At 67.7% G+C, this 56,514-nt stretch carries 57 protein-coding genes (1 of these 57 only partly in view); 24 read left to right on the forward strand and 33 right to left on the reverse strand.

Translation table 11 applies throughout. From position 1 onward, the window contains the following. The 3 genes from EV647_RS25195 to EV647_RS25205 all read right to left on the reverse strand — a co-directional run. A protein-coding gene (locus EV647_RS25195; RefSeq protein ID WP_134006922.1) for a carbohydrate ABC transporter permease crosses the window boundary here: on the reverse strand, nucleotides 1-585 show its 5' portion. It extends 264 nt beyond the left edge of the window; 585 of the gene's 849 nt are visible here — the first part of the coding sequence; its start codon is at nucleotides 583-585; the stop codon falls past the left edge of the window. Next, nucleotides 575-1,519 carry a carbohydrate ABC transporter permease gene (locus EV647_RS25200; protein WP_134006924.1) on the reverse strand — a complete coding sequence of 315 codons (945 nt, stop codon included), beginning with the start codon at nucleotides 1,517-1,519 and terminating at the stop codon, nucleotides 575-577. Before EV647_RS25200 ends, EV647_RS25195 begins: the two co-directional genes overlap by 11 nt. A 118-nt stretch (nucleotides 1,520-1,637) precedes the next feature. Beyond that, entirely contained in the window at nucleotides 1,638-2,921 is a 1,284-nt protein-coding gene (locus EV647_RS25205) for a sugar ABC transporter substrate-binding protein (RefSeq protein ID WP_166680429.1), read from the reverse strand. A 169-nt stretch (nucleotides 2,922-3,090) separates the two neighbouring features. Between EV647_RS25205 and EV647_RS25210 the strand changes: the two genes are divergently transcribed. Continuing rightward, nucleotides 3,091-3,852, forward strand: a complete 762-nt coding sequence (locus EV647_RS25210; protein WP_134006928.1) for a FadR/GntR family transcriptional regulator — start codon at nucleotides 3,091-3,093, stop codon at nucleotides 3,850-3,852. Here the strand turns inward: EV647_RS25210 and EV647_RS25215 are convergent. Genes EV647_RS25215 through EV647_RS25240 form a run of 6 tightly spaced genes read right to left on the reverse strand, consistent with a single transcriptional unit; the run spans nucleotide 3,758 to nucleotide 11,354 of the window. Then, complete coding sequence (locus tag EV647_RS25215; RefSeq protein WP_134006930.1) at nucleotides 3,758-5,557, reverse strand: xylan 1,4-beta-xylosidase; 1,800 nt, start codon at nucleotides 5,555-5,557, stop codon at nucleotides 3,758-3,760. The two genes, EV647_RS25210 and EV647_RS25215, sit on opposite strands and share 95 nt — an antisense overlap. Before the next feature lie 15 nt (nucleotides 5,558-5,572). Beyond that, on the reverse strand, nucleotides 5,573-7,147 hold the full coding sequence (locus EV647_RS25220) for a glucoamylase family protein (protein ID WP_134006932.1): 1,575 nt from the start codon (nucleotides 7,145-7,147) through the stop codon (nucleotides 5,573-5,575). A gap of 31 nt (nucleotides 7,148-7,178) precedes the next feature. Then, complete coding sequence (locus EV647_RS25225) at nucleotides 7,179-7,991, reverse strand: carbohydrate ABC transporter permease (protein ID WP_134006934.1); 813 nt, start codon at nucleotides 7,989-7,991, stop codon at nucleotides 7,179-7,181. Continuing rightward, nucleotides 7,991-8,932, reverse strand: a complete 942-nt coding sequence (locus EV647_RS25230) for a carbohydrate ABC transporter permease (RefSeq protein ID WP_166680019.1) — start codon at nucleotides 8,930-8,932, stop codon at nucleotides 7,991-7,993. The genes EV647_RS25225 and EV647_RS25230 overlap by 1 nt, the downstream gene beginning before the upstream one ends. A gap of 5 nt (nucleotides 8,933-8,937) precedes the next feature. Continuing rightward, on the reverse strand, nucleotides 8,938-10,233 hold the full coding sequence (locus EV647_RS25235) for a sugar ABC transporter substrate-binding protein (protein ID WP_134006936.1): 1,296 nt from the start codon (nucleotides 10,231-10,233) through the stop codon (nucleotides 8,938-8,940). Nucleotides 10,234-10,262: 29 nt separating this feature from the next. Continuing rightward, a complete protein-coding gene (locus EV647_RS25240) occupies nucleotides 10,263-11,354 on the reverse strand; it encodes a LacI family DNA-binding transcriptional regulator (RefSeq protein WP_134006938.1) in 1,092 nt (363 codons plus the stop codon). 114 nt (nucleotides 11,355-11,468) lie between these two features. Here EV647_RS25240 and EV647_RS25245 point away from each other — a divergent pair, with 114 nt between their 5' ends. Next, a complete protein-coding gene (locus tag EV647_RS25245; protein ID WP_134006940.1) occupies nucleotides 11,469-12,044 on the forward strand; it encodes a histidine phosphatase family protein in 576 nt (191 codons plus the stop codon). Nucleotides 12,045-12,069: 25 nt separating this feature from the next. Here EV647_RS25245 and EV647_RS25250 read toward each other — a convergent pair whose 3' ends face one another. Next, on the reverse strand, nucleotides 12,070-13,050 hold the full coding sequence (locus tag EV647_RS25250; protein ID WP_134006942.1) for a hypothetical protein: 981 nt from the start codon (nucleotides 13,048-13,050) through the stop codon (nucleotides 12,070-12,072). Between the two features lie 78 nt (nucleotides 13,051-13,128). Further along, nucleotides 13,129-13,725, reverse strand: coding sequence for a TetR/AcrR family transcriptional regulator (locus EV647_RS25255; RefSeq protein ID WP_134006944.1), 597 nt, complete (start codon nucleotides 13,723-13,725; stop codon nucleotides 13,129-13,131). Between the two features lie 176 nt (nucleotides 13,726-13,901). On the opposite strand from EV647_RS25255, the gene EV647_RS25260 reads away from it, so the two are divergent. Next, entirely contained in the window at nucleotides 13,902-14,339 is a 438-nt protein-coding gene (locus tag EV647_RS25260; protein ID WP_202876308.1) for a DUF4267 domain-containing protein, read from the forward strand. Here the strand turns inward: EV647_RS25260 and EV647_RS25265 are convergent. Together EV647_RS25265 and EV647_RS25270 are read right to left on the reverse strand one after the other, a co-directional pair. Further along, a complete protein-coding gene (locus tag EV647_RS25265; RefSeq protein ID WP_134006948.1) occupies nucleotides 14,321-15,073 on the reverse strand; it encodes a GNAT family N-acetyltransferase in 753 nt (250 codons plus the stop codon). The two genes, EV647_RS25260 and EV647_RS25265, sit on opposite strands and share 19 nt — an antisense overlap. Before the next feature lie 109 nt (nucleotides 15,074-15,182). Beyond that, complete coding sequence (locus EV647_RS25270) at nucleotides 15,183-16,010, reverse strand: NAD(P)H-binding protein (RefSeq protein WP_134006950.1); 828 nt, start codon at nucleotides 16,008-16,010, stop codon at nucleotides 15,183-15,185. A gap of 86 nt (nucleotides 16,011-16,096) precedes the next feature. Here EV647_RS25270 and EV647_RS25275 point away from each other — a divergent pair, with 86 nt between their 5' ends. Beyond that, complete coding sequence (locus EV647_RS25275) at nucleotides 16,097-16,813, forward strand: helix-turn-helix transcriptional regulator (RefSeq protein WP_134006952.1); 717 nt, start codon at nucleotides 16,097-16,099, stop codon at nucleotides 16,811-16,813. Here EV647_RS25275 and EV647_RS25280 read toward each other — a convergent pair. Next, entirely contained in the window at nucleotides 16,810-17,208 is a 399-nt protein-coding gene (locus EV647_RS25280; RefSeq protein ID WP_134006954.1) for an NUDIX hydrolase, read from the reverse strand. The genes EV647_RS25275 and EV647_RS25280 overlap by 4 nt on opposite strands. A 68-nt stretch (nucleotides 17,209-17,276) precedes the next feature. Between EV647_RS25280 and EV647_RS25285 the strand changes: the two genes are divergently transcribed. From EV647_RS25285 to EV647_RS25315, 7 genes are all read left to right on the forward strand, one after another. Beyond that, the gene (locus EV647_RS25285) at nucleotides 17,277-18,197 is read left to right on the forward strand and encodes a PHP domain-containing protein (RefSeq protein WP_311136382.1); all 921 of its coding nucleotides are present in this window, start codon (nucleotides 17,277-17,279) and stop codon (nucleotides 18,195-18,197) included. Then, nucleotides 18,194-18,811, forward strand: a complete 618-nt coding sequence (locus EV647_RS25290) for a MarC family protein (protein ID WP_133785617.1) — start codon at nucleotides 18,194-18,196, stop codon at nucleotides 18,809-18,811. The genes EV647_RS25285 and EV647_RS25290 overlap by 4 nt, the downstream gene beginning before the upstream one ends. 1 nt (nucleotide 18,812) lies before the next feature. Beyond that, nucleotides 18,813-19,694, forward strand: a complete 882-nt coding sequence (locus tag EV647_RS25295) for a PD-(D/E)XK nuclease family protein (RefSeq protein WP_238177379.1) — start codon at nucleotides 18,813-18,815, stop codon at nucleotides 19,692-19,694. Between the two features lie 181 nt (nucleotides 19,695-19,875). Then, nucleotides 19,876-20,721, forward strand: coding sequence for an alpha/beta fold hydrolase (locus EV647_RS25300; RefSeq protein WP_134006956.1), 846 nt, complete (start codon nucleotides 19,876-19,878; stop codon nucleotides 20,719-20,721). Nucleotides 20,722-20,963: 242 nt separating this feature from the next. Next, nucleotides 20,964-21,761, forward strand: a complete 798-nt coding sequence (locus EV647_RS25305; protein WP_202876309.1) for an ABC-2 family transporter protein — start codon at nucleotides 20,964-20,966, stop codon at nucleotides 21,759-21,761. Next, the gene (locus EV647_RS25310; protein WP_238177380.1) at nucleotides 21,754-22,569 is read left to right on the forward strand and encodes an ABC transporter permease; all 816 of its coding nucleotides are present in this window, start codon (nucleotides 21,754-21,756) and stop codon (nucleotides 22,567-22,569) included. The genes EV647_RS25305 and EV647_RS25310 overlap by 8 nt, the downstream gene beginning before the upstream one ends. 4 nt (nucleotides 22,570-22,573) lie before the next feature. Then, nucleotides 22,574-23,521 carry an ATP-binding cassette domain-containing protein gene (locus EV647_RS25315; protein WP_134006960.1) on the forward strand — a complete coding sequence of 316 codons (948 nt, stop codon included), beginning with the start codon at nucleotides 22,574-22,576 and terminating at the stop codon, nucleotides 23,519-23,521. A 511-nt stretch (nucleotides 23,522-24,032) separates the two neighbouring features. Here EV647_RS25315 and EV647_RS25320 read toward each other — a convergent pair. The 3 genes from EV647_RS25320 to EV647_RS25330 all read right to left on the reverse strand — a co-directional run bounded on the left by EV647_RS25320 (nucleotide 24,033) and on the right by EV647_RS25330 (nucleotide 25,297). Further along, entirely contained in the window at nucleotides 24,033-24,290 is a 258-nt protein-coding gene (locus tag EV647_RS25320) for a hypothetical protein (RefSeq protein WP_238177381.1), read from the reverse strand. A 66-nt stretch (nucleotides 24,291-24,356) separates the two neighbouring features. Then, nucleotides 24,357-24,668, reverse strand: a complete 312-nt coding sequence (locus tag EV647_RS25325; protein ID WP_134006964.1) for a hypothetical protein — start codon at nucleotides 24,666-24,668, stop codon at nucleotides 24,357-24,359. Then, nucleotides 24,665-25,297, reverse strand: a complete 633-nt coding sequence (locus EV647_RS25330) for a hypothetical protein (RefSeq protein WP_134006966.1) — start codon at nucleotides 25,295-25,297, stop codon at nucleotides 24,665-24,667. Before EV647_RS25330 ends, EV647_RS25325 begins: the two co-directional genes overlap by 4 nt. A gap of 373 nt (nucleotides 25,298-25,670) precedes the next feature. Between EV647_RS25330 and EV647_RS25335 the strand changes: the two genes are divergently transcribed. Further along, nucleotides 25,671-26,204, forward strand: coding sequence for an RNA polymerase sigma factor (locus EV647_RS25335; RefSeq protein ID WP_134006968.1), 534 nt, complete (start codon nucleotides 25,671-25,673; stop codon nucleotides 26,202-26,204). Then, nucleotides 26,201-27,280, forward strand: coding sequence for a hypothetical protein (locus EV647_RS25340; protein WP_134006970.1), 1,080 nt, complete (start codon nucleotides 26,201-26,203; stop codon nucleotides 27,278-27,280). Before EV647_RS25335 ends, EV647_RS25340 begins: the two co-directional genes overlap by 4 nt. Here the strand turns inward: EV647_RS25340 and EV647_RS25345 are convergent. Beyond that, a complete protein-coding gene (locus tag EV647_RS25345; protein ID WP_134006972.1) occupies nucleotides 27,273-28,148 on the reverse strand; it encodes an alpha/beta fold hydrolase in 876 nt (291 codons plus the stop codon). The two genes, EV647_RS25340 and EV647_RS25345, sit on opposite strands and share 8 nt — an antisense overlap. 142 nt (nucleotides 28,149-28,290) lie before the next feature. Here EV647_RS25345 and EV647_RS25350 point away from each other — a divergent pair, with 142 nt between their 5' ends. Next, nucleotides 28,291-29,052 (forward strand): ParA family protein, encoded by a 762-nt coding sequence (locus EV647_RS25350; RefSeq protein ID WP_134007625.1) that lies wholly within the window; start codon nucleotides 28,291-28,293, stop codon nucleotides 29,050-29,052. Here EV647_RS25350 and EV647_RS25355 read toward each other — a convergent pair. Together EV647_RS25355 and EV647_RS25360 are read right to left on the reverse strand one after the other, a co-directional pair. Then, a complete protein-coding gene (locus tag EV647_RS25355) occupies nucleotides 29,046-29,984 on the reverse strand; it encodes a DUF4349 domain-containing protein (RefSeq protein ID WP_134006974.1) in 939 nt (312 codons plus the stop codon). The two genes, EV647_RS25350 and EV647_RS25355, sit on opposite strands and share 7 nt — an antisense overlap. 87 nt (nucleotides 29,985-30,071) lie before the next feature. Next, nucleotides 30,072-32,006 (reverse strand): DEAD/DEAH box helicase, encoded by a 1,935-nt coding sequence (locus EV647_RS25360; protein WP_238177382.1) that lies wholly within the window; start codon nucleotides 32,004-32,006, stop codon nucleotides 30,072-30,074. A 324-nt stretch (nucleotides 32,007-32,330) separates the two neighbouring features. Between EV647_RS25360 and EV647_RS25370 the strand changes: the two genes are divergently transcribed. Continuing rightward, nucleotides 32,331-33,011 (forward strand): ferritin-like fold-containing protein, encoded by a 681-nt coding sequence (locus EV647_RS25370; RefSeq protein WP_134006979.1) that lies wholly within the window; start codon nucleotides 32,331-32,333, stop codon nucleotides 33,009-33,011. A 220-nt stretch (nucleotides 33,012-33,231) separates the two neighbouring features. On the opposite strand, the gene EV647_RS25375 is transcribed toward EV647_RS25370, so the two are convergent. The 5 genes from EV647_RS25375 to ligD all read right to left on the reverse strand — a co-directional run bounded on the left by EV647_RS25375 (nucleotide 33,232) and on the right by ligD (nucleotide 35,877). After that, nucleotides 33,232-33,507, reverse strand: a complete 276-nt coding sequence (locus tag EV647_RS25375; RefSeq protein WP_134006980.1) for a GlsB/YeaQ/YmgE family stress response membrane protein — start codon at nucleotides 33,505-33,507, stop codon at nucleotides 33,232-33,234. Between the two features lie 161 nt (nucleotides 33,508-33,668). Beyond that, entirely contained in the window at nucleotides 33,669-33,896 is a 228-nt protein-coding gene (locus tag EV647_RS25380) for a DUF3107 domain-containing protein (protein ID WP_133785600.1), read from the reverse strand. A gap of 108 nt (nucleotides 33,897-34,004) precedes the next feature. Further along, on the reverse strand, nucleotides 34,005-34,634 hold the full coding sequence (locus EV647_RS25385; protein ID WP_134006981.1) for a TetR/AcrR family transcriptional regulator: 630 nt from the start codon (nucleotides 34,632-34,634) through the stop codon (nucleotides 34,005-34,007). Between the two features lie 128 nt (nucleotides 34,635-34,762). Next, on the reverse strand, nucleotides 34,763-34,942 hold the full coding sequence (locus EV647_RS25390) for a hypothetical protein (RefSeq protein ID WP_134006982.1): 180 nt from the start codon (nucleotides 34,940-34,942) through the stop codon (nucleotides 34,763-34,765). Then, the gene (ligD, locus tag EV647_RS25395) at nucleotides 34,939-35,877 is read right to left on the reverse strand and encodes a non-homologous end-joining DNA ligase (protein WP_134006984.1); all 939 of its coding nucleotides are present in this window, start codon (nucleotides 35,875-35,877) and stop codon (nucleotides 34,939-34,941) included. Before ligD ends, EV647_RS25390 begins: the two co-directional genes overlap by 4 nt. Nucleotides 35,878-35,918: 41 nt before the next feature. Here ligD and EV647_RS25400 point away from each other — a divergent pair, with 41 nt between their 5' ends. The 3 genes from EV647_RS25400 to moeZ all read left to right on the forward strand — a co-directional run bounded on the left by EV647_RS25400 (nucleotide 35,919) and on the right by moeZ (nucleotide 40,958). After that, on the forward strand, nucleotides 35,919-36,833 hold the full coding sequence (locus EV647_RS25400) for an alpha/beta fold hydrolase (RefSeq protein ID WP_134006986.1): 915 nt from the start codon (nucleotides 35,919-35,921) through the stop codon (nucleotides 36,831-36,833). A gap of 63 nt (nucleotides 36,834-36,896) precedes the next feature. Then, nucleotides 36,897-39,647: a Calx-beta domain-containing protein gene (locus EV647_RS25405; RefSeq protein WP_238177383.1), complete on the forward strand. Its 2,751-nt coding sequence runs from the start codon at nucleotides 36,897-36,899 to the stop codon at nucleotides 39,645-39,647. Between the two features lie 120 nt (nucleotides 39,648-39,767). Continuing rightward, a complete protein-coding gene (gene moeZ, locus EV647_RS25410) occupies nucleotides 39,768-40,958 on the forward strand; it encodes an adenylyltransferase/sulfurtransferase MoeZ (protein ID WP_134006990.1) in 1,191 nt (396 codons plus the stop codon). Here the strand turns inward: moeZ and EV647_RS25415 are convergent. Beyond that, entirely contained in the window at nucleotides 40,955-41,740 is a 786-nt protein-coding gene (locus EV647_RS25415) for a maleylpyruvate isomerase family mycothiol-dependent enzyme (RefSeq protein ID WP_134006992.1), read from the reverse strand. The two genes, moeZ and EV647_RS25415, sit on opposite strands and share 4 nt — an antisense overlap. A 2-nt stretch (nucleotides 41,741-41,742) precedes the next feature. Beyond that, nucleotides 41,743-42,378 (reverse strand): TetR/AcrR family transcriptional regulator, encoded by a 636-nt coding sequence (locus tag EV647_RS25420; protein WP_166680430.1) that lies wholly within the window; start codon nucleotides 42,376-42,378, stop codon nucleotides 41,743-41,745. A 78-nt stretch (nucleotides 42,379-42,456) separates the two neighbouring features. On the opposite strand from EV647_RS25420, the gene EV647_RS25425 reads away from it, so the two are divergent. From EV647_RS25425 to EV647_RS25435, 3 genes are all read left to right on the forward strand, one after another. Beyond that, complete coding sequence (locus EV647_RS25425) at nucleotides 42,457-42,723, forward strand: DUF2277 domain-containing protein (protein ID WP_130383962.1); 267 nt, start codon at nucleotides 42,457-42,459, stop codon at nucleotides 42,721-42,723. A 97-nt stretch (nucleotides 42,724-42,820) separates the two neighbouring features. After that, the gene (locus EV647_RS25430; protein WP_134006996.1) at nucleotides 42,821-43,660 is read left to right on the forward strand and encodes a TIGR03560 family F420-dependent LLM class oxidoreductase; all 840 of its coding nucleotides are present in this window, start codon (nucleotides 42,821-42,823) and stop codon (nucleotides 43,658-43,660) included. Between the two features lie 31 nt (nucleotides 43,661-43,691). Next, nucleotides 43,692-43,988: an MGMT family protein gene (locus EV647_RS25435; protein ID WP_134006998.1), complete on the forward strand. Its 297-nt coding sequence runs from the start codon at nucleotides 43,692-43,694 to the stop codon at nucleotides 43,986-43,988. A gap of 54 nt (nucleotides 43,989-44,042) precedes the next feature. On the opposite strand, the gene EV647_RS25440 is transcribed toward EV647_RS25435, so the two are convergent. Next, nucleotides 44,043-44,945, reverse strand: coding sequence for a hypothetical protein (locus EV647_RS25440; RefSeq protein ID WP_238177384.1), 903 nt, complete (start codon nucleotides 44,943-44,945; stop codon nucleotides 44,043-44,045). Nucleotides 44,946-45,058: 113 nt separating this feature from the next. On the opposite strand from EV647_RS25440, the gene EV647_RS25445 reads away from it, so the two are divergent. Continuing rightward, nucleotides 45,059-48,277 carry an ATP-dependent DNA helicase gene (locus EV647_RS25445; protein ID WP_134007000.1) on the forward strand — a complete coding sequence of 1,073 codons (3,219 nt, stop codon included), beginning with the start codon at nucleotides 45,059-45,061 and terminating at the stop codon, nucleotides 48,275-48,277. Then, nucleotides 48,277-51,504, forward strand: a complete 3,228-nt coding sequence (locus EV647_RS25450) for an ATP-dependent DNA helicase (RefSeq protein ID WP_134007002.1) — start codon at nucleotides 48,277-48,279, stop codon at nucleotides 51,502-51,504. Before EV647_RS25445 ends, EV647_RS25450 begins: the two co-directional genes overlap by 1 nt. On the opposite strand, the gene EV647_RS25455 is transcribed toward EV647_RS25450, so the two are convergent. The 5 genes from EV647_RS25455 to EV647_RS25475 all read right to left on the reverse strand — a co-directional run bounded on the left by EV647_RS25455 (nucleotide 51,482) and on the right by EV647_RS25475 (nucleotide 55,994). Further along, on the reverse strand, nucleotides 51,482-52,342 hold the full coding sequence (locus EV647_RS25455) for an LLM class flavin-dependent oxidoreductase (RefSeq protein ID WP_166680431.1): 861 nt from the start codon (nucleotides 52,340-52,342) through the stop codon (nucleotides 51,482-51,484). The genes EV647_RS25450 and EV647_RS25455 overlap by 23 nt on opposite strands. 160 nt (nucleotides 52,343-52,502) lie before the next feature. Continuing rightward, nucleotides 52,503-53,060 (reverse strand): Uma2 family endonuclease, encoded by a 558-nt coding sequence (locus EV647_RS25460; RefSeq protein WP_238175550.1) that lies wholly within the window; start codon nucleotides 53,058-53,060, stop codon nucleotides 52,503-52,505. Between the two features lie 115 nt (nucleotides 53,061-53,175). Next, entirely contained in the window at nucleotides 53,176-53,679 is a 504-nt protein-coding gene (locus EV647_RS25465) for a Uma2 family endonuclease (protein ID WP_134007008.1), read from the reverse strand. 39 nt (nucleotides 53,680-53,718) lie between these two features. Further along, a complete protein-coding gene (locus EV647_RS25470; RefSeq protein ID WP_134007010.1) occupies nucleotides 53,719-55,407 on the reverse strand; it encodes an IucA/IucC family siderophore biosynthesis protein in 1,689 nt (562 codons plus the stop codon). Beyond that, entirely contained in the window at nucleotides 55,407-55,994 is a 588-nt protein-coding gene (locus EV647_RS25475; protein ID WP_134007012.1) for a GNAT family N-acetyltransferase, read from the reverse strand. The genes EV647_RS25470 and EV647_RS25475 overlap by 1 nt, the downstream gene beginning before the upstream one ends. A gap of 308 nt (nucleotides 55,995-56,302) precedes the next feature. Here EV647_RS25475 and EV647_RS42640 point away from each other — a divergent pair, with 308 nt between their 5' ends. Then, on the forward strand, nucleotides 56,303-56,506 hold the full coding sequence (locus EV647_RS42640) for a PASTA domain-containing protein (protein ID WP_202871154.1): 204 nt from the start codon (nucleotides 56,303-56,305) through the stop codon (nucleotides 56,504-56,506). Nucleotides 56,507-56,514 lie beyond the last annotated feature (8 nt).

Genomic DNA, 56,514 nt, shown 5'->3' on the forward strand with positions numbered 1-56,514 from the left:
CGCGAGCGGCAGCATGATCCGGAAGAACGACCCGAACGGGCCGCACCCGTCGACCCGGGCCGCCTCTTCGAGCTCGGCCGGGACGGTCAGGAAGAACTGCCGCAGCAGGAAGGTGCCGAACGCGGTGAACGCCCACGGCAGGATCAATGCCCAGTAGCTGTCCACCCAGCCGAGCGCCTGCATCAGCCAGTACATCGGCACGATCAGGACTTCCTGCGGCACCATCAACGTGCCCAGGAACAGGACGAACAGTTGCTCCCGGCCCCTGAACTTCAAGCGGGCGAAGGCGTACGCCGACAGGCTCGAGGCAGCGACCACCACAAAGGTGCCGGCCACTGCCACCAGCAGACTGTTCAGGAAGTAGCGATCGAACGGGGCGAACGTGAACGCGTCCGCGTAGTTCTTCCAGCGGATCTCGGAGCCGAACAGGTGCGGTGTCGGCGTGAACACCTCGTCGGCGGGCTTCAGCGACGTCGACACGGCGTACACCAAGGGGCCGAGGAAGACGATCGCCACGATCACCAGCAGGGTGTGCGAGACGCCGCTGCGGACCTTGCGGGCGGCGCTGTTGGTCTCAGACGTCATAGTTCACCCACCGCTTCTGCCCGAAGAACTGGATCGCGGTGATGCCCATGATGATCACGAACAGCACCCATCCGGCCGCCGACGCCAGCCCCATCGTGAGGAACTGCCAGCCCTGGTTGTAGACGTACATGACGATGGTCTGGGTGGCCACGCCCGGGCCGCCCTGGGTCAGGATGAACGGCTGCGCGAACACCTGGAACGAGGTGATCAGCGTCATCGTGGTGGCGAAGAACATCGACGGGGTGATCATCGGCCAGGTGATGTAGCGGAACCGTTGCAGCGGCCCGGCGCCGTCGATCTGCGCGGACTCCAGTTGCGACTGCGGAACCTGGTCGATCGCGGCCGAGAAGACCAGGAAGTTGTAGCCGAAACCCTGCCAGATCGACATCGCCACGATCGCCGGCATCGCCCAGTTCGACGAGCCCAGGAAGTTCGGCGCGTCGATGCCGAACCAGCTCTGCAGGCCGCCGTCGATCAGTCCGCCGGGCTGGAACAGCAGCCGCCAGACCATCACGTTGGCCACCATCGGCGTCATCACCGGGATGAAGAACAGCACCCGGAACACCTGCCGGCCCTTGATCTGCGGGCCCAGCCAGACCGCGAGTCCGAGCGAGACGACCACGTTCAGCGGAACGTACAGCACCACGAACAGGACCGTGTTCAGCACGACCCGGCGGAACACCGGGTCGTGCAGCAGGTGCGAGTAGTTGCCGAAGCCGAGGAAGGAGCGGGTGCCGAACACCGGCCAGTCGAACAGGCTGATGCCCAGTGCCATCGCGGTCGGGAACAACGTGAACAGCGCCAGCCCACCGAGACTCGGCGCCAGGAAGATCGACGCATACCGCCCGTCCCGCCGCAACGCGGGCCGGCGCCCCGCCCGGGGCGCACCCTCAGGTGCGCCCGGGGGAGCGACGGTTGTGGTGTTGGTGGTCATGGGGCCTCCCGGCCTGGACTGAGGAGCGCAGGGAGCGCAGCGACCGGAGCGACGAGGGAAGGCCGGGAGTTACAGCCCCATGACCCGCCGCGCCGGAGGCGTGGCATCAGCAGAGCCATTACGACCCAGCGCCTGCCTGGTCCTGGATGGTCTTCAGGGCCTGGTCCGGCGGGATCTCACCGTTCAGTGCCTGCGTACCGAACCGGTTGAGCAGGTCGGCGACCTGGACCCAGTTCTTCGAGGTGACCAGCGGCACCGAGTGCTCGGAGGCGTAGTCGATGGTCTCCTTCGCGCCGTCGATCTTCGCGGCGGTGAACCAGGCCGGGTGCGCCGCGGTGCGGGAGGGGTACGCGCGGCCCGCCTCGGCCAGCGTGGTCAGCGGCTTCTCACTGGTCATCGACATGATCGCCTGGAAGGCCGCGTCCGGCGTCTTGCAGGACCGGGCGATGCCGAAGCCCGAGCCGGCGGTGTAGGTCTTCGAGCCGTCCGGACCGGCCGGGATCGGCGCGATGCCGAGGTTGAACTTGACCTTGCCCTTGGTGTCGATCAGCGACCACGGCCCGTTCAGCTGCATCGCGGCCTTGCCGCCGGTGAACTGCTGGGTCTCGAAGTCCGGGTTGCCACCCGGCACCTGCGGGGCGATCTTGTCGGTCTTGACGAAGTCGGCGTACTGCGAGAAGCCCTGCTCGAACTTCGAGTCGGTCAGATTGAGCTTGCCGTCGGCCAGCGGCTCGGCGCCGGTCATGGTCCGCACCCAGGACATGGTGCCCAGGTCGCCGGGGGTCGTCACCAGGCCGGTCTTCCCAGCGGCGGTCAGCTTCTTCGCGGCCGCCTTGAACTCGTCCATCGTCCAGCCCGGCTTCGGATCGGGTACGCCGGCGGCCTTGAACATGTCCTTGTTGTAGAAGATCACCATCGGGCCGGAGTCGTACGGGATCGCGATCTGTTTCCCGTCCGCCTTCAGGCCGTCCATGATCGGCTTGTCGAAGTCCTCGGCCTTCATGCCGTACTTCTTCATCAGGTCGTCCAGCGGCACCATCGCGTTGGCGTACGACGCCATCCGCAGACTCTGCATGCCGATGATGCAGGGTGCCTTGCCGCTGGCCAGCGTGGTCCCGATCTTCGACCAGTAGCTGTCCCACGGGGCGCCCTGGAGCTTGACGGTGATCCCGGCGTGATCGGTGTGGGCCTGGTCAGCGACCTTCTGCCAGGCGGCCTGGTCCTCGGCGCCGGCAACCCAGAACGACCAGGTCAGATCGGCCTTGTCTGCTGCGCCGGAGCTACCGCTACTGCCATCGTTGCTGCCCCCGCAGGCAGCGACGGTGGTCAGGGCAAGAACCGACAGGGCGGCCATGCCGGTCTTCAGGGCCCAGCGGTGCGCCCGCACTGGTGTTGCTTTCATCGCTGACCTCCAGGGGATGTACTGATTCATCCGATCTATAGTCGGAGGTATTCGGCGCAGTCAACACCTCAGCGCCATAATTCATGGCCTGAACCGGCAATTCAGCTCTAGACATCCGATGTATCGTGCCGGAACATCGGATGTCTCAGCAGACTCAGGAGGTGAGGCGATGCGCGTCACCGACGAAGCGATCGATCGGATCAAGCAGATGATCGTCGCCGGTGAACTGCGGCCGGGCGATCGCCTGCCGCGTGAGGCCGACCTCGCTGCCCGCCTCGGCCTGTCCCGGAACTCCTTGCGCGAGGCCGTTAAGGCGCTCGCGCTGATCCGGGTGCTCGAGGTCCGTCAGGGCGACGGGACGTTCGTGACGAGTCTCGACCCGTCGCTGCTGATGGAGACGATGGGCTTCGTCCTCGACCTGCACCAGGACGCCTCGGTGCTGGAGTTCTTCGAGGTACGGCGGATCCTCGAGCCGGCTGCCGCGGCCCGGGCGGCGCTGCGGATGGCGGACGACGACATCGCGGCGCTACGCAAGCTGCTCGACGATCTCGGTCCGCAGCCGTCCGTCGAGGATCTGCTCACCAGTGACGTGGAGTTCCACAAGCTGGTGGCGATGGGGAGCGGCAATCGCGCGCTGGCCTCGATGATCGACAGTCTGCGGCAGCCGACGTACCGGGCACGGATCTGGAGAGGGCTGACGCAGAGCGACGCCGTCGCCCGGACACTGGCCGAGCACCGGGCCATCCTCGACGCGATCGAGGGACGTGAGCCGGAGGTGGCCAGGTCCTGGGCGACGGTGCACATCGCCGGGGTGGAGCGCTGGATTCAGGAAGCGGTCAATCTCGACGAGGACCAAGCTCCAGCAGAACTGCGGACGGCATCGGGAGGGACAGTTCGACCGCTCCGTCGCGCAACTCCAGTGGAGTACTGACCATCCGGCTGCGCTCCGACAGCTCGGCGAGTTCGGCATCGGTCGGCCAGTCGCCAAGACCTTCTGCGGCTGTGGCGACGTCACCTGCGCCAATGGCCAATGTGGTGGCCCTCGCTTCCCAGGACTGGTCCACGCCGGGCAACCGGACCTGAACCCTCCTGGTCAGTTCTGGCGCCCCCGACGACTTGGTCTGATCGAGGGTCAGGTTCCACAGCAGTACGGCGATGCGGTCGCGATCCCGGGAAGCCCAGGCTTCCACCAGGCTCCCGCCGCCGTCACCGTCGTACGTCACCGGCAGCTCGACCGGCCCGAGCCGGCTGAGCAGCGTCATCGCGTGGTAGCGCGGTTTCGCCAGTCCACCAACGGTTTGCAGCCCGAAGCCGCCGTGCAGCAACCGCGGCGGCCGACCGAGCTCCTCGAAGTGGTCGGACGCGACCCAGTACGAGAGCGCGTCGATCCGCCCGGCCGCGGACCGCATGCCGCGGAGCAGGAATACTCCGGAGAACACCGAATCGTTGATCGGGTTGAAGTGCGTCGGCGTCACGCCCCACTCGGTCCAGACGATGCGCGCATCGCCGTACCCGTGCCGCTCCAGCGACGCGCGTACGTCGAGCGGCGGCGATCCGTACGTGTGCGTGGACACGAAGTCGACCGGCGTACCGAACCGTTTGGCGTGGACAAGCAGGTCGTCCACCCAGCCGGCTGCGGCTGAGGACGGTCCGCCGACCGCGAGGCGTGGGTCGACGGACTTCACGGCGGCAGCGGACACGTCGTACAGCTGGAGCCATTCGGCCTTGGTGCCGGACCAGAAGACCTCGAGGTTGGCCTCGTTCCAGACCTCGAAGTCCCAGGTCAGCACCTCGTCGAGGCCGTACCGGTCGACCAGGTGCTGCACGAGCGCGCGGACCAGGTCGTGCCAGCGCTGGTACGACGCCGGCGGCGAGATGATCGCGCCGTACTCGAAGACCGTTTTCGTCGGGTCGCTCGCCAGCTCCCGCGGCATGAACCCGAGCTCGACCACCGGCCGCAGCCCGATCGCGAGCAGCCTGTCGTAGATCGCATCCACGACGGAGAAGTCGTACGAATCACCGTCGATCACGTGCGTGTCGTCGTGGAAGATCGCGTGTGCGCGGACCGTGCGCACGCCGATCTCGTCGTGCATCCGGCGCAACGCGTCCTCGAGTTCGCGGCCGATCTCGTGCCCGCCGGTCAGGTCCTTGCAGAGCAGCTGGCTGAGCCGCTCGCTGCCGACCATCGGCTCCCACGGCGGCCGCAATTCAGTGCCCTCGGCAACCACATCGACGGTCACGGTGACTTGTGGAGAGATGCCGCCGGCAACCAGTGGTACGGCGCCGACGGTCTGACTCGGACGCCCGTGGGTCGTCACCTCGGGCACGCTCGCGACGGCGTAGCGGTACGGCGTACCCGGAGTGCCCGTGGTGTCGACGTACGGCGGCGACGGGACCGACAGCACGTCGCCGCTGTGATGATCGACCGGCTCCAGCGGACCGCGTTCTCCGGTCCCCCTGAGGATCAGGTAGCCGACCGCGCCGTCCACCGGCGACCAGTCGATCGTCACCTGGCCGACGCCGCCGACCGCCGTGACCTCCTTCGGCGGATCGAGCTCCGGGAAGGCGAACGCGCGGTCCTCGTCACTGCGGACCGCGATCCGTTCGTCCCAGTCGGTCTTGGCGTCGTGCTGCATCTAGGTCGTCTCCCGTTACTCGAGGCCGGATTCGAACTGTTCCATCCCGATCAGGGGACGGATCCGGCTCTCCACCGTCCGGCTGGCGAAGTTCCGCCGGACCAGGTTGTCGCCGAACACGTTGCCGATGGCACCCATCACCATCGCCTGGTCGAGGGACAGGTACCGCTTCGCGATCAGCCCTGACTTGACGGCGACCGCGTCGTAGAACCCGCCACCGCCGTACGCGTGCAGGGTCTTCTCGATCGTGCTCAGGTTGTCGATCGCCTGCCGCGGCGCGTACGCCATCGCCAGGAACGCCGCGTGCGGAGTGACGACGCCGTCGCCGTACGTCGGGTTCGGGTTGGTGCCTTCGCGGCAGCCCTCGAAGCCTCCGTCGAAGTTGGTGCCCTCGAGGTCGGACGGGTAGCCGCCCGGGTCCATGCCGAGCGGCTCGACGCCGTAGACGGAGTACCCGCCCTTGGGATTCGAGGCCGGCGAGAAACCCCAGTAGCCGTACTTCGCGTCGTCGAGGCCGTGCTCGATGTGCGCGCGGACCGTGAGCGGGTGGTTGATACCCCAGCTGCGCGGCGCCCAGGTCGACTCGGGGACGAACAGGTCGGGCATCAGCGACTCGAACATGTCACCGCCCCAGGACGGGACGATCCGCATCCCGCGGTAGTCGTACGTGCCTTCGAAAACGTCGAGGCCGAGGTACGTCCGGTGCACGCCCTTCGGTTTCTGCTCCACCCACGACCAGTCGCAGCTGTCCGGGAAGGTGCGGTACGTCGCGAAGTACTGCGTGTGCGGGACCTGGTCGAGCGCGAACCCGACGTACCCGGCGATCCTGGCCTCGGTGTTGCAGGTGTCGTAGTGGAACTTGCGGTAGTACACGTCCGGGCCGACGCCGGCGTGGTTACCCTTGTCGGTCTCCTCGTCCGGCGGTGGCGTCTCGAAGAAGCCGCCGCGCATCAGGCCGCCCGGGCGAGCCGCGGGGTTGTAGTAGAACGCGAAGTTCATCTTGTTCAGCAGCGAGTCCGCGAGCGCCCGTGCTCCCGGCTCGGCGTTGCGGACGACCATCAACGCGCAGGCGAACCAGGCGTTGTCGACACTCGAGACGAACGGCGTGATCGGTTTGGTCCCGTCAGGGTCGACGTACCGGACCTCGCCGGTGGCTTCGTCGTACCAGTTGAAGTACATGCCGCTCGGCTCGTGATGTACGACGTTCTTCATGGTCGTCAGCGTCTGCGTGATGCGGCGCAGCGACTCCTGCGGCGAGATGATGCCGAGGTGCTTGGCGACGACCGTGCTCCACAGGTAGCCGCCGATGTTGGTGGGGGAGGTGTAGTTGCTGCGCACCGGGTTCGTCACCGATTCGCCGATGTTGTCGGCGGGCAGGCCGGTGTGCTCGTCGGTCATCGCGACGATGCTGCGCCAGGTGTCACGAGCCCACCGGCCTACAGTGGCTTTGTCCTCGCGACTCGGTTTCCAGCCGCCTTTCAAGAGCTCTGCCGGTGAAGGCGTTCCTCCGAAGGCGGGCGTTGCGGTTCCGATCAATGTTGCGGCGGTGCCGGCGGCTAAGACTGTGCGGCGACTGATGATGGCGGTCATCTGGGGTCTCCTCTTCGAGTCCGGACCTGTGCTACTTGAGTCCGGTGATGGCTATGCCTCGGGTGACGTGGCGCTGGAAGGCCAGGAACATCACCAGCACCGGTACGACGACCACGACCGCGCCGGCCATCAACAGGCCGTAGTTCTGCGCGTTCTGTCCGGTCGAGTACAGCGCCAGGGCGACGGGAAGCGTGTACTTGTCCTCGGTCTGGGCAATCACCAGCGGCCAGAGGAAGTTGTTCCAGGATCCGAGGAAGGTGAGGATGCCGAGCGTGGCCAGCGCGGGCCGGGTCAGCGGCAGCATGATCCGGGCGAAGATGCCCAGCTCACTGGTGCCGTCGACGCGGCCGGCGTCGATCAGGTCGTCGGGCAGCCCCAGGAAGAACTGCCGCATCAGGAACACGCCGAACGGCGAGACCAGGAACGGCAGGATCAGGCCGGGGTACGAGTTCGCGAGCCCGGCGTTGGTGACGAGGACGAACAGCGGGACGAACGTGACCATGCCCGGGATCATCAGCGTGGCCACCACCAGCACGAACAACGCGTTGCGGCCCTTGAACCGCAGCTTCGCCAGCGCGTAGCCGATCATCGAGCAGAACGTCAGGTTGCCTGCCGTGACGGCCAGTGCGACCAGGGTCGAGTTGAGGAAGTAGCGCGGGAAGTTCGCCTTGCTGAACAGCTCGTCGTAGTTCTGCGACGTGGGCTGGTCCGGCCACCACGTCGGCGGGACCCGGAGCAGCTCGCCCTGGGTCTTGAAGCTGCCGAGCACCATCCACAGGAACGGCGCCGCGACGGCGACCAGGCCGAGCACTCCGATCAGGTAGATCCACCAGGTACGGCGCATCACTTCTCCCTCAGCAGCCGGAACTGGATGAACGTGACGACCGCGATGACGACGAACAGGATGTACGCCATCGACGTGGCCAGCCCGTAGTTCCCGAAGCCGAACTGGTTGTAGGTGTACATCGACACCGAGAGCGTGCTGTCCAGGGGACCGCCCTTGGTCATCACGAACGGTTCCTCGAAGAACTGCAGGTAACCGATCCCGATGGTCACGCAGTTGAACAGGATCGTCAGCCGCAGCAACGGCAGGATCAGGTACCGGAATCGTTGCCAGGGGCCCGCACCGTCGATCTGTCCGGCCTCCTCGACCGATTCCGGGATGCCCTGCAGGCCGGCGAGGAAGATGATCATCGCGGAGCCGAAGTTCCGCCAGACCGCCATCGCGATCAGCGACGGCATCGCCCAGGTCTTGGACGCCAGCCAGTTCGGGCCGTCGATGCCGACCCAGCCGAGCGCGGTGTTCAGCAGACCGTTGTCCGGTGACAGGACGAACCGCCAGATCACCGCGATCGCGACGATCGACGTCACCACGGGAAGGTAGTAGCCGACCTTGAACAGCGCCTGGAACCGCTTGATGCCGCGATCCAGCAGCACCGCCGCACCCAGCGCCACCACCAGAGTCAACGGGACGCCGACGATCACGAAGTACGCCGTGTTGAAAGCCGCCTTGCGGAACGTCTCGTCCGACAACGCCTTCACGTAGTTGTCGAACCCGACCCCGTTCACCGAGAACGGCGTCCGCAGATCCCGCTGCTTGATGTCAGTGAAACTCATCCCGAAGGACCCGAGCACCGGCCCCGCGGTAAACGCCAAGAACAACACCACGAACGGCAGTACGAGAATCCAGGCAGCCGCGGCCTCGCGGGTGATCCGGCGCCGCGGGCGCCCAGGCGGCGACTTACGCCGTACCGCCTGGGACTGCCTATCGGTGACGACAGTCATCGTACTCAGCTACCGCCCGTGCCGATGGCGGATGCTTTGGTTTGGATGGCTTTGGCGGTGTCGGCGGGGGACTGGCCGGACTTGGCCATCTTCTCGACCTCGGTGTCGAACGCCTTCGCGACCTGCTCCCAGTTCACGATCGCCGGCGGCGCCTTGGCGTCCTCGAGCTGCTTACCGAACACCGGCAGCAGCGGGTCGGACGCGATACTCGGGTCCTCCCACGCGCTCTTCACCGCCGGCAGGTCCGACGACAGCTTGAACCACGACGCCTGCGTCTTCGCGTCGGACAGGAACTTGACCAGCTTCCAGGCGCTGTCCTTGTTCTTCGACGACTTGAACACCACGAAGTCCGACCCACCGACGAACGACGTCGCCGTCTTGTTCTTCGGGATCTGGAACACCCCGATGTTCGGCTTGATCGCGTCGCCGCCGGCCTTCGCCACCGACCCCGCCATCCACGGACCGGAGATGAACATCGGCACCTGCCCGTTCACGAACTGCGCCTCGGTCTGGTTCGGCGGCAGGTCGGTGCCGGCCAGCTTCTCGGTGAAGAAGCTCTGGTAGTACTTCAGCCCCTCCTGCATCTCCGGGGTGTCGAAGGTGAACTCCTTCTGGTCGTCCCCGGTGATGTTCGCGCCGGCCGACCAGGCGAACGGCATCACCGTCTGCCAGGACCCGTCGCCGCCCGGCTGCAAGTTGATCCCGTACTTCGCGCCGGCCTTCTCCTTCATCGCCTTGGCCATCGCCTTCAACCCGTCCCAGTCCGTCGGGGGAGTGCTGAAGCCGGCCTTCGCGGCGAGATCCTTGCGGTAGAACACCAGCCGCGTCTCGACGTACCAGGGAACGCCGTACTGCGTTCCGCCGACCTTCGTGGTGTCGAGCGCGCCCTCGTAGAACCCGGAGTTGTCGAAGCCCTGGGGCGTCGGGTCGAGCGCGCCGAGGTCGGCGAACTCACCCATCCAGGTGGTGCCGACCATGGCCGCGTCGGGCAGCGTGTTCGCGGTGATCGCGGTCGTGAACTTGTTGTGCGCCGCATCCCAGGGGATCGGGGTGACGGTCACGTTGACGCCCGGGTTGGCCTGCTTGAACTGCTCCATCAGCTTGGGCAGGTTCTCGCCCTCGGTGCCCATCGCCCAGACGGTCAGGTTCCCGGTCGCGGGTCCCTCGCTGACACTCGTGGTCGGTTGCGACCCGCCGCTCGGCGTGTCCTCGGATCGTCCACACCCGGCCAAGGCGAGCGCTGTCGCGGTCAGTGCAGCGCTGCCGATCACCAGCCGGCGGCGGATGCTGTGGGTGAACATGTGTTGTCTCCTCACGTATTACTGCGGAGTTACTGCTGTGCATCCCCCGGGCTCGTGCCGCAGCTGTCCCGCAGCACCAGTTCTGTTGCCAGTACGTCGTTGCGCGCCCGGGTCCGAGCCCCGGTCACCCGCTCGTGCAGCCGTTCCGCGGCCACCCGCCCCAACTCGGCCATCGGCTGCCGCACAGTCGTCAACCCCGGCGACACATACCGAGCCGCCATCACGTCGTCCCACCCGGTCACGACAATCTCCCCAGGCACCCCGACACCATTCGCGCCGAACATCGCCAGCACCGCTAGCGCCAACTCGTCGTTCGCACAAACCAACCCATCCGCCCGCCCGCCCACCTCGCCCAGCGCGCGGCCCCCGCCGCCTGCCCCGCCCAGCGCGCGGCGCCCGCTGCGGGTGGTTGCCTGAAGCATCTTCTCGGCAACCGTCCGTCCGGCCTCCTCTGTCAGCGGGACCCGCACCGGCTTCGGCACCTGCAGCCCGCGGAGCTCATGCGCCTTCGCGAACCCGGCGTACCGCTCGGAAACGTCGTACGAACTGGCCGGATCACCAACGAACAGAAGACTCTCGCGCCCGTGATCAAGCAGTCTGGTAGTGAGCTGCTCGGCACTCGCCGCGCTCTCGCTCCGCACCGAGTCGCATCCGGTGACCGGCGGATGCGCGATCAGCACGACCGGTACGCCGGCCTTCCGCAACCCCTGCACCGTCGGCAGATCGAGAGCGTTGCCATGGACAACGATCCCGTCAACACGCCCGGCCAGGTCCATCACGGTGCGCCGCGGATCCGGGTTGCCGTGCGTGACAGTGATGACGACGCTCTGACCGTGTTCACCGGCCCAGCGCTCGTACCCCATCAGCAGGTCGCCGTAGAACGGACCGGCGAGATCCGGCAGCACCAGCCCGTGCGCCTCGTGCCGCTGTACGGCGAGACTCCGCGCGGCTCGCAGCGGTACGTAGTTCAGCTCCTGCGCCGCCTGGTCCACCCGCGCCCGCGCCTTCGCCGACACCGGCCCGGTCCCTTGCAGGACACGCGAAACCGTCGCGATCGACAGCTTCGCGCGGGCCGCGACATCGTAGATCGTCGCCGGCCGGCCGGTGGGTCCGGAAGGCACTGGGTTCGCTCCTGGGAAAAGTGGAAGCGCTTACAGTTTTTACACCTTGCCTTGTATCGATCGAACGGTCAAGGGTTCGGCGCCGGTGGATCTCTGGTCTGCGAGGATGCAGGCGTGACCACACAGGAGCGGAAAGACCGGGTCTTCCTGGTCCGGCACGGCGAAACCGAGTGGAGCCGGTCGGGCCGGCACACGTCCGTCACCGACCTCCCGCTGACACCGGACGGCGAGCGAGTCGCCGCGAGTCTGCGGGAGCGGCTGGCGGAGGAGTCCTTCGACCTGGTGCTGACATCACCGCGGCAGCGCGCCCGGCGTACGGCGGAACTCGCGGGCTTCCCCGACGCGGAGGTCGACGACGACCTGGTCGAGTGGAACTACGGCGACTACGAGGGCATCACCACTGCCCAGATCCGGGAGACCGTCCCTGGCTGGACAGTCTGGGACGATCCGGTACCCCACGGCGAAACAGCCGCCGAGGTCGCCGCCCGTCTCGACCGCGTCAACGCCCGCCTGGCCGCCGTACCCGGAGACGTCCTCGTCTTCGGCCACTCCCACGCCCTCCGCGGCCTCACTGCCCGCTGGCTGGAACTGGACGTCACCGAAGGCCGCCACTTCGTCCTCAACACCGCCACCATCTCCACCCTGGGCTGGGAACGAGGCTCCCCAGCGGTATTGCGCTGGAACACCTGACCGGCTCTCCGGAACATTTCTTGCGCTAGCTGGCAGAAATGTTCCGGAAAGCTGTGATGGGGCAGCTGGGTGAGCAGGGGGTGGCGTCGAAGAACGGGTTCGTACGACGAAGTACCTGGAGAACCTGTACGGCGGCATCGCACGCGCGATTCGTGACGTCGAACCACCCGTAGCGCAGCGTCGCCTCGGTCCGTAGCGTGGCGCGATTGTCCCGATCGAGATCACGCCACCGCTGCTGCGGCACGAGATGGAGCCGACCGTCGAGCTCCACGTTCAGGCTGAACCCGGTGTAGTGCACGTCCGTGAACTCGTGGTCGACGGATCGCTGCCGTTGCCCGCGCGGCAGACCGTGACGACGTTCGACGTCCCGTGCGTAGCGAATCTCCAACAGCGAGTGTGATCCAGCGACGACGTCGGCGATGATCGGCCGGAGACTGCTGCGGTGTCGCAGACGTGGGCGGTGCGCGAGCGAGCCCAGGATGTCCTCTGCGCCGACGCGGCCGCTCTGACACGCCTCCGCGATGACCGCGGCCGCCTCGTCCAGCGACGGCGCGACGCCCACGATGTCGAGGACCGCCTCTGTGGGCGTACGTCGCGGTGGGGCGACGGCGGCGAGACGGGCGGCCCAGTGTTCGTCGCGATGAACGACGAGACCTGCGCGTGGCAGGACCTTGCGGTGCTCCGGGATGGTCACGTACACGCGGCGCTCCGGATCCGGCTTGATCAGACCGAGTTGCTCCGCGGCGGTGTAATGACTCCACGCTGCCTCGGGCCCGGCGTACAACAGGGCCGCCAGCAAGCGTTCGCCGTACCCGATCGGGCCTGTGTGCGTGACGTATACGCCGGGATGCACTGCTCGCCACCGCCTGTTGCGCAACGGTCTTCTGATGCGCGGCTCGGACCAGCCCGCGGCGAGTAGTTGGGCGCGCGACACGATCTGGCCCTGGTCGTGGATCAGCGCATCGATCCCCTTCTCGCGCAACGGTTGCATCCACCACCATTCCACGCGGCCAAGGATGACCGATTTCGTGCGTGCCCGCCGTACCCCTTGTGGACAACCAGGGCGTCCGCTGCTTTCCGGAACTTATTTTGCGCTGGTTGGCGAATTCTTTCCGGAAAGGCGGGCTACGAGGAGCTCAACCCGGGCGTCACGTTGGCCGGGGCGGAGGCGGCGGGCGTGGGCGAGGGTGGCTTGGCCGTGGAGGGCGCTCCAGAGGACCTCGGTGAGGGTTTCGGAGTCTTCGCCGGCGGCGAAGGGCTCGATCGCGGCCTGGAACTCGGCGAACGCGGTCTTCAGCAGCAGCGGGCTATCACTGCTAGCGAATTCCAGGTCGGTCGGGCGGACGAAGATCGCCTCGTAGACGGCCGGGTGGTTGGACGCGTACTCGAGGTAGGCCTTGGCCAGAGCACTGAGTCCGGCTGCGGGGTCCGGTGCGCTGGTGCGGGCGTAGCGCAGTACGGCGATCAGTTCTTCGATGCCCTGGATGGCGACGGCGTCGGCGATCGCGTTCATGTTCTCGAAGTGTCCGTAGAGGACCGGCTGGCTGTAATCGATGGCCTCGGCCAGCCGGCGGGTCGTGACGGCGCCCCAGCCGATGGATTCGGCGAGCTCGCGGGCGGTGCGGAGGATCAGCTCGTGACGCTCGGCACGGGCCCGTTCACGGCGTGACTGAGTCGGCATGGCCCAAATCCTAGCATTGCTAGACAACCTAGCACTGCTCAGTAATCTATCAGCGCTCGTCAATCTAGCAATGCTAGACAATCTAGCAACGACAGGGTTAGCATCGCTAGGAAATCTAGCGCTGCTAGATTCTGCCGATGCTGTTGAGGAGTCCTGCGATGTTGAGGAGTACTGCGATGCGCCGCTTTACCACCGTCCTGACGGTTCTGCTTGGTGTCTTTCCGCTGACGTTCGGGTCCCAGTTCGTGTTCAACGGGTTGTTCGGCGGGGATGGCGCCGCCGCGAGCTTCGGGATCGACCCGTGGCCGACCGGGACTGCCGCCGGGTACTTCGCGGTGAAGGGCGTTCGCGACATCGCCCTCGGGCTCGTCATCCTGGCCCTGTTCGCGCTCGGCCAGCGGCGCTCGACGGGGGTCGTCATGGCGATCACCACGATCGTCCCGATCGTCGACATGATCACCGTCTTCACCCACCACGGCCCCGCGGCCACGGCACTCGGCATTCACGGGCTCACAGCACTCGTCGTCCTCTTCGACGCGGTCCTACTACTCCGCGAACGCAGCACCGCCGACACCGCGCAGACCGGTGAGACTGTTCAGCCGGTCCACTCGTAGAGGTCGATCGTGCAGTACTCGCGGAAGCCGAGGGCCTCGTATACGGGTCGCCCGGCGGGGGAGGATTCCAGTACGGCGTACTCCGTGCCTGCTGCACGCAGTACGTCGTACGTGATTGCTGCCCCGATCCCGCGCCGGCGCGCTTCCGGCACCGTCATCACGAAGTACAGCCCGGCGACGCCCGCGCCGAGGTACACCGTGGCGGTCGCGACTGGCGTACCGTCCAGCCATCCGAGGTAGTGCTGCCACGGGTCGTCGTACCCGAGCTTCCGGTACACCGACGCGACCCACCGTGCCTCGCGCTCTCCCTCGCCGAACCCCTGCCCGAGCGTCGCCTCCCACACCGCCAACGACTCGTCGTCCTGCACCCGCGTCAACGACAGCCCCGGTACGGCGCGGGGCGCGATCAGCTCCGAGATCCGCACCGCCATCCCCGGCTCGCTCCCAGCTGCGACGAACCCCGCCGCGGTCAGGGACGCGCCGCCGATCGGCATCGACGGCCCGACATGCCAGTTGCCTGGTACGCCGTGTTTCTTCAACTCCGCCAGGGATTCGGCAACCACGTCCACAGAAGACGCCCGCACCACCGCGTTGTGATAGTCGATCGGCGAACCACCGATCGTCCACTCCGCAAGGTCGTCGACCCGCTGCGACCCACCGCCCGCCGCGCCCATCGCCATCAGCAACTCGGCCGCGTTCTCCTCGATCGCCCGCACCACATCAGCGTCGTCCACCCGAACCACCTGAGTCTCGTCGACTATGCGATGCCTCAGTGTCGTTCACCCACGCCACCTGCGTCTCCTCTATTACCCGCTGCGTCAGCGTTGTCGACCTCAGCGTTGTTCAAGTGCTGCTGAACAGAGTGCGGTGCGTCTCGATCCATTGCCAGAAGGTCCTGGCTGGTCGGCCCAGGACCTGCTCGACGTCGTTCGTCAGCGTCCGCTCGCCGCCGCTCCGGGTCAGGGCTGCGCCTCCTAGGGCGGCGGACACCACCGTCTCGTCCAGATCTGCCGCCCGCAACTGCTCCGCATAGACCTCCAGCGGTACGTCGACCACTCGCAACGCCAGCCCGAGTACGTCCGACATCACCGCCACCTGGTCCGGAACGCTCAACAGCGCGGGGCCGGTCAGCGTGTAGACGCGCCCATCGTGGGCTCCGGAGACCAGGACCTCGGCTGCCACCGCCGCGACATCTGCAGGGTCGATGAACGCGTGCTGACCATCCCCGGTCTGGTTGGGAATCGGCTGCCCGGTGCGCACAGCCGGCAACCAGCGCAGCACGTTCGACGCGAAGCCGGTTGGCCGCAGGATCGTCCACGCCAGGCCGCTGTCGCGCACCGCACGCTCACCGGCCGCATGCCAGTTCCCCGGCATCCCCTCGTCGGTGCTCCCGATCGCCGACAACTTCACGGTCCGGTGCACTCCGGCGTCGATCGCGACCGCGACCAGAGCCCGGTCGTGGTCCAGCACCCGTGGTCCCGGCGCGCTCAGCAGGAAAACGGTGTCAGCTCCGTCGATTGCCTTTCGCAACCAAACCGGATCCGCGAAGTCGCCCTGGACGAAGTCGGGAAGGGCTTTTCGCGTCATCCGGCGCACCGGGATGCCGCGGGCAATCAGTTGCCGGCTGAGCTCACTGCCGACGGTGCCGGTCGCACCCGTGATCAGAATCATGCCGCCACCCTGACCAACAGAACGACCCGTGGATAGGAAGTTTCGGTACTACGGAGTTCCCGGATCACCTGCTTACGCTCGAAGGCGTGCACGCGTGGATCGAGAATGTCACGCTGCAGGCGCAAACGACGCCGATCACCGTCCTCCCGCCGGACCCCGCGACCACGGTCGTCTGGCGGATGACGCACGCCGGCGAGAGCGACGTACTGATCGCAGGACCGCGCACCAGAGCGGCGTACCACACCTCGAAGGATCTGCCGGTGTGCCTGAGACTCCGGATCCGCCCGGGCCGTGCGCTGCCGTTGCTCGGCGCGGCCGCGGACGAACTGGTCGACCGGACCGTCCCGCTGAGCGACCTCACCGGGTCGTCGGCGAACGCTCTCGCCGGGCGCCTGGTCACCTATAAGGACGAACCCGAGCAGGCCGTCGAGGTTCTCGGCGACTTCCTCCTCGGGCGACTGCCGCGCCGCCTGCCGGATCGTTTGGAGCTCGTAGGCGAAGCGGCCGCCGAGCTGGCATCAGAGGCAGCACCACGCACAGTAGGAGAGACCGCTCAGCGCCTCGGAGTGAGCGAGCGGTACCTGCGGCGCGTGTTCCGCGAGGCAGTCGGCGTGTCGCCCAAGCACTTCGCCCGGATCACCCGTGTACGCACTGTGATCGCGCACGCTCGCCGCTCCTGGTCCGACGCCGCGGCGTGCGCCGGCTACACCGACCAATCCCACCTGATCGCCGACTTTCGCTCCCTGATGCGCGTCACTCCCGAGGCCTACGCGACCGGCCGTGTGCCCTTGAGCACCTGTTAGCCGGGCAGGGCGTTCCACTGCTCCAACGTGGAAACGAGCAGCGTTGTCGTGGGGAGCGCCGCGAACTCGGAGCGGGTCACGAACTGCGCGTCCAACGCGTCGTCACCGGCCGTGAGCGTGCCGCCCACGGCAGTCGCCGCGTAGTCGCGGATCACGTACAGCTGTCCGCGCGGGCCCGGCCGTTCGACCTCACCCACGAGATCGCCGACCTCGACGGTCAGCCCGGTCTCCTCCGCGACCTCCCGCGCGACCGCGGTCGGATCGTCCTCACCGGACTCGACCCGGCCGCCAGGAATCGACCACAGTCCCCGGCCCGGCTCGTTCGCTCTCCGTACGACGAGCAACCGGTGCTGCTCGTCGTACACCAGGGCACCTACGCAGTCGACGCGCTCCATGCACCCCGAGGATAGGTGTTCTGTGCACAAGTGCCAGGCCCCAGAGATGAACGCGGCTAGCATCAGCGGTGACAGTTGACCTCCGGCGAAGGGACGCGGCCCGCATCGTGCGCATCGACCTGCACACCCACTCGAACCGTTCGGACGGCACCGACACGGTGGACGTCCTGATGAGGCACGCGCAGCAGGCCGGGCTCGATGTGATCGCGCTCACCGACCACGACACCGCCGACGGCTGGGTGGACGGCCGGCGGGCCGCCGAGGAGCTCGGCATCGGGTTCGTCCCGGGGCTGGAGATCTCCTGCAAGCTCAACGGGATCAGCGTTCACCTGCTCGGTTATCTCCTCGACCCGACGTACGCCCCGCTCGCCAAGGACCTGCAGGTGGTTCGCGAGGGCCGCACCGACCGGATTCCGACGATCGTGGCCCGGCTGAACAGCATCGGCGTACCGCTCACCGTCGACGAAGTGCTGGCCCAGGCGACGGGTACGCCGTCGGTCGGCCGGCCGCACGTTGCCGACGCGTTGGTCGCGAACGGGACGGTCGCCAACCGCAGCGAGGCGTTCGACCGGTTCCTCGCCGACGGCCGCGCCGGCCACGTGCCGCACTACGCGCTCGAGCCGGGCGCTGCGATCGAGCTGGTTCGTGAGGCCGGCGGCGTGCCGGTGATCGCGCACCCGTGGGGACGGTCGAGCTACAAGGTCATGACCGAGGAGAACTTGGCCGGCCTCGTCGCGGACCACGGTCTGGCCGGGATCGAGGTCGACCACCAGGACCACTCGCCGGCGTCGCGGGAGGCGTTGCGAGCGATCGCAAGGAACCTCGGCATCATCTACACCGGCTCCAGCGACCACCACGGCCTTGGCAAGATCGACCACGACCTAGGTGTGAACTCCACCGAGCCCGAGCAGTTCGAGCGTCTGCTGGACGTTGCCAAGGCCAACGCCGCGGCCTCCGGCTCCGTTGTTCCCGAGGCCTACCTGCCGTGAACAGCGTCATCAACCTCGGCCTGTTCAGCTCGGTGTTCGTCACGCTGTTCGTGATCATGGACCCGCCGGGCACCGTGCCGTTGTTCATCTCACTGACCGCGGGCCAGTCCCGCGCGGTGCGGAAGAAGGCGGCGTGGCAGGCCGTGCTGGTCGCGTTCGGCGTGATCGTGGTGTTTGCGGCGTTCGGGCAACAGATCCTGCACCGCCTCGGGATCACGCTGCCCGCGCTGCAGTGCGCCGGCGGCCTGCTGCTTCTGCTGATCGCGCTGCAGTTGCTGACCGACACCGCCGAGGACCCGGTGCAGACCAAGAACGTGAACATCGCGTTCGTTCCGCTCGGTACGCCGTTGCTCGCCGGGCCGGGCGCGATCGTGGCCACGATGGTGTTCGTGCAGCGGGCGAACGGCTCGCTGCCGGACGTGGTCGCGATCTCGATCGGCATCATCGCGATCCATCTGGTGATGTGGCTGACGCTGCGGTTCTCCGGCGTCATCATGCGGATCCTCGGGGAGAACGGCGTACTGCTCGTCACCCGGATCGCAGGTCTGCTGCTGAGCGCCATCGCCGTACAACTGGTCGCTGACGCGGTCACCGACTTCATCAAGGCGGGGTGACGTGCTTCCCGGAATGCCGAAGCGGTTGTTCGTCGCGACGCCGACGAAGCTGCTGACGTTCGCGGACTGCAAGCGGAAATACCGGTACACGTACCTCGAGACGCCGCGGCCGCCCAAGGGTCCGCCGTGGGCGCACAACACGGTCGGCGCGATCGTCCACGAGGTGCTCGCCGACTTCTTCGGGCGCTGGCCCGCGTCCCGCCGTACGCCGGACGAGGTCGTCGCGAAGATGCGGTCGAGCTGGCGGAGCGAGGGGTTCCGCGACGAGCAGCAGTCGCTGGACTGGCGCGACCGGTCGACCGAGATGGTGCTCGGGTACCTGCGGGACTCCGATCCGTACTACGAACCTCGCGGAGTGGAGCGTACGGTCGCCTTCACCACCGAGCGGGCCTCGCTGCGCGGACGGGTGGACCGGATCGACGAGCGGCCGGCGCGTGACGGGAGTGGTGGTACCGAGCTGGCGATCGTCGACTACAAGACCGGTCGCCGCCCACTGACCGCTGTCGACGCTCGATCCTCGTTGGCGATGGCCCTTTACGTGCTCGGCGCGCGCCGCGTCCTGCACAAGCCGTGCACGCGTGTCGAGCTCCACCACCTGCCGACCAACACCGTCGCGGCCGCGGACCACGACGAGGCCTCGCTCGGACGGCACCAGAAACGCGCCGAGTCGATGGCCGACGATGCAGCCGCCGCCGAAGCGAAATGGGCCGAGGGACTGACCCCCGCAGAGGCCGACGACACCTTCCCGCCGGAGCCGTCCCCGCTGTGCGGCTGGTGCGACTTCGCCAAAATCTGCCCCCAAGGCCGCCGCGAAGCCCCCACCCGCGACCCCTGGGCAGGCCTCGACGAGCCATCCCCGATCCCGCTGGAAGAGGCCGGCTGAGTTTCCGCGGCAGCTCGACAGTACGTATACGCCCACTGCCAGGTCAGCGGGCGGGTGCGCACGCCTGACGAGCGGGTCGATCGGCGGACACATCCTGTCGAGCTGCCGCCGTGCCAGCGCCGTGTGCGTGGGGTGCCAGCGGGTGGGGGGAGCCTGAGGGGGAACGAAAGGGGTCCGCCTGATGGGTGCGAAGACTGTGAACAAGTTGGCGGTGCCGGGGGCGACGCTGCACTACGAGGTCGCCGGGTCGGGGCCGGTGCTGTTGCTGATCGCCGGCGGCGGGACCGATGCCGGGGTGTTCTGTGGGATGGTCGGGCAGCTCGCCGCCGAGTACACGGTGGTGACCTACGATCCGCGCGGCAACTCGCGCAGCGAGTACGTCGGGGACGCGACGGACGAGACCCTCGTGCAGTCCGCCGCGGACGCGCTGGCCCTGATCGATGCGGTCGCCGGCAGCGAACCGGCGTACGTGTTCGGCAGCAGCTCCGGCGCGATCACCGGGCTCGAGTTGATCACACGCCACCCCGAGCGGGTGCGGATGCTGGTCGCGCACGAGCCGCCGTGCACCGAGGTACTGCCGGGCTCCGACGCGGACGACGCGCGGGCGTTCTTCGCCGACGTGTACGAGACTTACCGCAAAGACGGGCTGACGGCGGCCGATGTCGTGTTCATGATGGGCACCGGCATGGACGACGACGCGATGCCGCCGATGGAGGACCTGCTGCCGGAGTACCGCGAACTCGCGGAGCGGATGCAGGCGAACGCGCCCAACTTCTACGAGCACAAATTGTTGCCGTTCACCCGGTACGAGCCGGATCTGGACGCGTTGAAGCGGGTGGCCGATCGCATCGTCCCGGCGGCCGGGCTGCAGTCGTACATGCATCTTCCGGGTCGGCCGATCGAGGTCATCGCGGACCACCTCGGCTGGCCGGTGGTCATGTTCCCGGGCGGGCACGGCGGGTACGCGAGCCACCCGGGACCGTTCGCCACCCACCTCGCTCATCTGCTGAAGAGCGAGACCCTGTAGGTTCCTGTACCTTCCGGGCACCGGCCCGGGCGTGGGTCTGAGGGGTCCCACGTCCGGGCCGGTTATTTGTGTTGACGTATTCCCGTGGTCCGGCGTAGCGTCCCTCTTCTGCCTTTGACAATCGGCGTGGTTCAGCCATGCCGTCACAGTGGTGTCCGAACCCCCGGGTCTTTCCAGATTCGGGGCGGTTCTGCGTGCCGCTGTGGCTCTCGGACATCACCTGTTTCGAGAGGAGGTTGCGGGTGGGGGTCTACTGGGCGATCGCCGTACGGTCGTTCCGGCGGTTCTCGACGTACCGCATCGCCACCGCGTCCGGCGCGTTCACGAACACCGTTTTCGGGTTCATCCTCTGCGGCATCTACCTGACGCTGTGGCACGAGCGACCCGGCCTGGGTGGGTACGACACCGCGGACGCGCTCACGTTCGTCTGGCTGCAGCAGGGGCTGCTGATGCCGGTCGGGATCTGGGGCGCCACGACGACGGGGGAGCTGGGCGAGCGGGTCCGCAGCGGCGAGATCGCGGTGGATCTGTACCGGCCGACGCACCTGCTGCTCTGGTGGCTGTCGGTGGATCTCGGGCGGGCGATGTTCCAGTTGCTGGTGCGCGGCGGGGCGCCGTTGCTCGTCGGAGCGCTGGTGTTCGACCTCAAGTTCCCTTCAACGCCGCAGGCCTGGCTCGCGGTCGCGGCCGGCGTGTTCCTGGCGATCCTGGTCAGCTTCGGGATCCGCTACCTGGTCGCGCTGTCCGGGTTCTGGATCACCGACACGCGGGGGATGGAGCAGTTGGCGCTGGTGCTGTCGACGTTCTTCTCCGGGATGATCCTGCCGCTGGTGGCGTTCCCCGGCGCGATCGGAGCCATCGCCCGGGCGACTCCGTGGGCCGCGACCATGCAGGTGCCGATCGACATCTGGCTCGGCCGGAACCCGGGCGGGACCGGTTCGGCGCTGCTGTTCCAGCTCGGCTGGATCGTGGTGCTGCTGCTCGGCGCGCAACTGGTCACGTCGGTGGCGACCCGGAAGGTGGTGATCCAGGGTGGTTGAGCGGATCCTCCGGGCGCCTTCGCAGTACTGGATGCTGATCATGATGTGGGTGCGGTCGTCGATGGCGTACCCGGCGTCCTTCGTGCTGATGCTGTTCAGCTCGATGGTGCTGACGGTGATGGACTTTGTCGCGATCGTGCTGATGTTCAGCCACATCACGTCGTTCGGCGGGTTCTCGCTGGCGGAGATGGCGTTGCTCTACGCAACGGCCTCGATCACGCTCGGGATCGCGGACCTGTTCACCGGGTCGATCGAGCGGGTCGGGGAGCGGATCCGGACCGGGACGTTCGACGCGTACCTGATCCGGCCGGTGCCGGCGTTCCTGCAGACCGCGGCCGACGGGTTCGCGCTGCGGCGGATCGGCCGGCCCTTGCAGGCGCTGGTCGTGATGGTGTTCGCGTTCAGCCGGCTCGACGTGGACTGGACAGTTGCCCGCGGCATCATGCTGGTGGTGTCGATCGCGGCCGGGACGGTGATCTTCGGGGCGATCTTCGTGCTCGGGGCCGCGTTCCAGTTCGTGTCGGTGGATTCGGCGGAGCTGGCCAATTCGTTCACGTACGGCGGTCAGACGTTGACGCAGTACCCGTTGGCGGTCTTCGGCAAGGAGATCGTGCGGGCCGTGACGTTCGTCGTACCGCTTGCCTTTGTCAACTATTACCCGGTGCTGTACCTGCTGGGTAAGCCGGCCCCGTTGGGGTTGCCGTCCTGGATCGGACTGCTGTCGCCGCTGGTCGCGGTGGTGATGGTCGCGCTGGCATCGCTGGCGTGGCGGGCCGGCCTTCGTCGCTATCGCAGTACAGGGAGTTGAGCTCATGCCTGTTATCGAGTTGGCGGACGTTTCGCGTGCCTTCACCGTCACGTCGCGGTCCGGGTTACGCCGTACCCGGCGGGAAGTGCGGGCGGTGGACGGCATGACGTTCAGCGTCGAACCGGGGGAGGTGATGGGGTACATCGGTCCGAACGGGGCCGGGAAGTCCACCACGATCAAGATGCTCACCGGGATCCTGGTGCCGTCCGGCGGCTCGATCCGCGTGGCCGGGGTCGATCCGTCGCGGCATCGGCTGAAGCTCGCGCGTCGCATCGGCGTCGTCTTCGGCCAACGAACCACATTGTGGTGGGACCTGCCTTTGAAGGACTCGTTCGCAGTGCTACAGAAGATGTACGACGTACCCCTCGCACGTCACCGGGAGAACCTCGCGACCTTCGTGGAGCTGCTCGACCTTCGCGATCTGCTCGACGTTCCCGTTCGCCAGTTGTCGCTGGGGCAGCGGATGCGCGGCGACATCGCGGCGGCGCTGTTGCACGATCCAGAGATCGTCTACTTGGACGAGCCAACGATCGGGCTGGATGTGATCAGCAAGGCACGGCTCCGCGAGTTCCTGGCCCAGGTCAACGCGGAACGCCGTACGACGATCATCCTCACCACCCACGACCTCGACGACATCGAGGCGCTCTGCACCCGGGTGATGGTCATCGACCACGGCCACCAGATCTTCGACGGAACCCTGGACGGGTTGAAGTCCAGCCAGTCCGCGCCGCGCACGCTGGTCGTGGACCTGGCCGCCTCCCTGCCAGCGATCGAGGTCGCCGGAGCCACCGTCGTGAAGGTCGACGGTCCCCGCCAGCACCTCACGTTCCCAACCAGCACCAGCGCAGCACCTCTGCTGGCCCAGATCGCGGCCAACTACCCCCTCGTAGACCTCTCGGTCTCCGAACCCACCATCGAATCCGTCATAACCCAGCTCTACAACTCCGCCTAACCAACAGACTCACAGCTCCCGTCCTCTCTCCATCGACAGCTCCTGCCCGGCATCAAACCGCCGGTCCTCTCCGGTCGCATCCCCCCGATCGCGGCCAGCTTCTCCAGCTCCCCCGGGTCGCCAGCTCGCCGAACTTTCCACCAACTCAGCCTTCGCGGGATCACCGGCGTCTCTCGAGTCGTGGATTTCGGCGGCTGACTGCGCCTGACAGCAGCCTCAATCCACGACTCGCGGGTTCGGCGACCAACCAAACGCCACGACTCGGCGTGATGGCGGACGAGAATTGGCTCTGCAGGGTCGACGCCACCCGTGCGATGCTGCCGGCCGGCGGGTTGTTTCAGCGCTGACGTGAAACAACCCGCCAGCGGTCACAACAACCTGCCAGCCGCGCAGATAGCCGGCCCGACGATCTGGTCGGCCAACGTCCGCTGGGCGAGCGCTCGGAGCCGAGCACTTGGGGAGGTTTGTCTACCCGAATCGGGCAGGAAACCTCCCCAACCCGACGCCTCTGCTATGTGAGGTCGGCGGCCATCGAGGCGAAGACGATCTCGGGGTGCATCGCGTCCTCGTCCCGTTGCCAGTCGCGGACCGGGTCCGGGTTCTGGTCGGCGTCGACCCGCCCGACGCCGTCGGCGATCAGCCGCTTGGCCTCCGCGATCCCGATATCGGTGTACTGCGCTTCGCCGTTCACGAAGTAGTCGTCCCGCACGCCCTCGTTGCGATGGAACTTCCCGGTATTGGCGACGTACGTCCAAACGTCTTCATCCACCAACGCCGCCACCCAGATCCGCCGCTCACCCTGACTCACAAGAAACAGCCGTGTCACGCCGGCCGCCTACTCGTTGGAGCCGGCGGCCATGGCGAGCACGTCGGGGAGGGCGAGCGGATTCGGGTCTGCGCGCCACTTGGCGAGTGACGTCGCGGAACGAGTCTCGTCGAGCATGCCGACCCCCTGATCGATCAGCCGCCGAGCCTCCGCTGGCCCGATCGGCTCATAGTCGAGGTTGCGTACCATGTAGAAGTCGTTGCGCAAGGCATTGTTGTTGTGGAACTTCCCGGTGTTCGCGACATACGAATACATCACCTCATGCGCCAGGGCAGCAACCCACACCAAGCGCTCCTCTTCCTTGACCAAGTAGAGCCTCATCGCGCAATCCCATCAGTCTTGTCGAACGCGGTGGTGCGTGGCGTCTGCCGCTCGCCTCGTGGTGTCCCACGCCCGTTGTCCACAGGGCGCAGCCTGGAGTCACTGTAGTTGTTCACCTGAACGCGTGTTCCGCCCAGTTTCGTCAACCCGTCGATCCCCTGTGGAGGCGCCAACGTCCTCGAGGCCTCGACGGACCGCCGCCTGGCCTCCGTACGCTCCTCCAACGTGGCGGTCGCGCTGCGGTCGATCTCGTACCAGGGCGTTGTCATCTCCTTGACCTTCGCGGACGCGACCGAATGGAACTGGACCTCGACACGCGGACAGCCTGAGATCGTCATCCCCGCATGGATGCCCTTGTACCTCGAACCTTCGGTGTACGAGTGCATCGCTGCCCTGACGTGCCAGTCGTGACTGTTCAGCTCGTCGACGGTTTGCCGAGCTGCCGCGACCAGTTCGTCAGGATTCTCGGTCAGCGCCGTGTAGCGCAGTACGTCGTCGATCGGGAGGTGCTGGTCGGCGTCCATCCAGTCGGCAAGCTTGCGCGCGAGGGACTCTGGTGACTTGACTCGGCGGTCCAGCTGGTGCGGCATGGTGCCTGACGGAAGTGAGTCGAGGAACTGAGCGGTCACGGTGGGTTCCACAGCCACTGCCTGTTCGAGAAGGCGCAGGCTCCGCTCGGTTGCTTCGGGACCGTAGCGGCGGCTGATCTCGGCTGCGGAAGGTGGGACGTTGCCCCAGTCGAGGGGGCGGGTGTTGTTCAGGGCTTCGTGGAGGGATTTTGGGGTGGGTGGTAGGGCTGGGGCGCCTGGCATCTGGTCCCCTTGGTCGGTTGGGTTGTTCTTTGACCGTAGGGAGTTGGGAAGGGGTTGTGGGGTGGGATTTGGGATCTGTGGATAACTCGGGTGGGTTACGGAATGGGTGGGGGTGGTGACCTTGGGGTGGTGGGGTCGTTGAAATGCGGGTAGGACCCAACCGGGTGGGCTGATCGGGGGTAGAGAAGGTATGCCGACGATGACGGGTGAGCCGGTGGTGGGGGTGCAGGGGCCGCCGGGGGACGGGCCTGGGTTCGTCGCGTGGGTGCGGCCGCATCTGGTGGCGATGGCGCGGTTGGCGGGGCGGCTTGCGGTCGGGGCGGACCGGGACGACATCGTGCAGGAGGCGCTCGCGCGGGCGTGGGCCAAGCGGTCGCAGTACGATGCGAGCCGCGGTACGCCGTCTGCCTGGCTGCTCGCGATCACCGCGGATCAGGCCCGGAAAGCGGTACGCCGGATGCGCCCGGGCGGCGCGTCCTTGTCGCTGATCGACGAGGTCACGGGTGCGCCGGTGTCACGACCGGATCTCGACGCCCGGATGGATGTCGACCACGCGATCATGTCGCTGTCGGCACGGCAGCGGCTCGCGGTCGACTGCTACTACTTCGCCGATCTGTCGATCGCCGACACCGCCGCCGTCATGGGCTGCTCCGAAGGCACCGTGAAATCCACCCTCTCCGACGCGCGCAACCGACTCCGCACCCTCCTGGAGGTGACCGAATGAAGCAGACCGATGAAGTCGACGACCTGTTGACCCGCGCTGGGGCTCGCTGGCGGGCTGATCAGGAGGCGCCGCCGGAGCCTGATCTCGAGTACATGCTGAGCGGCGGCCGCAAGCACCGTCGCTGGGTGCCCGCCCTCGCCGCGGCCAGTGTGGCGGTGGTCGCGGCCGGCGTCCTCGCCGTACTCCCGAACCCGAAGACCCCGACGGCAGAAGCCCCGGCCAGTCCCGTCGCCAGTGCCCCCGCCGGCAGTACGCCGAACGCCGGGACCCCGGAGTCGTTTGCCCAAGGCAACGACAATCTCCTGGTGAAGCCCGGCGACAAAGTGCAGGTGAACGGCAAGATCGTCGCCGTCCCGGGCAAGACGGCCGTCTTCTGCCCGCCGTTGGCCGTCCCAGCCATCGGCTACCCGCCCGGTAAGGAGCCGGCCCCGAGCTGCCCCGACGATTTCGCGGTCAAGCTCAACGGCCTGGACCTGGACAAGGTCCCCGGGATCACAACGGTCAAGGGCGTCCGCGTTGGCGCCGCGGCGGTCACCGGCATCTGGCGAGGCGGCGCGATCGACGTCGAAGAACAGTCGGCCGAGAAACCGCAGTCCTACCCAGCGCAGAACGAACTGCAGTGCCCGGTTCCGCCCGGCGGCTGGACGTCGAAGCCGAGCAACATCTCCTCGACCGCGGTGACCAAGTTCCTCGCCGCGCACGCGGCCCAGATCGACGGCCCGATCTTCCGGTACCCCAACGGCACCAGCCGCGGCGCGCCCGTGGTGATCCTGATCGGTATCGCGCACGGTGACGCGACCGCGTTCCGGGAGGCCTTCGAGAAGGTGTACCAGGGGAACTACTGCGTCGTCCCCGTCCTGCTCAGCCGGTCCGACAACGAGCGCATCAGCAATGCGATCGGTGACCTGATGAGTAAGGACAAGACGCTCGGCATCTACGGCGCCGGCGGATCCGGGATCTACGGCGGCGGCGCATCCGTGTCGCTCGTGGCATACACCCCGGAGGTGAAGGCTGCGTTCACCCCGCTCGGCCTCGACCTGATTCGGTTCTGGCCGCAGGTCCGACCGGTCAGGTAGTCGTCAGGCTCGGGTAGTTGTGGAAGAAGTCCACGAGGAGGCGGGCGGTTGCTGCGGGCTGGTCGATGGCTGGTGAGTGGCCGGCGTCGGGAATGACCTCCGCCTCCACCCCCAGCGCTGCGGCCATCGCCTGCTGTACCGGGATCGGCCAGCCGTCGTCGGTCTCGCCGTACAGCACCTGTGTGCGTACGCCGGACTTCGCGAGTTGGTCGGTCTTGTCCTCCGCATCCGTCAGCCGGCGAGTGATCTCGGCCAGGCTGGTCGGAACGTTGCCGGTGAACCGCTTCCGCAGGAACGCCGCGACGTCCTCAGGTGGAGCGACGTACGCACGGCCCTTGCTGTCGTGGTCGAGCTTCATGTCGTACACCTGCTCGATCGGCAGGTTCTCCAGCCCGAACGCGAGCATCTGCAAGCTCTGCAGCGTTGCCTCGTCGGTGAACGCGGCAGGTCCCGAGCAGAGCAGGCTTATCGTGGAGAACACCGACGGGTCCGTCAGCACCGCCTCACGCGCTACGAGCCCGCCGAACGAGTGCCCGACCAGCTGGCTGTACCCGCCCAGCGCCTTGCTCATCGCCACCACGTCCGCGCCCAGCTCCGCCAGCGAGTACGCCGACCTGTCGGACGGACCTGTGGTCTCGTACTGACCACGTTGGTCGACAGCCACCGCGCGCCACCCGTACCGGCACAGGTGGTCGACCAGGGGAGTGAAGTCCTCCTTGCTCCCCGTCCACCCAGGCACGAGCAGGACCGTGCCGAGCGGCGTACCGAGCTCCGGTACGGCGGTCAGCGTGGCGAACGCACCACGGTCGGTCTCGAGTGTCTCGGATCGCACCCCATCGGGCAGCGTCAACGTACGCGGCGTACTCACAAGTAGAGCGTACCGACGAACGGGTAGTGGTCGCCCGCGGGCAGGTGCCGCCCGGGTGTGTCAGGCGAGTACGGCGTCGGCGGGGCGGACCTCTACCCGTCGTTCGGTACGCGGTGTGGTCGGTGTTCCGCAGTACGGCACAATGGGCCGGGTGCCTCGCACTCTCGCGGTCGCCAATCAGAAGGGCGGCGTCGCCAAGACGACCACCGTCGCCACCCTCGGCGCAGCCCTGGTCGAGCTCGGCCAACGGGTGCTGCTGGTCGACCTGGATCCGCAGGCCTGCCTGACGTTCTCGGTCGGCATCGACCCCGAGGACCTGGACAAGTCGATCCACCACGTCCTGCTCGGCGGTGTGCGCGCCCGCGACGTGCTGATCGAGCTGGACGATGCCCCGGACCTGCTGCCCGCGACGATCGCGCTGGCGACCGCCGACGTACAGCTGGCCCGGGAGAGCAGTCCGGAGCAGGTACTGCGGACCGCAATGCGCACGCTGCGTTCGTCGTACGACTGGATCATCGTGGACTGCCCACCGACGCTCGGCCTGCTCACCGTGAACGCGCTGTCGGCGGCGTCCGACGTACTGATTCCCTTGCAGTGCGAGACATTGGCGCATCGTGGCGTAGGGCAACTACTCGACACAGTGCACGACGTACAGCGGCTGACCAACCCCAGCCTGCGAGTGCTCGGCGTACTCCCGACCCTGTACGACGGACGCACGACGCATGCCCGCACCGTCCTGGAGACGATCGCGGACACGTACTCGCTGGACGTGCTGCAGCCGGCGATCCCGAAGTCGATCCGGTTCGCGGAGGCGCCCGCGATCGGAGAGACCGTACTCAGCACGGCGCCGGCCTCGCCCGGTGCGAAGGCCTACCGGGCGTTGGCCGGCGCACTGCTTCACTGACCGCTGTTGGCCGCCGATGGTGGCAGAGCCGCCGGCCGCCGACGCAGCTTGCTCCGGAAGAGCCACAGCGGTACGAGGATGATCGCCAGCAGCACCAGGAACGGCAGTAGCGCGCCGACCGCGGTCGCGATCGAAGTGAACGCTGCGGTGAAGGCATTCCAGCCGCTCTTCAGGCCCGCCACGAAGCCCTTGTCTTCCTTCGGCTCGGTGATCGCCGGCGGCTTGCCCTTCTCGGTCAGCGTCAGCGTGAGCGTCGCGAGATCGGTCTGCAGGGCCAGGTTCTTCTGCTTGGCCAGTAGCGATTCCAGATCGGCCTCACGGCGGGTGAGCTCGCTCTCGACCGAGACGATCTCGCCGATCGTGTTCGCCTTCGCCATCAGCGCGCGCATCCGGTCCAGGCTGGCGCGCTGGGACTCGATCCGGCTGGCCACGTCGACCACCTGCTCGGTGACGTCGGTCGACTCCTGGTGGATCTGCGTGCGTTTGCCGAGATCGGAGAGCCGCTGGATAGCGGTCTCGAACGACTTGGTCGGGACCTTGAGGACCAGGTTCGACCGCGTGATCTTGCCGTCGGAGTCGCTGCCGGTGTCCTCGGACGCCACCTGACCCTCCAGGCTGCCGATCGCGGCGACCGCCTTCTGCCGCATGCCGGAGACGTCGTCGCCCTCGACGGCCAGCGAGCCGCTCTTGATGATCGCCCGCGTGATCGCCGGCTGTTCGTTGCCGCCGCCCCCGGCCGCCTCCCACTTGCCTTCGGTCGGTGCCTGCGGTTTCGCGTTGCCCGCCGACTCACCGGAGCCGGAGCCCTGCTTCGCGGCCGGCGCCGGCGCGGCGTCGCCACTCGTGCTGTCGTTGCCGCTGGCACCACAACCGGCCAGTACCACGACCCCCACGACAGCCACCACGGCTGTTGCCGCTCTGATCCGCCTCATCACCCAGCCCCTCTCTCGTGGTTTACCGCCCTAGGACGGCCCACGTGGGGCTGGGTGTTGCAGCTTCAGATCACCATTCGGAAACGGTCACTCCGGCGCACTGAAGATCGGCGTCGTCGGCGCGGTGCGCGGCTCGGCCGCTTTCCGCGTCCGCTTCACCGGCTTCTCGTCGGCCGCAGCCGGCTGAGCTTCCTCGGCCGGCGCCTTCGCCTCGGCGGTCTTGCGCGTCCGCGTCCGCTTGACCGGCTTCTCGTCCGCCGGAGCCGGCTGAGCTTCCTCGGCCGGTGCCTTCGCTTCGGCGGTCTTGCGCGTCCGCGTCCGCTTGACGGGCTTCTTCTCCGCAGCCTCGGCAGGAGCTTCGACCGGTGCCTCGACGGACTCGGTCGCGGCCGGCTCTGCGGTCTTGCGGGTCCGGGGGCGCTTGACCGGCTTCTTCTCCGGAGCCTCGCCAGCTGCCTCGGCCGGAGCCTCGACAGCTACCTCGGCCGGAGCCTCGACGGCTGCAGTCTCCACGGCCGCAGTTTCCGCAGCCTCCACGGTCTTCCGGGTGCGGGTGCGCTTGCGGGCCTTCGGCGCCGGCGCCTCCTCCGGAGCCTCGGTCGCTACCGGTACTTCGGTCTTCGTGGTGACGTCGGCGAGCTCCTCGACCGGCTGACCGGCCCGCGTACGCTTCCGGGTCCGGTTGCGCTTCTTGGCGGCCGACCGCTCGCCCTCGGACCGTCCGTCATCGCGACGGCCCCGCGAGTCCTTCGAGCCGCGCGACTCCCGCGACTCACGAGGCTCCCGCGACTCACGCGACTCACGGTGCTCGTGGCCTTCCTTCGACTCGCGCGCCGAACGGATCCGGCCCTTCGCGTCCGACGGGATGCCGAGGTCGTGGAACAGCTCGGGCGAGGTGGAGTAGATCTCCTGTGGCTCGTCGTACGGCAGGTCGAGCGCCTTGTTGATGGTCTTCCACCGGGTGACGTCCGCCCAGTCGACGAAAGTGACCGCGATCCCACTCGCTCCCGCGCGCCCGGTCCGCCCGATCCGGTGGATGTAGGCCTTCTCGTCCTCGGGGCAGGTGTTGTTGATGACGTGCGTGACGCCCTCGACGTCGATGCCCCGGGCCGCCACGTCGGTGCAGATCAGTACGTCGATCTTGTCGCCGCGGAACCGGGTGAGCGCGCGCTCGCGGGCCTGCTGGTTCAGGTCGCCGTGGATCGCTGCCGCCTTGAATCCACGGTCCTGCAGGTCGTCGGTCAGGCGGGACGCCTCCCGCTTGGTCTTGCAGAAGATCATCACCCGGCCGCGGTCCTCGGCCTGCAGGATCCGCGCCACCACCTCGGGCTTGTCCAGATCGTGCGCCCGGTAGACGAACTGCGCCGTGGTCGGCACCATCTGGGTGTCCTCGTGCGACTCCGCCCGGATGTTCAGCGGGTGCCGCATGTGGGTGCGGGCGAGCCCGATCACCGCCGACGGCATGGTTGCCGAGAACAACATGGTCTGGCGCAGCTCCGGCGTCTTGCGCAGGATCCGCTCGACGTCGGGCAGGAAGCCGAGGTCGAGCATCTCGTCGGCCTCGTCCAGGACCAGGACCTTGATGTGGCCGAGGTCGAGAACGCCCCGGTTCGCCAGGTCCAGCAGGCGTCCCGGCGTACCGACGACGACGTCGACGCCGCTCTTCAACGCGTCCAGCTGCGGTTCGTACGCGACACCGCCGTAGATGGTCAGCACGCGGACGGTGCGGACGGTGGAGGCGGTCTGCAGGTCCTTGGCGACCTGGATGGTCAGCTCGCGGGTCGGGGTGACGACCAGCGCCTGTGGCTTGCCGGGGGCGGCGAGCTCCTCGTAGTCGGCCTCGCCGGGGGAGATCGTGCGCTGCAGCAGCGGGATGCCGAAACCGAGCGTCTTGCCGGTGCCGGTACGGGCCTGCCCGATCAGGTCGGTGCCCATCAGGGCCACCGGGAGAGTCATCTCCTGGATCGGGAAGGGTTCGGTGATGTTGACGCGGTCGAGCGCGTCACAGATCTCGGGGAGCACCCCGAGCTCTCGGAAGGTGGTCAGGCTGATCGCCTCTCACATGCTTGTGCGGACAGATGCTCAGTGGCCGGGCGCCTGGGGCATGAAAGCCCCGATCGTGAGGCGCGGGGACACTGTGCAAGCACCTCGCACCAGCTTGCCCATCTGGGCGCGTCACCGGCGAATCACTCACCAGTGTAACCGCAGCAGCTGTCAACGCCGCTTCGTGTGGCATGCGCCACTGTCCGGCGCGGCCCGCCAGGGTGCCGGGCAGCCCTTTTCCACCGCCTTTCTCTTTGTTGCATTTCCACTCGCTGTCCCGCGCGGCCCGATAGGGTGCCGGGCATGGAGCAGACGGCCTTTGATGATCCCGCCTACCGGGCCGCGGCGGTGGATCTGCTGGGAGTGCTCGCGTACGGCGAGCTGACCGCGTTCGAACGGATGGCGGAGGACGCCAAACTGGCGCCGACCCTGGACGACAAGGCGGAGCTGGCGGCGCTGGCGACCACCGAGTTCGGCCACTTCCAGCGGCTCCGGGACCGGCTCGTGCAGCTGGGTGTGGACCCGATGGACGCGATGCGGCCGTTCGTCACGCCGCTGGACGCGTTCCACGACCACACCGCGCCGTCCGACTGGCTCGAGGGCCTGGTCAAGGCGTACGTCGGGGACGGGCTGGCCAACGACTTCTACCGGGAGATCGCGTCGTTCGTGGACGCGGAGACGCGGGGCCTGGTGCTGGAGGTGTTCGCCGACTCGGGTCAGGCCGAGTTCGTGGTGGACCGGGTCCGGGCGGCGATCGACGAGGACCCGAAGCTCGGTGGCCGGCTGGCGCTGTGGGGTCGCCGCCTGGTGGGCGAGGCCCTCAGCCAGGCGCAGCGGATCGCCGCGGACCGCGACTCGCTGGCCGCTCTGCTGGCCGGCAGCGTCGACCGCCCCGGCCTGGACCTGGCCGCCATCGGCCGCATGCTCACCCGCCTGACCGAGGCCCACACCGCCCGCATGACCGCCCTCGGCCTCCAGGCCTGAAGCCCAATTTGGCTGGCTGACCCACCAAATGGGGGGTTGATGACCCTGAACCAGGGTGGGTAACCCCGCAGCTCGTGGGTCAGCCAGGGAAATTGGTGGGTCAGCCAGCCAAATGGGGGGCTGCCGGGCAAGGGGGCTGCCGGGGAAAGGGGGAGTGGGTCGGGGAAAGGCAACGGCCGCCTGCCCCGGGTGGGGTGGCGGCCGTTTGGTGCTGCCTGGTTCAGGCGGCTGAGGGCTTGCTGTTGCGTGCGGAGATGATCGCGATGACGATCGCGGCGCAGATGACCTGGATCAGGTACTGGATCCAGTCCGGGCCGGAGGTGTCCTTGACGCCGAGGAAGTAGGCAATCAGCCCACCGAGGAAGGCGCCGATGCCGCCGCCCAGGATGGTCCAGCCGAGGCTGATGTTCTGCTTGCCGGGGAGCACCAGGCGGGCCAGCGGCCCGAAGATGATGCCCGCGATGAGGCTGACGATGATCATCCAGACCCAGAACACGGTGTCCTCCTTGTGAGGGATGGTGAACCTGCGCCGATCCGGTGCCCCGTGACAAACCGGACCACTACGGACGCAGGTCTCACCGCCATCGTGCCCCTTCGGTGGCACTCCGCAACCAGGACACGCGCGACTGTGTCCGGAACGGGATGAAGGCGTGTCGCCTAGATCGCGCCGAATCCGACCTTGCGGGTGGACACCTCGCCGATCTCGACGTACGCCAGCCGGTCGGCCGGGATCAGCACCCGGCGGCCCTTCTCGTCGGCCAGCTCGAGCAGACCGGACTTGCCGGTGAGCGCCGCCGCCACCAGTTCCTGGACCTCATCCGGAGTCTGCTCGCTCTCCAGAACCAATTCACGATTGGCGTGTTGCACGCCGATCTTGACCTCCACGAAACCCTCCGGGCACGCTCCGACCGGCGACTCTCGCCGGTGACGCTTCGAGCCTATCCGCTACCACTACCGAGCTCTCACCCGTCCGCCGAGAGCAGAACCTCGACGTCAGGTGTCGGTACGCGGGAAACCCCTGATGCCGCGCCAGGCCAGCGAGGCGACCAGGTCGGCGGCCTGCTGCTGCGGGACCGAGGGGTCGCCGGCGCCGAGCCAGTAACGGGCGCTGACCTGGGCCATGCCGACCAGGCTGACGGCCAGCACCATCGACTGCTCGCGGCTGAGGCCGGCATCGGCGCTGATCACCTCGGACACGGCCTCGGCGCAGGCGTGGGTGACGCGGTCGACGCGCTCCCGGACGGCCGGCTCGTTCGTCAGGTCCGACTCGAACACCAGGCGGAAGGCACCTTGAGCGTTCGCCACGTAGTCGTAGAACGCGTGCATCGTCGCCGCGACCCGGAGCTTGTTGTCCTCGGTCGACTTCAGTGCGTCCTGCACGGAGGCGACGATCGCGTCGCAGGAGGTGTCCAGCAGCGCCAGGTACAGCTCCAGCTTCCCGGGGAAGTGCTGGTACAGGACGGGCTTGGACACGCCGGCCCGGTCCGCGATGTCATCCATCGCGGCGGCGTGGTACCCGTTCGCGACGAAAACTTCCTGGGCAGCCTCGAGCAGTTGCGCGCGACGGGCCAGCCGGGGCAGGCGGCTGCCACGCTTGGGTGCGGTCTCCGGTGTCGTCGACACGGTCGGCTCCTTCGAGGGTGCGCTCCAGCGGCCGTCTGCGTCGGCCGCCAGGTCGTTCCCCGAATCCTACCCAGCAGTCCTTCTCGCCAGTAGCTTCCCCGCCGAACCGCGTTCCATCGTGGTAGGTGTCAGCGGTAGTCGTCCTCGTCGGAGTCGCCCACCTCGCGGCGCTGCTCCTCGACGTCCGCCGGGTCCGCCTCGACGGGTACGTCCGGCTCCGACTCCTCCTGCTCGGTGTCGTCGTCCGTGTCGTGCTCGGCGTCGAAGGCCGGGTCGTAGTCGGGGCCTTCGAAGTCGGTCTCAGTCATGTCGCCTCCTTGGTAGGTAGCGGCTGCGGGTCGTCGTACAGCCCTTCCAGTACGTCGCCGTACTCCTCGATCCGGGCGAGGACGTCGTGCGGCAGGAACCTGAGGTCCTCCGGTGAGGTGGCGGACGCCACCTCGTCCCAGTCGATCGGTGTGGACACCCGGGGTTCGTCGGAGCCGCGGAGCGAGTACGGCGCCAGCGTGGTCTTCGCGCTGGCGTTCTGGCTCCAGTCGATGAACACCTTGCCGGGCCGCAGCGCCTTGGTCATGTTGGCGGTCACGCTCTCCGGCAACGCCTCCGCCAGTTGCTCGGCCAACTGCTTGGCGAACGCGCTGGTCTGCCTGGACGACGCAGGCTCGATCGGCACGTACAGGTGCATCCCCTTGTTCCCGGACGTCTTGGGCCAGCCCTCCATGCCGTAGTGGCCCAAGAGTTGCCGCAGTGCGAGCGCAACGTCGCAGCACTCGACGATGCTCGCTCCCGGGCCCGGGTCCAGGTCGAACACGATCAGGTCCGCCTGCGGGTCCCGGCCCTGGTCGGACAGCCCGATCCGCCACTGCGGGACGTGCAGCTCGAGCGCAGCCAGGTTGGCCAGCCACACCACGGTCTGTACGTCGTCACAGACCACGAAACTCATTTCGTCGCGGCCCGTCGAGCTACCGGGGGTAGGCAGTGTCTCGGTCCGTACCCAGGCCGGCGTACCGCGTGGAGCGTTCTTCTCGAAGAAGAACGCCGCTGCGGTGCCGTCCGGCCACCGTTTGCGAGTCAGGGGCCGGTCGGACAGGTGTGGCAGCAGCAACGCGGCCACCTGGTGGTAGTAGTCGATGACCTCGGCCTTGGTGAACCCGGTCTGTGGATACAGGACCTTGCTGAGGTTGGTGAGCTTCATCGTCTGCCCATCCACCTCGGTCGTCAGCTGCTGCTGCGCTCCTGCCATGCGTCCCAGTCTCCACCTCGCCGGCGTCCTAACATGGGTGCGTGGATAGTTACGGGCCAGTAACCGGGGACGCCGTACCCGTGGAACTGCGGAAGTGGCCGGAGCGGCGGGTGCCGGTCGCAGGGGTGGACCTGCTGGTCAGAGACGTGCCGGATGCGGCCCCGGACCTGCCTCCCGCCCTGTTCGTCCACGGTCTGGGCGGGTCGTCGCTGAACTGGACCGCGCTCGGCCTGCTGCTCAACGACACGATCCGGGGCATTGCTCCCGACCTGCCGGGTTTCGGTCGTACGCCGCTTACTGGTGTGACCGGGATCTCGGAGCAGGCCGACGTACTGATCCAGCTGCTGGAACGCGAGTACGACCAGCCGGTGCACGTGTTCGGGAACTCGATGGGTGGTGCCTCGTCTGTGGCGCTCGCAGCGCAGCGTCCCGACCTGGTGGCGTCGCTGACGCTCGTGTCGCCCGCACTGCCGCATCCACGGGTGTCGGCGAGTGCGCTGTGGTTCGCCGCGCTGGCGACGCCCCGGATCGGTCCCGCCGTACTGGAGCGGACGCAGCGGTTGCCGTTCGACCAGCGGTTCCAGGCGTCGCTGGCGATGGTGTTCGGGGATCCGCGGTCGTTGGCGCCCGAGGTGCGCGCGGCGTACGAGGAGGAACTGCATCGGCGCGACACCGATCCGTGGAGCCGGCAGGCCACTGTGGAGGCCGCCCGGAGCATCCTGCGCTCCTCGCTGGCCAGACCGCGCAGATCACTCTGGGCGGACGCCGCAAGAGTCGAGTGTCCGGTGCTGTTGATCTACGGCGGGAAGGACCGACTGGTCGACGCACGGATCCGTACCAAGGCTCAGCGCACCTTTCCGAACGCACACCTCCTCTACCTGCCGCAGTCGGGACATGTCGCGCAGATGGAGCACCCGGATCAGGTGGCGCGGGCGTTCCGTCACCTGATCGCTTGATCGAGTCGAATCCGACGCCCGGCTGAGACACGACTGAGCGGAGCGTCAGGTCAACTTGGGCGCGTGATTGGCAGAACCGCCCGAAATCTGTCGTTGGGAATCGCCGTACTCCTTGGTGTGGGGCCGCTGACTGCGACCGCCGCACCGCCGGTTGTTGCTCAGAGCAACCAATGGGAAGTGCGGCCTGTTGCCGGCGGATATCAACTGACCCTGCACCTCGACGCACCCGCACCGATGCGTGCATCGCTGCCGCTGCTGGAGGTCGACGGTACGCCGCTCGGTGTTGCGAAGCAGTCGCCGGACCGGAAGACGCTGACGCTCGTCAGCACCGATCCGGCTGTGCTGAAAGCGCGCGACGTCCGCCTGGTGTGGTCCGGAGACCTCGGCAAGGAGGCCGGGAAGAGCCGGAGCGTCGGCCCCGCCGGACCGACCGATGCCGACTGGCTGAAGGCGCGGCGTGGACCGCTGCTGCCGTCGGATCCCGGTGCGGTGGGCAAGTACCAGGTCGACACCGCGGAGTACAACCTTGGCGACGAGGCCGTGTACCTGCCAGGTCTCGCGCACCGCTCCGAGCTTCGCGGGAAGGTGTATTCGCCACGTGGTGCGGTCGGTCCGCGGCCGCTCGTGGTCTTCCTGCACGGGCGCCACGAGGTCTGCTACGGCGAGCCCAGTCACCCGTCCGACAACGAGAAGCCTTGGCCGTGTCCGCCGGGCATGAAGCCCATCCCCAGCTACCGCGGGTACGACGGTCCGGCGACCGCACTGGCCAGCAACGGGTACCAGGTCGTCTCGATCAGCGCGAACGCGATCAACGGCTGGGACAGCGACGCGTACGACGCCGGCGCACAGGCGCGGGCCGAACTGATCCTGGACCACCTCGCACTGTGGCGGAAATGGTCGACGATCGGCGGGGCACCGTTCGGTACCCGCTTCGTCGGCAAGTTCAACCTGCAGAACGTGGGGCTGATGGGGCACTCACGTGGCGGCGAGGGAGTTGCCCGGGCTGCAGTGCTCAACACTGACCGCGGCGGTCAGTACGGGATCCGCGCAGTGCTTCCGCTGGCTCCCACCGACTTTGCGCGAGCCACGGTGCCTGGTGTGGCGATGAGCGTCGTACTCCCGTACTGCGACGGTGACGTGTCCGATCTGCAGGGCCAGAAGTTCTACGACGACACCAGGTACTCCGTTGGCGGTGACACCGCGCCGCGCTCCACCGTCACGGTGCTGGGCGCCAACCACAACTTCTTCAACACCGAATGGACCCCTGGTCAGTCGGTGGCTCCGTCGAACGACGACTGGTTCGGTGACGAGAAGGCGTCGCCGTGCGGAGCGAAGTACGCGGGCCGGTTGACGGCGAAGCAGCAGCAGGCCGTAGGTACGGCCTACGTCGCTGGGTTCTTCCGACTGCAGCTGGGTCATGAGACGCAGTTCCTGGCGCAGTTCGACGGGTCGGACTCGCGGGCGGTGTCCGCTGGGAACGCCGTCGTACGAGTGGTGTCGCAGGCGCCACTGGGGTCGCGGCGGGACCTGAACCACTTCGACAAGGCGCTGCCTAGGGGCGCCGTCAGCGGCAAGGTGTCTGCGACCGTGTGCGCGGGTGTGAGCGGTCCGACCAGGCGCGCGGGTGTGCCGACGTGCATGGAGACCGAGGACTGGGGCAACGCGCCGCACTGGGATACGGCGTGGTTCGCCGCAAGGACACCGACCACAGCGGTCACCAAGCTGAGGTGGACAGGTACGAACGGGATCGTGCGCGTCGACGTACCTGCAGGGCAGCGCGACGTACGTCGGTTTGCGGCGCTGACGTTCCGTGCCGCACCGGACCCGGCCGGCATGCCCAAGACTGACCTGAGCGTTCGCGTGGTCGATGGACATGGCCAGGCGGCTGTAGTGCCGGTGTCTGCGGTCAGCGATGCACTGGTGCGGATGCCGGGCAGCAGCGAGGTCGGGCTGCCCAAGAACCTGCTGCGGACCGTCCGTATCCCGGTGTCGTCGCTCAAGGGCGTGAACCTGCGCGACGTGCGTGCTGTGGAGCTCCGGACGGACAGGGTTGCCAGCGGGTCGGCGTACGTGAGTGATCTGGGCTTCTCGTCGCCCGGACTCGGGCTCTCGGGACCTGCGCTCTTGCTGCCGAAGCTGTCCGCGTCCAGCGTCACTGTGAAGGAGGGGGACACAGGCACGCAGACAGTGGACTTCTGGGTGCGCATGTCGCGTCCGAGCATCCGGCCGGTCAGCGTGTACGTCGAGACGAACGGGGACCTCGGCGAGTCCGTGGGGGACGTTGCGCGGCATCTGGTGTTCAAACCGGGTCAGGTACGGCAGAAGGTGACCGTGCCGATCAAAGCGAACACTCGGGACAGCTACGACCTGCCGTTCAGCCTAGTGCTCTCAGCACCGCATGACGGGCTGCTGGACGAGTCGTTCGGCCACGGCCTCGTCCTCGACGACGACCCGACTCCGACGTTGACGCTCGGCAACCTGAAGGCGACCGAGAAGGCGGGCGTGGTGAGCTTCCCGGTCAAGCTGTCCGCGCCGAGCGACAAGTACGTCAGCTTCTCCGGCGTCGTGAAGGACGGTACGGCGGTGATCCGCAAGGACTACCGCAGCGTCAACGACGACGGCACCGGCGCGGCCGACCGGACCATCGACGGGTACGTCGAACCCGGCAAGACCACCGGCGACCTCCAGGTCAAGATCCTCGACGACAAACTCAAGGAACCGTCCGAGACCTTCACCGCGGTGATCAACCAGATCGACGGAGCCGTACTGAAGCTCCCGGCGACCCTGACCGCCACGATCACCGACAACGACTGAGACACGGGGACCGCGATGTGGACTGTGGCGGGGGTGGTTGGGATAGTGCGGGAACATGGGGGAGGGACAGATGGTTGAAAACCGGAGATCCCGTCCGACGTCTTCCTGAGGAGCCGACACGTGTCACTGCCACCGCTGGTCGAACCGGCCGACGAGCTGACGATTGACGAGGTGCGGCGCTATTCGCGGCACCTGATCATCCCCGAGGTCGGGATGGCCGGGCAGAAGCGGCTGAAGAACGCCAAGGTGCTGGTGATCGGCGCCGGCGGTCTCGGCAGCCCCGCACTGCTCTACCTGGCCGCCGCCGGGGTCGGCACGCTCGGCATCGTCGAGTTCGACACCGTCGACGAATCCAACCTGCAGCGCCAGATCATCCACGGCCAGTCCGACGTGGGCAAGTCCAAGGCCCAGTCGGCCAAGGACTCCATTCTCGAGACCAACCCGAACACCAACGTCGTCCTGCACGAGGTGCGCCTGGACAACGACAACGTGTTCGAGATCTTCGAGCAGTACGACCTGATCGTCGACGGCACCGACAACTTCGCCACCCGCTACCTGGTGAACGACGCCGCGGTGCTGCTCGGCAAGCCGTACGTCTGGGGCTCGATCTTCCGCTTCGACGGCCAGGTCAGCGTGTTCTGGGCCGAGCACGGGCCGTGCTACCGCTGCCTGTACCCGGAGCCCCCGCCGCCCGGCATGGTCCCGTCCTGCGCCGAGGGCGGTGTGCTCGGCGTGCTCTGCGCATCGGTCGGCGCCGCACAGGTCACCGAGGCGATCAAGCTGCTCACCGGGATCGGCGACCCGTCGCTCGGCCGGCTGAACATCTACGAGGCGCTCGACCTGAACTGGCGCGCGCTGAAGGTCCGCAAGGACCCGAACTGCGCGATCTGCGGCGAGAACCCGACCGTCACCGAGCTGATCGACTACGAGAGCTTCTGCGGGGCCCTGACCGAGGAGGCGGCCGACGCGGCCGTCGGCTCGACCATCTCGGTGAAGCAGCTCAGCGAGTGGATCAAGCTGAAGGACAACGGCGAGAAGGACTTCGTGCTGATCGACGTCCGGGAGCCGAACGAGTACGAGATCAACAAGATCCCGGGCTCGGTGCTGATCCCGAAGGCCGACTTCCAGACCGGTGTGGCGCTGGAGAAGCTGCCGCAGGACAAGCAGCTGGTGTTCCACTGCAAGTCCGGCGTCCGGTCCGCCGAGGTGCTCGCGATCGCCAAGGGCGCGGGCTTCTCCGACGCGGTGCACGTCGGCGGCGGCGTGGTCGCCTGGGTCGACCAGATCGACCCGAGCCAGCCGTCGTACTAGAAGTCCATCCGGCAGGACGCGATCGCCTCAGTGGCTACGGGATCACCTGTAACCACTGGGGCGTCGTCACGCCCGGACAGCGTTCGCATGTAGGCGACCGCGTCCACCGCGGCGTGACCGACCGGCTCACCCCTCCCCAGCAGATAGGTCCCACCTCCCGGCCCGGTGAGTTCGAGCACGACGGCCGGCCGGTCACCCCAGAACGGCCCGGACGCTTCCAGGTCGTAGACGACCTGGGCGATCAGCTCCTCGGCGTACGGCCCCGGGTCGAACGGCCGTCCGAGCGCCTGGCACACGTCGTCGCGGTGCATCCACAGGTCCCGCGCCAGCAGGATGTCCTGTACATAGCCGAACGACATCCGGGGCGCCGGGTCCACCTGCATCGATACCCGCCGGAACAACTCCGGAGTGCGCGAGATCTTCTGGGTCGCCCTCGCCCACACCTGGTCGAACAGCTCCCGGAGCTCAGCCGGCGACGTACCGCGGTGTTCGTCGGCCTGCACCATCATGTGCGCGTCGAACCGGGGCACGCCGGGGTAGACCCGCTTGTTCTTGAGCCATCGCCGCGGGAACGAGGTCGGCTTGATCACGTCCTCCGCCTGGCCGATCAGGTGGCCGGCGATGTCCGCGACGTCCCATGCGTCGCAGACGGTACGGCGCTGCCACTCGTCCCCCTCGATCGACGCGAGCAGTTCGTGCCATGCCTGGAGCTCGGAGTCCCGGTGGATCCGGCACCGCGGACGGTCGGCCCGCCCGATCTGCTCCGCGAGTACTGCGGTCATCTCTACCCCCTGGTTGGTGCGTAGTGCTGATAGAACATCTCGAGTACGACGGGCAGCAGCCGGCTGAACCGTCCTTCTTCGAACGGCACGTCCGGCTCGTTCGCCATCTGCTGCGACAGCACGCCGGACGTCACCGACGTGAACACCGCGAGCCCCTCCTCGGTCGCCGCGTCCGGACGCAACCGGCCCGCGTCCACGCCCGCCTGCAGGTGCCGGCGCAGGTCGGCGAGCGCCTCCTGAGCCGGCGCGAACGCCTCCGCGCTGGGCTCGAACCCGGGGATCGTCCGCCAGAACAGCAGCTGTGAATAGATCGGGTTCTGCATCGCCCAGCGGGCGAACGCCGTGGTGCCGATCAGGTGCAGCTCGACGACGTCGTCCGTCGTCGCGGCCGCGATCGCGTCGCGCTGTGCGGCCAGGAACTGCTCGGCGCCCCGCTGGAACAGGGCGTCGTAGATCGCCATCTTCGACGGGAAGTACTGGTACAGCGACGGCGGCTGCATACCGAGCCGACGGGCCACCGCGGACAGGCTCAAGGCCGCGACGCCCTCGGCCTCCATCAGCTCGACGGCGACGTCGAGGATCTCCCCGATCGTCTGCTGACGACGGCGGGTACGGCGGTCCGGCGCAGTAGTGCTCATGTCATGAGGAAAACCTAACGGCATTAGGGATGTCAATGCCTCGTAGGTTGTCCCCGGTCCCGCGTACTGTTTTGTGGCATGTGCAGAAACATCACAGTGCTCCGGGGACTCGAGCCGTCCGCGACCTCCGAGGAGATCTACGCGGCCGCGTTGCAGTACGTCCGCAAGGTGACGGGAGTCGGCTCGCTGAGCGCGACCACCCGCGCCCCGATCGAGCGCGCGGCCACCGAGGTCGCCCGCATCACCGAGCAACTCCTCGAGGAGATGCCGGCCCGCCGCAACCCACCCCAGACGGTGCCACCGCTGCGCCGCCCCGAAGTCCGCGCCCGCCTCGGCCTCGACTGACCGTCCGCGGAGTAATGTCTCCCTTCGGGAAACGGTTGCCCTAGTTCGGTTGCCCTAGTTCGGTTGCGCTAGTTGTGTTGCCTTGAGGGAGGCGCGGATGCGGTTCGCGATCAAGACCAGGCCGGAACACACCACCTGGCAGCAGATGCGGGACGTGTGGGTCGCGGCGGACCAGTTCGAGATCTTCGAGTCCGCGTGGCACTGGGACCACTTCTACCCGCTCAGCGGTGACATGCAGGGCCCGAACCTGGAGGCCTGGACGACGCTGGCCGCGCTCGCGCAGGCGACGTCCCGGATCCGGCTCGGCTGCCAGGTGACCGGGATGATCTACCGGCATCCCGCCGTGCTCGCGAACATGGCGGCGACCACGGACATCATCAGCAACGGCCGCCTCGAGCTCGGCATCGGCGCCGGCTGGAACGAGATGGAGACCGCGGCGTACGGCATCGAGCTGTACGGGCTGAAGGAGCGCTTCGATCGATTCGACGAGGGCACGCAGGCGATGATCGCGCTGCTCACCGAGAAGGTCGCGAACTTCGACGGCAAGTACATCAAGCTCACCGAGGCGTACTGCAACCCGAAGCCGGTGCAGACGCCGCACCCGCCGATCACCATCGGCGGCAAGGGGCCGAAGCGGACGCTCCGCGCGGTCGCCAGGTGGGCGCAGCAGTGGAACGTCATCGTCCCGGACCCGCAGGAGTGGAAGGCGCTCAAGGACGTCCTCGTCCAGCGCTGCGAAGAGGTCGGTCGCGACGTCAACGAGATCACCTGCTCGGTGAACGTCCGCATCGATCCCGACAGCCCGCTCGACAAGGCGGTCGCCGAGGCCGCGGCGTACGGCGAAGCAGGCGTCGACCTGGTGATCATGAACCTCCCGCTCGACGCGCCGCCGTCCGTCCTGGAGCCGCTCGCGAAGGCGCTCGCCCCACTCGCCTAGATCTGGCCCAATTGCGCCTAGATTGAGCACCGTGGACAGGGAGGAGTACGTCGAGGCCGTGCTGCAGGCCGTGGAGTCGATCCCGGAGGGCAGCGTCGCGACGTACGGCGACATCGCGGAGTACGTCGGGCAGGGCGGACCGCGGCAGGTCGGCGCGATCATGCGCGAGTACGGCGCGAGTGTGCCGTGGTGGCGGGTGATCCGCGCGTCCGGCGTACCGGCCGACGAGGTCGGCGACGAGCAACTGCACCGGTTGCGCTCGGACGGCGTCCGGGTGAGCAACGGCCGCGTCAACCTACGCGAGTTCCGCTGGGCGCCTCAGCACTGACATCGGCGACGCGGCGACCCCGCCCCGGGTCCCCGCGCCGCCGATGAGCTTCTACTACTCGCCGTTGAGCGAGGTGCCTGCCTGCGAGGTGCGCAGGAAGTAGATCGGGTCGTTGAACGTGCCGGGCAACTTGCCCAGGTTCTGGATGACCGTTGCGGTTCCGCTGGCGTGGCCGACGGCGTACAGGTACGCCGACCCGCTGTCCCGGTCGATCGCGGCGAGCAGCGTGCTCTGCGTGCCGCACTTCTCCGCGACGATCGCCTCGAAGCCCTGCCAGGTCGATGTCCGGACAACTTTCACCACCGGCGTCAGCGGCGACGTGACCGGGATGTGAATCGTGTACAGCGCGCCGCCCCGCGTCGTGGCGAGGAGCGTGTCGTACGTCGCGGTCTGGCTGATCAGCGTCATCGTCTTGACTGCGGCGAACCCGGCGTACGAACCGAGCGCGTGGAAGCCGGTGCTGTCCTTCTTCCACCGGAACAGCACACCGTCGTTGCGCAGCCCGTACAGGTACTCCCGGCTCGGGCTGGCGCCCTTCGGATAACCGGACCGGGCCAGCTGGGTGAAGTCGCCCATACCGTCCTGGATGTTCCCGCGACCCCACCACGGCCCGTCCGGCGGGCGGGCGATCAGTGTGCTGTAGAGCCAGGTGCCGTAGATCGCGTAGCCGCGGTCGACGATGCCGTCGTGGCTGTCGTAAGAGAACTCCCAGGTCGCACTGGCCCTGGTCTCGCCCGGGTCAGCGACCTGCGGGCCGACCCGGCGTTCGCTCGCGACCGGCGGGCTCGCGGCGGACAGAACCTGGTCGACGTAGTTGCCTTGCGCGGTGATCGAGCCGAGATCCAGCGAGCAGATCGACTGGACCTTCGGATCGGCCGCGGTGGCAGTGGCGGTATCGAGACCAGCCAGTAGAACAGCCGCCCCCAGGAGGGCGGCGGTACGCCGCATCGTCCTCATTCGGTGCTCCTCGTTGTGTATGAAGCTGTCGACGAACTCGATGCGGAGCGGAGTGGAAAAGTTACGGAGTGCCCCATTCGGAAAACGTCGGTGGGGTCTGTTGAGATAGGGCGGTGGTCAACAGACAGAGGTCCCGGTACCGGTTGGTCCGGGAGGAGCGCCGGAGCGCGGAGGCCCCTGTTCTCGATCCCGACCAGCAAGCCGTGGTGGATCATCCGGGCGGGCCTCTGCTGGTGCTCGCGGGGCCTGGCACCGGGAAGACGACGACGTTGGTCGAGGCCGTTGTCGACCGGGTTCGCAATCGTGGGTTGAGCCCGGACGAAGTACTGGTGCTGACGTTCGGCCGGAAGGCCGCGACCGAGCTGCGGGATCGCATCACCGGGCGCCTCGGGCGGACGACGCGGGTGATGCCGTCGATGACGTTCCATTCCTTCTGTTACGCGTTGCTGCGCCGGTTCACGCCGGCCGACGCGTTCGACGTACCGCTGCGACTTCCGTCCGGTCCGGAGCAGTCACTGCGGTTGAGTGAGGCGTTGTCAGGAAGTCGTGAGGTCGGTGCGGTGCACTGGCCGGGCAGTTTGCATCCGGCGTTGAAGACGCGCGGGTTCACCGACGAGGTGCAGGCGGTGATCGGCAAGGCGCGGCAGTTGGGCCTCGACCCGGAGGACCTGTCCGCGATCGGGCGGTCGGCGGAGCGGGCCGAGTGGGTCGCGGTCGGCGACTTCTTCGAGGAGTACCTGCGAGTTCTCGACGCGGAGCAGGTGCTGGACTACTCCGAGCTGATTCATCGCGCGGTCATCCTGGCGCAGCAGCCGCAGGTGCGGGCCAAGCTGCGGACCGAGTTCAAAGCGGTGTTCGTGGACGAGTACCAGGACACCGATCCCGGCCAGACGAAGCTGCTGCAGGCGATCGCGGGCGACGGCCGCGACCTGGTCGTGGTCGGCGATCCGGACCAGTCGATCTACACGTTCCGGGGCGCGGACGTGCGCGGACTGCTCCGGTTCACCGACGAGTTCCGGACCCGCGACGGCGCGGAAGCAGCCCAGATCGCGTTGGGTACGACGCGACGTTTCGGGACCACCCTGCAACGCGTGTCCCGCAATGTCGTCAACCGCCTCGGCGTACCGGGGTCGCTGGATCGAGACACGTTCGAGCGGTTCCGGAACCCGGATGCCTCGTCGTGTGATTTCGGTCCGGGAAAGGTCGAGGCGAACCTGTACTCGACGAGCGGCGCGGAGCTCGAGCACATCGCGGACCTGCTGCGGCGCGCGCACGTCCAGGACGGCATCGGGTGGAGCGAGATGGCGGTACTCGTCCGGTCCGGAAGTCGTTCGATTCCACCGTTGCGACGGGCGTTGGCGGCGGCCGGCATCCCGGTGGATGTTGCGGGCGACGAGCTGCCGTTGTCGCGTGAGCCCGCCGTACGGCCGATGTTGCTGGCGTTGCGTGCGGTGGCTGACCCGGAGACGTTGACCGTCGACGTCGTACGGGCGTTGGCGCTGTCGCCGCTGGGCGCCATGGATGCGGGACAGCTGCGGCGGCTGGCGCGGGTGCTGCGGCGACGCGATCGGGACGCGGCGAACGGGCAGCGGTTGCCGCGGTCGTCGGACGAGCTGTTGCGGGAAGCGCGGCTGAACCCGTTGCTGCTCGACGAGGAGGCGTCACCGGCCGAGGCGCGGTTCGCGGCGCTCGGTGAGCGGTTGCTCAAGGCAAGGAATATCGTGACCGCGGGCGCGGCGCCGGACGAGGTGATGTGGTCGCTGTGGTCGGAGTCGCCGTGGTTGCGGCGGCTGCGCGGGCAGGCCACGTCGGGCGGCGAGACCGCGCGGGCGGCGAACCGGGATCTGGATTCGTTGTGCGCGTTGTTCGATGCGGCCGGGCGGGCGGAGGAGCAGGTCGGGTTCAAGGGGGTTTCGGCGTTCCTGTCGGAGCTGGAGTCGCTCGACATCGCGGGGGACAACCGGTTCGACGGGACGTACCGCGAGGCCGGCGTACAGCTGATGACGGCGCACCGGTCGAAGGGCCTGCAATGGCGGCTCGTTGTCGTCGCTTCGGTGCAGGAGGGCCAGTGGCCGGACCTGCGGCGGCGCGGGTCGTTGCTGGAGCCGGACCGGTTGGGAACGGACGGGTTGATCGATCCGTTGTCGGCGGGCGCGTTGCTCGCCGAGGAGAGACGGTTGTTCTACGTCGCGATCACGCGTGCGCGCGAGCGGCTGATCGTGACCGCCGTACAGGCGCCCGAGGCCGACGGTGATCAACCCTCCCGATTCCTTGCCGAGCTGGACATTCCTTTGAAACTGGTCGCCGGGCGGCCGCGGCGGCCGTTGTCGTTGCCGGGTCTCGTCGCCGATCTGCGCTGCGTGCTGGCGGATCCGGCGTCGTCGCCGGCGTTGAAGCGAGTGGCAGCGGACCGGTTGGCTTTGCTGGCGTCGGCTGTCGACGACCGGGATCAGCCCTTGGTGCCGACGGCTGATCCGTCGCGCTGGTGGGGTGTGCGGGAGCGCACGGAGTCGGTGCGGCCGATCGCGGATCCCGAGCTGCCGGTGCCGTTGTCGGGCAGTGCGCTGACGACGATCGTGGACTGTCCGTTGCGGTGGTTCCTGACCAGGCGGGCCGGTGGGGAGACGCCGAGTACGTCCGCGATCGGGTTCGGGATGGTGCTGCACACGCTGGCCGATGCGGTCGCGACCGGGACCTTGCCGCCGTCGGTCGACGAGCTGAACGGGTGGCTGGACAAGGTGTGGACGCAGCTCGAGTTCGAGTCCGCGTGGATCTCGGACCGGGAGCGGGTCGAGGCGGAGCAGGCATTGCGGCGGTTCGTGGCGTGGCACCAGGGTCGGCCGGACCGGACGCTGGTGGGGACGGAGGTGGACTTCGACGTACTGCTGCCGGACGAGGAGCACCCGGCGGTTCGGGTGAAGGGCCGGATGGATCGCGTCGAAAAGGATTCTGAAGGTACGGTCCGGGTGGTCGACCTGAAGACCGGGCGGAACATTCCGACCAAGCCCGCGCTGGAGCGGCACGTACAGCTGGCGATCTACCAGCGAGCGATCAACTCACGGCAGATGAAGAAGCTCGGCGAGGAGGCGGTCGCAGGTGGAGCCGAGCTCGTCCAGCTCCGCCACGACGACAACGGCGGCTTCCCGAAGGTCCAGCCGCAGGCCCCGTTGGAGACCGACGACGACGGCCGCACGTGGCTCGACGACGCGGTCGACGACGCCGAGTCCATGATCCGCTCAGAGGAGTTCACGGCCCAACGCAACGACGGCTGCAACCGCTGCGAAGCCCGTGCCCTCTGCCCCATCCAGCCCGAAGGCCGGGAGATCGTCTGATGCCCGCTGCGGTACTGCGCACCACAGCCGACCTGTGCGATCTGCTCGGCATCCCGTTCAGCGACCAGCAACTCGCGGCGATCACGGCTCCGCTCGAGCCCGGGGTGATCGTGGCGGGGGCCGGGTCGGGGAAGACTACGGCGATGGCGGCCCGGGTGGTGTGGCTGATCTGCACCGGTCAGGTGAAGCCGGAGGAAGTGCTCGGGCTGACATTCACCAAGAAGGCCGCCAACGAGCTCGACGTCCGGATCCGCGAGGACCTGACGAAGGCCGGCGTCCTCGGATCGACCTTGCCGAAGGACCAGCACCCGATTCTGGCCGCGCACCTGCGCAGCAACATCCCCAACTGGGAGCCCGAGGAGCCGGGCGAGCCCGTCGTCTCGACGTACCACGCCTTCGCCGGCACGTTGATCGCCGAGCACGGCCTCCGCATCGGCCTCGAGCCGGACTCCCGCGTGCTCGCCGACGCGACCCGATTCCAGTTGGCGGGTCGCGTCGTACGGCGGTCCGCCGGGCCGATCCGCTTCGCCTCGCATCACGTGCCGACGCTCGTCAACAGCCTGCTCGCTTTGGATGGCGAGTTGGCCGATCACCTGCTTCGTCCCGACGACATCCGCGAGCACGACGACGCCGTACGGCAAGAGGTCGCGGCGGTGCGCAAGCAGACGGTGGAGGTCCGCAAGCTCGCCGAGACCGCGTTGAAGCGGGGGGAGATCCTGCAGCTCGTCGAGGAGTACCAGGCGTACAAGGCGGAGCGCGGCGTCGTCGACTTCGCCGACCAGATGGCGCTCGGCGCGCGGCTCGCCGAGGAGTGTCCGGAGGTCGCCGCCATCGAGCGGTCGCGGTACAAGGTCGTGCTGCTCGACGAGTACCAGGACACGTCCGTCTCGCAGCGCCGGATGCTCACCGCGCTGTTCGCCGCGGGTGACGGGCGCGGCCATCCGGTCACCGCGGTCGGTGACCCGTGCCAGGCGATCTACGGCTGGCGCGGTGCCTCGGTCGCGAACCTGGACGAGTTCCCCGCGCACTTCCCGCAGGCTGACGGATCGCCGGCTCGGCGGTACGTGCTGAGCGTCAACCGCCGCTGCGGCAGCCGCATTCTCGCGGCGGCGAACCAGCATGCGGCCGAGCTCTACGAACAGCACCCCGGCGTCATCCCGCTCGAGGCCCCGGAGAACGCTCCGGAGGGCGCGATCACGGTCGGGTTGTTCGAGACCCGCTCGCAGGAGATCGAGTGGGTCGCCGACGCGATCGTCGCCGCGCACCGCACCCGGAACCGCCGCTGGAAGGACATCGGCATCCTGATGCGGACGAACGTCGACCTCAGCGCGGTGCACGAGGCGCTGATCGCGCGCAAGGTCCCGGTCGAGGTCGTCGGTCTCGGCGGTCTGCTTGCGCTCCCCGAGGTCGTCGACGTGGTCGCGACCCTGCAGGCCGTCAACGACCTGACCGCGAACGCGGCGATGCTCCGGATCCTCACCGGCCCGCGCTACCGGATCGGTCACCGCGACCTCGCCCTGCTCGCCAACCGCGCCCGCGCGCTCGCCGACGCGGGGGAGCGGCCGGCCGCCGACGACCTGGTCGCCGCGCTCGACGCGGCCGTCGCCGGGATGGATTCGACCGAGGTCATCTCGCTCGCCGAGGCGGTCGACGATCCGGGTCCGGCGGCGTACGCGCCGGAGGCGCTGACCCGCTTCAAGGAGTTGTCGGTCGAGCTACGCGAGCTGCGCGCGCATGCGGGCGAGCCGCTGCTCGACCTGGTCCGCCGGGTGATCAGCACGATCGGCCTGGACGTCGAGCTGACCGCGACCCCCGATCACGTCGACGCGGGGCGACGCGATCACCTCGCCGCGTTCCTGGATGCCGTGGGCAACTTCGTGTCGACCGAGTCGGACGGATCACTGGACGGTCTGCTCGCGTACCTCGCGGCCGAGGAGGAGTACGCCGCCGGCCTCGACCTCGCCGTACCGAGTGAAGCCGACTCCGTGAAGCTGCTCACCACGCACCGATCGAAGGGCCTGGAGTGGCCGGTCGTGTTCGTGCCGACGCTGGTGTCGAAGGTCTTCCCGTCGGACCGCGGGCGGGACAAGTGGACGACGAACGCGAAGGTGCTTCCGTGGCCGTTGCGCGGTGACGGCGACACGCTGCCGGACATCCACGACCTGTCCAACGCCGGGCTGAAGGCGTTCGCGGACGAGTGCAAGGAAGTGAACGCACTGGAGGAGCGGCGGCTCGGGTACGTCGCGTTCACGCGTGCGAAGGAACTGCTGGTCGCGACCGGGCACTGGTGGGGTCCGACGCAGAAGCGGCCGCGCGGTCCTTCGTCGTACCTCTCGGTGCTGAAGAAGCACGCCGGGGAGCGGGTCATCGCCTGGGCGGAGCAGCCGGAGCTGACGGCGGAGAACCCAGAGCTGGCCGAGCAGACGCAGGCGCCGTGGCCGACGCCGTACGACGTGGACTCGTTCCAGCGACGACTGGAATCGGCTGCTCTGGTGCAGCTGTCGCGCGCGGAAGGTCCGTCGATCGAGGCGGAGGAGTCGCTGCTGCTCGACGAGCAGGCGACGGTCGCGCGCTGGGACTCCGAGCTCGAGCGATTGTTGTCCGAGGCAAGGGAAAGCCGGAGCCGGAAGGCGTACGACGTGGCGCTGCCGGCCGCGCTGTCCGCGACGCAGCTGATGCGGCTGGCGAAGGATCCGGACGGCCTGGCCGCCGAGCTGGCCCGCCCGATGCCGCGCAAACCCAACCGGGCCGCGCGTTTCGGGACCCGTTTCCACGCGTGGGTGGAGAGCTACTTCGGCCAGCAACTGCTGATCGACCCGGACGATCTCCCCGGCGCCGCGGACGAGGACATCGTCGACGACACCGACCTCACCGACCTGATGGACGCGTTCCGCGACGGCCCGTTCGGCGACACCACGCCGTACGAGATCGAGGCGCCGTTCGCCCTCGCCCTGGACGGCCGGGTCATCCGCGGCCGCATCGACGCCGTCTACCAGGTCGTCCGTCCGGACGGCTCCCGCGGGTACGACGTCATCGACTGGAAAACCACCCGAGGCGAAAGCGCGGACCCCCTCCAGCTGGCCATCTACCGAGTCGCCTGGTCCGAACTCATGAACATCCCCCTCGACCAGGTAACAGCAGCCTTCTACTACGTCCGCACCGCCGACATCATCCGCCCCGAAAACCTCCCCGACAAACAACAACTCACCAAACTCCTGAACGGCTGACGGCTAGCGCCTCGGCGAGCAGGGAGACCTGGTCGTGGTCAGGGGAAGCCGGGTAGAAGATGACGTCGGTCGCGCCGGCCGCACGAAGGCCGGTCAAGTGGTCGCGTAGTGCCGCTGGAGTCGTCAGGGTGTCGGCTCGCGCGAACTCGAAGTACGCATCACCGTAGTAGTGACGGATGTACTCGTCGGCGACCGCGTCAGCCTCAGGCCCGAGAGCGAAATACCGCCCGGTGACGATGCGAGGATCTCCACTTCGACCGGCGTCCTTCCAAGCCGTCCGTACGGCGCTCGCACCTTGCTCGAGCGTCGCCGTACCGAACAGCGGAGCCACCCAACCCTGCCCGTGAACAGCGGCGCGACGGTAAGCGGCTGGAACCAAACCGCCGAACAGAAGCCCGGGACGGCCGTCGGGGAGATTGGACATGCCTTCAAGCTTCCCCGCCCACACCTGCCGCCAAGTCTCCAACGACGTTGTCCACAGCTCGCCGAATCCATGCTGCGCGGCTCCACTGGCGATGAAGTCGTCCGGCCAACCACCCAGACCGACACCGGCGGTCAGCCTGCCGCCGGACAGCTGATCGACCGATGCGAGCTGTTTGGCAAGCAGTACGGCGTTGTTCCGCCAGCCGATGTTGAGCACAGTCGTGACGAGCTCCACCCGCGAAGTCCGCGCCGCCGCAGCAGCCAACGCGGTCAACGGCTCCAGATTGTCGTAGACCAACCGGTCGATCACGCCGACCGCATCAAACCCCGCCTCTTCGGCCGCAGCGGCCCACCCGCCCAACCGCCGCGCATCCACCCCAGGCACCGCCGCCGGCAACCCGATCCCGACTCTCATGCTCCATTCCTCCCGTCGCTCCAAGAACGACGGTAGGCACCACCCCCACCCCATTTCTTGAACAGATCGGACGTCCTCAGCCCCGCCGGCCAGGTTGGGGAGTCCTACTGCCCAACGAGGGAGGGCAAACCTCCCCAGATCGGACCTGGGGAGTAGGACGCTAGACGACTGCCGAGCGGTTGGCCCGACGCACCAGCTCAGCAGGCACGATCCGGACCGCGAACGGCCTGCGGGCCTCGAACACCTCGTCGCCCTTGTACGTCTCCTCGACGTACCGCCCGTTCTCGAGTTGGAGGACCGTGAGCACTGCTTCTTCGGGCTCGAAGATCCAGTACGAAACCACCTCGTGCTCTTCGTACAAGCGACGCTTCTTGAGCAGATCCTGGGCTCGCGTGGAAGGCGACAGGATCTCGACGGCAAGCAACAGCGGATGCCGGATGCCGTTCTGCTCCGCATCTTCAGACCGACAGACCAGCAGGTCGGGCTGTAGCGAGTTCCTGTCGTTCGGCCGGTAATCGAAAGGCGCGAAGAGGACCTCGAGCTCATCGGGGCAGGCGGGCTGGAGCCGGATTGCGAACTGGTATGCGGCACGCTGATGAACGAGCAGCGGCGAGGGCGTCACCAGCACCGCCCCGTCCAGGAGTTCGCGTCGCTCCCCGTCGTCGGGGAGTGCGTCGAACTCGGCCAGTGTGAGCTTCTGCCGCTCAATCGGTTCCACGGACACAATGGTGCCTCCTTCTCGGTCACTCGACCAGCATGGTGGTGTTCAGGGAGTGGTTGGTACCATTTCGCCGATCTGCCCCTGGATGCCCTTGGATGCCCCGGAATTCGTCTCATCCGGCGAGCGCTGCCGGTGAAAGCGTGAGCGGGAACGGCGTGGTGGCCTCGAAAGCTTCTTCGGCTTGTACTACGGCTTGGCAGGTGTAGCCGGTGGGGGTGAGTTCCAGGACTGTTAGTTCTTCGGCGTCGGGGTCCAGGAGCCAGTAGGACGGGATCTGGTGCTGCTCGTACAGGCTGCGCTTGAGAACGACGTCCGTGGTGCGGGTCGTGGGGGAGAGGACCTCGACGGCGAGGAGTGGTGGTGCGGTCAGGAGCTGGGCTCGGAGGTCGGTGCGGTGGCAGACCAGGAGGTCCGGGCGGAGGGACGTGTTCAGAGCGGGGCGGAAGTCCAGGGACCCGACCGAGACGAGCAGGTCGGGTGGGCAGGCGTGTTTCAGCAGCACCATGAGGGCGAGTACGGCCGCGTGGTGAGCGGGTGGTTGCGGGCCGGTGATGAGCAGGCGGCCGTCGACAATCTCGTAACGCCGGCCGTCCCGGGTGGCTTCTGCTGTACGCACCCCACCAGCCTGACAAATCCCACCGCACCCCCGCCGAAGTTATCCACAGGTCAGGGGGTTTTGCAGGGTGCCTGCGAACTGCAACGAGCCTGCTACGTCTGTGAGGTCGACCATTTGCTGGTTGTTCTTCAGTTGGAGGCGGTTCAGGCAGGAGAGCGCGAACTCCGGAGCGAAGATGTCGTACTTCGCGAATGCTTCCGCCAGTTCCGGTGTCGCCGCCTGGTAGTCGCGGATGGACGACGCCACCACGGACCAGAACTCGGACGGCGTCAGCAGGCCCTCCCGATCCAGCAGCGGGGACAGGAACCGGAAGATGCAGTCGAAGACGTCGGTGAAGATCGACAGCAGCTTCTCGTCGTCCGGTACGTCGGCCCGCACCCGCTCCGCTTCGGACGGTACCGGCGTCGAAGAACGCAGTACGGCGATCTCCTCGGCGATGTCCTTCATGATCACCCGGATCGGGATCGCGTCCCGCAGTACCAGGATCAGGTTCTCGCCGTGCGGCATGAACACCAGCTCGTACGCGTAGAAGCTGTGCAGCAACGGGATCAGATAAGCGTCGACGTAGGCGCGCAGCCAGTCCGCCGGCGCCAGGCCGGACGCCCGTACCAGCGCCGCGGCCATCGACGCGCCGTGCCGGTCGACGTGCAGCAGCGACGCCATCGTGGCCAGCCGCTCACCGGGCTCCAACGACGGCACCGGGCTCTCGCGCCAGAGCGCCGACAACATCTTCCGGTACGGCGAGGTCTTGTCGGTCGCGTTCTCGTAGTATCGGTTGTGGTACCCGGCCGCCGCGATCTCGCGCAACACCGTGAAGCCGTAGCGCTTCAGGACGACGTCGTTCGAGACGACCGAGTGCACCCAGTCGTTGATCGCCGGCGTCGCGGCCATGTACGACGGGGACAGGCCGCGCATGAACCCCATGTTGAGCACCGACAACGCCGTCTTCACGTAGCATCGACCAGGCGAGGACCGGTTGAAGAACGTCCGGATCGACTGCTGCGGCTGGTACACGTCGTCCGTCGACCCGAGGTGGACGATGTGCCCCTGGGCGATGTCGGCGGCGAACGTGATCGACGTCTTGTTGTCCCACTGCCAAGGATGCACCGGCAGGTACACGTACTCCGCCGGGTCCGCCTGCGCAGCGAACCGCTCGAGTACGTCGTCGCCCAGCTCCGACCGCATCAACTCGTCGAACGCCAAGGAAGAACTACAGGAAACCGTAGTCCGGTCCCGCCGAGTAGCGATCCAGGTCAGCTGCACGCCCGCGCCGGTCTCCGGCGCATAGGCCAGATAGTCCGTGAGGCCGAACCCGAGCCGCCCGTTGTTCGCGACGAAACACGGATGTCCCTCGGTCATCGCTGCCTCGATGGTCTGGAAGTCCGCGGTGACCAGGTCCGCCGCCGTCAGGTCCGGCTTCGACAGCTTGTACGCCGCCGACGCCAGCGTGCTGCTGATCTCCTCCAGGTACACCGGCAGCATCTCGCGCCCGATCCCGAGCTGCTCGTGGAACTCGGTGATGAACTCCAAAGCGTCGATCGCCGAGCCGTCGTCGCGGGCAACTGAAGAGATATCCCAATGATTCAAAGGATAATGCCGCGCGGTGAAGCGGTACCGGCCGACGGTATACTCATTGCCAACAGCAACAGGCTCGAGAATGCGCTCGTGCACGAATTCGGACAAGGCCTTCCGGACCAATGCCTGGTTGACGACAGCCCAGTGATCCATCAGCCCGCCTCGTTCATTCGATGCGCCTCGGCGTACTGGTCGCGGGTGCAGAAGCTCAACCACGCCTCCTTGTCCTGCAACGACACAATCCTGTGCTTGCGGAACCCCATCCGCGCGTTCAACGCCTGGATCTTCACGTTCCGCACGTCGGGCTCGACCACCACCCGATCGACGAGCGGATCGCTGAACAGGCTGTCCATGATCGTCTCGAACACGGCCCCGGTGAACCCGGCGATCGGCGCGGTCGGCGGCCCGACCAAAACGTGCATGCCGATGTCGCCCGGTGCCACGTCGTACGTCCGGCCGACCGCGTCGTACGCCGGCTCGTAGCGCTCCATCAGGAATGCGGGCCGCCCGTCGTGCTCGCCGAGGAACGCCTGGTGGTGCGCGCTCTCCGCGATCCGGAGGTACTCCGCGTGCACGTCGGCGACGGACGCGGTCAGCAGGCCCCAGTACCGCGCGTACGGCTGCGTGACCCAGCTGTGCAGCGTGGTCACGTCCTCGGCGAGGTCGAACGGCCGGAGGCTGAGGGTGCCGAGGCCGGCGACGAACCGCCGGTACGTCGGCTCGGGCAGTGCTCTGGTCATGGCGGCTCTGCTTTCGAGGTGGGCGGACCTGATTAGCTAAGGCTTACCTTACTTGATAGCTGATGAGGCATCGAAACCGGCTCGTATCGTGGCGGCGCCCGCAGTCGTCCACACTGGTAGGACGACCTCGGACGGGGGAGCAGATGGCAGCTCGAAGATGGTTCGCAGTCGGCTCGCTGTTTCTACTGGTGGCGTGTGGCAGTCCTGGAACGCCCGGTCCTTCCCCGAGCGTTCAACAGACGAGCGCTCAACCGAGCAGTACGCCGCCTGCTCCGACCTCGACTGCTCAAGCGGCGGTGGTGCCGAATGTGGTCGGCCTGAACCATCAGTTGGCTCAGGACACCATGCAGGCGGCGGGCTTCTACTATCTGACCGAGGAGGACGCCACCGGGCAGGGCCGGCTGCTGATCAACGACCGCAACTGGGTTGTCGTCACCCAGGAACCCAAGGGCGGCACCCGTGCCCCGGCCGACACCAAGATCATCTTGCGCTCCAAGAAGATCGGCGAGTAGGTGGATGC

Source organism: Kribbella sp. VKM Ac-2566 (assembly GCF_004366005.1).
Classification (GTDB): Bacteria; Actinomycetota; Actinomycetes; order Propionibacteriales; family Kribbellaceae; genus Kribbella; species Kribbella pratensis.

Coding starts and splice junctions, on each gene's coding strand:
- EV647_RS25200 (WP_134006924.1), bottom strand. CDS start 1,519: ATGACCACCAACACCACAACCGTCGCTCCCCCGGGCGCACCTGAGGGT.
- EV647_RS25205 (WP_166680429.1), bottom strand. CDS start 2,921: ATGAAAGCAACACCAGTGCGGGCGCACCGCTGGGCCCTGAAGACCGGC.
- EV647_RS25210 (WP_134006928.1), top strand. CDS start 3,091: ATGCGCGTCACCGACGAAGCGATCGATCGGATCAAGCAGATGATCGTC.
- EV647_RS25215 (WP_134006930.1), bottom strand. CDS start 5,557: ATGCAGCACGACGCCAAGACCGACTGGGACGAACGGATCGCGGTCCGC.
- EV647_RS25220 (WP_134006932.1), bottom strand. CDS start 7,147: ATGACCGCCATCATCAGTCGCCGCACAGTCTTAGCCGCCGGCACCGCC.
- EV647_RS25225 (WP_134006934.1), bottom strand. CDS start 7,991: ATGCGCCGTACCTGGTGGATCTACCTGATCGGAGTGCTCGGCCTGGTC.
- EV647_RS25230 (WP_166680019.1), bottom strand. CDS start 8,932: ATGACTGTCGTCACCGATAGGCAGTCCCAGGCGGTACGGCGTAAGTCG.
- EV647_RS25235 (WP_134006936.1), bottom strand. CDS start 10,233: ATGTTCACCCACAGCATCCGCCGCCGGCTGGTGATCGGCAGCGCTGCA.
- EV647_RS25255 (WP_134006944.1), bottom strand. CDS start 13,725: ATGCCGACTCAGTCACGCCGTGAACGGGCCCGTGCCGAGCGTCACGAG.
- EV647_RS25260 (WP_202876308.1), top strand. CDS start 13,902: ATGCGCCGCTTTACCACCGTCCTGACGGTTCTGCTTGGTGTCTTTCCG.
- EV647_RS25270 (WP_134006950.1), bottom strand. CDS start 16,010: ATGATTCTGATCACGGGTGCGACCGGCACCGTCGGCAGTGAGCTCAGC.
- EV647_RS25280 (WP_134006954.1), bottom strand. CDS start 17,208: ATGGAGCGCGTCGACTGCGTAGGTGCCCTGGTGTACGACGAGCAGCAC.
- EV647_RS25300 (WP_134006956.1), top strand. CDS start 19,876: ATGGGTGCGAAGACTGTGAACAAGTTGGCGGTGCCGGGGGCGACGCTG.
- EV647_RS25315 (WP_134006960.1), top strand. CDS start 22,574: ATGCCTGTTATCGAGTTGGCGGACGTTTCGCGTGCCTTCACCGTCACG.
- EV647_RS25325 (WP_134006964.1), bottom strand. CDS start 24,668: ATGAGGCTCTACTTGGTCAAGGAAGAGGAGCGCTTGGTGTGGGTTGCT.
- EV647_RS25335 (WP_134006968.1), top strand. CDS start 25,671: ATGCCGACGATGACGGGTGAGCCGGTGGTGGGGGTGCAGGGGCCGCCG.
- EV647_RS25340 (WP_134006970.1), top strand. CDS start 26,201: ATGAAGCAGACCGATGAAGTCGACGACCTGTTGACCCGCGCTGGGGCT.
- EV647_RS25350 (WP_134007625.1), top strand. CDS start 28,291: ATGGGCCGGGTGCCTCGCACTCTCGCGGTCGCCAATCAGAAGGGCGGC.
- EV647_RS25355 (WP_134006974.1), bottom strand. CDS start 29,984: ATGAGGCGGATCAGAGCGGCAACAGCCGTGGTGGCTGTCGTGGGGGTC.
- EV647_RS25370 (WP_134006979.1), top strand. CDS start 32,331: ATGGAGCAGACGGCCTTTGATGATCCCGCCTACCGGGCCGCGGCGGTG.
- EV647_RS25390 (WP_134006982.1), bottom strand. CDS start 34,942: ATGACTGAGACCGACTTCGAAGGCCCCGACTACGACCCGGCCTTCGAC.
- ligD (WP_134006984.1), bottom strand. CDS start 35,877: ATGGCAGGAGCGCAGCAGCAGCTGACGACCGAGGTGGATGGGCAGACG.
- EV647_RS25415 (WP_134006992.1), bottom strand. CDS start 41,740: ATGACCGCAGTACTCGCGGAGCAGATCGGGCGGGCCGACCGTCCGCGG.
- EV647_RS25420 (WP_166680430.1), bottom strand. CDS start 42,378: ATGAGCACTACTGCGCCGGACCGCCGTACCCGCCGTCGTCAGCAGACG.
- EV647_RS25425 (WP_130383962.1), top strand. CDS start 42,457: ATGTGCAGAAACATCACAGTGCTCCGGGGACTCGAGCCGTCCGCGACC.
- EV647_RS25430 (WP_134006996.1), top strand. CDS start 42,821: ATGCGGTTCGCGATCAAGACCAGGCCGGAACACACCACCTGGCAGCAG.
- EV647_RS25440 (WP_238177384.1), bottom strand. CDS start 44,945: ATGAGGACGATGCGGCGTACCGCCGCCCTCCTGGGGGCGGCTGTTCTA.
- EV647_RS25450 (WP_134007002.1), top strand. CDS start 48,277: ATGCCCGCTGCGGTACTGCGCACCACAGCCGACCTGTGCGATCTGCTC.
- EV647_RS25455 (WP_166680431.1), bottom strand. CDS start 52,342: ATGAGAGTCGGGATCGGGTTGCCGGCGGCGGTGCCTGGGGTGGATGCG.
- EV647_RS25470 (WP_134007010.1), bottom strand. CDS start 55,407: ATGGATCACTGGGCTGTCGTCAACCAGGCATTGGTCCGGAAGGCCTTG.
- EV647_RS25475 (WP_134007012.1), bottom strand. CDS start 55,994: ATGACCAGAGCACTGCCCGAGCCGACGTACCGGCGGTTCGTCGCCGGC.